At 65.1% G+C, this 56,154-nt stretch carries 56 protein-coding genes, 1 tRNA gene and 2 rRNA genes (1 of these 59 only partly in view); 20 read left to right on the top strand and 39 right to left on the bottom strand.

Translation table 11 applies throughout. The features are described from left to right. Both ftsE and ftsY read right to left on the bottom strand, forming a co-directional pair. Positions 1-345, bottom strand: the 5' portion of a protein-coding gene (gene ftsE / locus LY622_RS11710) for a cell division ATP-binding protein FtsE (protein ID WP_066451071.1). The gene continues 324 nt to the left of window position 1, outside the view; only the first 345 of its 669 coding nucleotides appear in the window; its start codon is at positions 343-345; the stop codon falls past the left edge of the window. Next, complete coding sequence (gene ftsY, locus LY622_RS11705) at positions 342-1,712, bottom strand: signal recognition particle-docking protein FtsY (RefSeq protein WP_234291064.1); 1,371 nt, start codon at positions 1,710-1,712, stop codon at positions 342-344. The genes ftsE and ftsY overlap by 4 nt, the downstream gene beginning before the upstream one ends. An 88-nt stretch (positions 1,713-1,800) precedes the next feature. Between ftsY and rsmD the strand changes: the two genes are divergently transcribed. Then, positions 1,801-2,439 (top strand): 16S rRNA (guanine(966)-N(2))-methyltransferase RsmD, encoded by a 639-nt coding sequence (gene rsmD, locus LY622_RS11700; protein ID WP_234291063.1) that lies wholly within the window; start codon positions 1,801-1,803, stop codon positions 2,437-2,439. A 122-nt stretch (positions 2,440-2,561) separates the two neighbouring features. Continuing rightward, complete coding sequence (locus LY622_RS11695) at positions 2,562-2,753, top strand: cell division protein ZapB (RefSeq protein ID WP_114479078.1); 192 nt, start codon at positions 2,562-2,564, stop codon at positions 2,751-2,753. A gap of 6 nt (positions 2,754-2,759) precedes the next feature. Here the strand turns inward: LY622_RS11695 and rimI are convergent, their stop codons facing one another. From rimI to LY622_RS11655, 8 genes are all read right to left on the bottom strand, one after another. Further along, complete coding sequence (gene rimI, locus LY622_RS11690) at positions 2,760-3,302, bottom strand: ribosomal protein S18-alanine N-acetyltransferase (protein WP_234291062.1); 543 nt, start codon at positions 3,300-3,302, stop codon at positions 2,760-2,762. Continuing rightward, on the bottom strand, positions 3,295-4,152 hold the full coding sequence (locus LY622_RS11685) for a hypothetical protein (protein ID WP_234291061.1): 858 nt from the start codon (positions 4,150-4,152) through the stop codon (positions 3,295-3,297). The genes rimI and LY622_RS11685 overlap by 8 nt, the downstream gene beginning before the upstream one ends. After that, positions 4,149-4,457: a BolA family protein gene (locus LY622_RS11680; RefSeq protein WP_234291060.1), complete on the bottom strand. Its 309-nt coding sequence runs from the start codon at positions 4,455-4,457 to the stop codon at positions 4,149-4,151. The genes LY622_RS11685 and LY622_RS11680 overlap by 4 nt, the downstream gene beginning before the upstream one ends. A 35-nt stretch (positions 4,458-4,492) precedes the next feature. After that, a complete protein-coding gene (locus LY622_RS11675; protein WP_234291059.1) occupies positions 4,493-5,902 on the bottom strand; it encodes an MFS transporter in 1,410 nt (469 codons plus the stop codon). 78 nt (positions 5,903-5,980) lie between these two features. After that, a complete protein-coding gene (locus tag LY622_RS11670) occupies positions 5,981-6,367 on the bottom strand; it encodes a hypothetical protein (protein WP_114479074.1) in 387 nt (128 codons plus the stop codon). 250 nt (positions 6,368-6,617) lie between these two features. Further along, positions 6,618-8,168 (bottom strand): lysine--tRNA ligase, encoded by a 1,551-nt coding sequence (lysS, locus tag LY622_RS11665; RefSeq protein ID WP_234291058.1) that lies wholly within the window; start codon positions 8,166-8,168, stop codon positions 6,618-6,620. Positions 8,169-8,331: 163 nt separating this feature from the next. Further along, positions 8,332-9,427 (bottom strand): peptide chain release factor 2 gene (gene prfB / locus LY622_RS11660; protein ID WP_234279582.1). Its coding sequence is split into 2 segments (ribosomal slippage): positions 8,332-9,354 and positions 9,356-9,427, totalling 1,095 coding nucleotides; the frame shifts between segments, so codons are not numbered across the junction. Between the two features lie 188 nt (positions 9,428-9,615). Further along, entirely contained in the window at positions 9,616-10,968 is a 1,353-nt protein-coding gene (locus LY622_RS11655; RefSeq protein WP_234291057.1) for an OmpP1/FadL family transporter, read from the bottom strand. A 350-nt stretch (positions 10,969-11,318) separates the two neighbouring features. Here LY622_RS11655 and LY622_RS11650 point away from each other — a divergent pair, with 350 nt between their 5' ends. Next, positions 11,319-11,738 carry a VOC family protein gene (locus LY622_RS11650; protein WP_234279532.1) on the top strand — a complete coding sequence of 140 codons (420 nt, stop codon included), beginning with the start codon at positions 11,319-11,321 and terminating at the stop codon, positions 11,736-11,738. On the opposite strand, the gene LY622_RS11645 is transcribed toward LY622_RS11650, so the two are convergent. From LY622_RS11645 to ffh, 11 genes are all read right to left on the bottom strand, one after another. After that, a complete protein-coding gene (locus tag LY622_RS11645) occupies positions 11,735-12,352 on the bottom strand; it encodes a YitT family protein (RefSeq protein WP_234291056.1) in 618 nt (205 codons plus the stop codon). The two genes, LY622_RS11650 and LY622_RS11645, sit on opposite strands and share 4 nt — an antisense overlap. 108 nt (positions 12,353-12,460) lie before the next feature. Continuing rightward, positions 12,461-14,269, bottom strand: coding sequence for a single-stranded-DNA-specific exonuclease RecJ (locus tag LY622_RS11640; RefSeq protein ID WP_234291055.1), 1,809 nt, complete (start codon positions 14,267-14,269; stop codon positions 12,461-12,463). Between the two features lie 350 nt (positions 14,270-14,619). Further along, positions 14,620-16,008: a threonine synthase gene (gene thrC / locus LY622_RS11635; RefSeq protein ID WP_234279535.1), complete on the bottom strand. Its 1,389-nt coding sequence runs from the start codon at positions 16,006-16,008 to the stop codon at positions 14,620-14,622. Between the two features lie 4 nt (positions 16,009-16,012). Continuing rightward, on the bottom strand, positions 16,013-17,329 hold the full coding sequence (locus LY622_RS11630) for a homoserine dehydrogenase (RefSeq protein WP_234291054.1): 1,317 nt from the start codon (positions 17,327-17,329) through the stop codon (positions 16,013-16,015). Between the two features lie 50 nt (positions 17,330-17,379). Then, positions 17,380-18,135, bottom strand: a complete 756-nt coding sequence (locus LY622_RS11625) for a DsbC family protein (RefSeq protein WP_234291053.1) — start codon at positions 18,133-18,135, stop codon at positions 17,380-17,382. Positions 18,136-18,138: 3 nt separating this feature from the next. Next, on the bottom strand, positions 18,139-19,041 hold the full coding sequence (gene xerD, locus LY622_RS11620) for a site-specific tyrosine recombinase XerD (protein ID WP_234291052.1): 903 nt from the start codon (positions 19,039-19,041) through the stop codon (positions 18,139-18,141). A gap of 177 nt (positions 19,042-19,218) precedes the next feature. Beyond that, the gene (rplS, locus tag LY622_RS11615; RefSeq protein WP_234291051.1) at positions 19,219-19,575 is read right to left on the bottom strand and encodes a 50S ribosomal protein L19; all 357 of its coding nucleotides are present in this window, start codon (positions 19,573-19,575) and stop codon (positions 19,219-19,221) included. 120 nt (positions 19,576-19,695) lie between these two features. Next, positions 19,696-20,478: a tRNA (guanosine(37)-N1)-methyltransferase TrmD gene (gene trmD, locus LY622_RS11610; RefSeq protein ID WP_234291188.1), complete on the bottom strand. Its 783-nt coding sequence runs from the start codon at positions 20,476-20,478 to the stop codon at positions 19,696-19,698. Between the two features lie 29 nt (positions 20,479-20,507). Beyond that, complete coding sequence (rimM, locus tag LY622_RS11605; protein WP_234291050.1) at positions 20,508-21,065, bottom strand: ribosome maturation factor RimM; 558 nt, start codon at positions 21,063-21,065, stop codon at positions 20,508-20,510. A gap of 23 nt (positions 21,066-21,088) precedes the next feature. After that, entirely contained in the window at positions 21,089-21,337 is a 249-nt protein-coding gene (gene rpsP, locus LY622_RS11600) for a 30S ribosomal protein S16 (protein ID WP_234279541.1), read from the bottom strand. 257 nt (positions 21,338-21,594) lie between these two features. Further along, positions 21,595-23,013, bottom strand: a complete 1,419-nt coding sequence (gene ffh / locus LY622_RS11595) for a signal recognition particle protein (RefSeq protein WP_234279542.1) — start codon at positions 23,011-23,013, stop codon at positions 21,595-21,597. 306 nt (positions 23,014-23,319) lie between these two features. Here ffh and LY622_RS11590 point away from each other — a divergent pair, with 306 nt between their 5' ends. Further along, positions 23,320-24,120 carry a cytochrome C assembly family protein gene (locus LY622_RS11590; protein ID WP_234291049.1) on the top strand — a complete coding sequence of 267 codons (801 nt, stop codon included), beginning with the start codon at positions 23,320-23,322 and terminating at the stop codon, positions 24,118-24,120. 84 nt (positions 24,121-24,204) lie between these two features. After that, positions 24,205-25,494 (top strand): HlyC/CorC family transporter, encoded by a 1,290-nt coding sequence (locus LY622_RS11585; protein ID WP_234291048.1) that lies wholly within the window; start codon positions 24,205-24,207, stop codon positions 25,492-25,494. Positions 25,495-25,512: 18 nt separating this feature from the next. On the opposite strand, the gene LY622_RS11580 is transcribed toward LY622_RS11585, so the two are convergent. After that, entirely contained in the window at positions 25,513-26,184 is a 672-nt protein-coding gene (locus tag LY622_RS11580; RefSeq protein ID WP_234291187.1) for a 1-acyl-sn-glycerol-3-phosphate acyltransferase, read from the bottom strand. Between the two features lie 32 nt (positions 26,185-26,216). Next, complete coding sequence (locus LY622_RS11575) at positions 26,217-26,834, bottom strand: TetR/AcrR family transcriptional regulator (RefSeq protein WP_234279545.1); 618 nt, start codon at positions 26,832-26,834, stop codon at positions 26,217-26,219. Between the two features lie 169 nt (positions 26,835-27,003). On the opposite strand from LY622_RS11575, the gene LY622_RS11570 reads away from it, so the two are divergent. Next, positions 27,004-27,687 (top strand): SOS response-associated peptidase, encoded by a 684-nt coding sequence (locus tag LY622_RS11570; RefSeq protein WP_234291047.1) that lies wholly within the window; start codon positions 27,004-27,006, stop codon positions 27,685-27,687. Next, positions 27,687-30,557 (top strand): insulinase family protein, encoded by a 2,871-nt coding sequence (locus tag LY622_RS11565; protein ID WP_234291046.1) that lies wholly within the window; start codon positions 27,687-27,689, stop codon positions 30,555-30,557. The genes LY622_RS11570 and LY622_RS11565 overlap by 1 nt, the downstream gene beginning before the upstream one ends. 276 nt (positions 30,558-30,833) lie before the next feature. Here the strand turns inward: LY622_RS11565 and sbcB are convergent, their stop codons facing one another. The 4 genes from sbcB to minC all read right to left on the bottom strand — a co-directional run bounded on the left by sbcB (position 30,834) and on the right by minC (position 34,319). Further along, positions 30,834-32,324 carry an exodeoxyribonuclease I gene (sbcB, locus tag LY622_RS11560; protein ID WP_234291045.1) on the bottom strand — a complete coding sequence of 497 codons (1,491 nt, stop codon included), beginning with the start codon at positions 32,322-32,324 and terminating at the stop codon, positions 30,834-30,836. 115 nt (positions 32,325-32,439) lie between these two features. Next, the gene (minE, locus tag LY622_RS11555) at positions 32,440-32,694 is read right to left on the bottom strand and encodes a cell division topological specificity factor MinE (protein ID WP_114479053.1); all 255 of its coding nucleotides are present in this window, start codon (positions 32,692-32,694) and stop codon (positions 32,440-32,442) included. Then, positions 32,691-33,509, bottom strand: a complete 819-nt coding sequence (gene minD / locus LY622_RS11550) for a septum site-determining protein MinD (protein WP_066451684.1) — start codon at positions 33,507-33,509, stop codon at positions 32,691-32,693. The genes minE and minD overlap by 4 nt, the downstream gene beginning before the upstream one ends. A gap of 66 nt (positions 33,510-33,575) precedes the next feature. Continuing rightward, positions 33,576-34,319: a septum site-determining protein MinC gene (gene minC / locus LY622_RS11545; protein WP_234279550.1), complete on the bottom strand. Its 744-nt coding sequence runs from the start codon at positions 34,317-34,319 to the stop codon at positions 33,576-33,578. Positions 34,320-34,573: 254 nt separating this feature from the next. On the opposite strand from minC, the gene LY622_RS11540 reads away from it, so the two are divergent. Further along, the gene (locus LY622_RS11540; protein ID WP_234291044.1) at positions 34,574-37,354 is read left to right on the top strand and encodes a DUF349 domain-containing protein; all 2,781 of its coding nucleotides are present in this window, start codon (positions 34,574-34,576) and stop codon (positions 37,352-37,354) included. A 102-nt stretch (positions 37,355-37,456) separates the two neighbouring features. Here LY622_RS11540 and phbB read toward each other — a convergent pair whose 3' ends face one another. After that, on the bottom strand, positions 37,457-38,203 hold the full coding sequence (phbB, locus tag LY622_RS11535) for an acetoacetyl-CoA reductase (protein WP_234291043.1): 747 nt from the start codon (positions 38,201-38,203) through the stop codon (positions 37,457-37,459). A 200-nt stretch (positions 38,204-38,403) separates the two neighbouring features. On the opposite strand from phbB, the gene LY622_RS11530 reads away from it, so the two are divergent. After that, a tRNA-Met gene (locus LY622_RS11530) sits at positions 38,404-38,480 on the top strand. 282 nt (positions 38,481-38,762) lie between these two features. Here the strand turns inward: LY622_RS11530 and LY622_RS11525 are convergent. The 4 genes from LY622_RS11525 to LY622_RS11510 are packed head-to-tail and all read right to left on the bottom strand — an operon-like array spanning position 38,763 to position 42,609. Further along, the gene (locus LY622_RS11525; RefSeq protein ID WP_369413787.1) at positions 38,763-39,998 is read right to left on the bottom strand and encodes a patatin-like phospholipase family protein; all 1,236 of its coding nucleotides are present in this window, start codon (positions 39,996-39,998) and stop codon (positions 38,763-38,765) included. A 56-nt stretch (positions 39,999-40,054) separates the two neighbouring features. Beyond that, positions 40,055-40,933, bottom strand: coding sequence for a PP2C family serine/threonine-protein phosphatase (locus tag LY622_RS11520; protein WP_234291042.1), 879 nt, complete (start codon positions 40,931-40,933; stop codon positions 40,055-40,057). After that, entirely contained in the window at positions 40,923-41,885 is a 963-nt protein-coding gene (locus tag LY622_RS11515) for a kinase (RefSeq protein ID WP_234291041.1), read from the bottom strand. The genes LY622_RS11520 and LY622_RS11515 overlap by 11 nt, the downstream gene beginning before the upstream one ends. Before the next feature lie 55 nt (positions 41,886-41,940). Continuing rightward, on the bottom strand, positions 41,941-42,609 hold the full coding sequence (locus LY622_RS11510) for a vWA domain-containing protein (RefSeq protein ID WP_234291040.1): 669 nt from the start codon (positions 42,607-42,609) through the stop codon (positions 41,941-41,943). 199 nt (positions 42,610-42,808) lie between these two features. On the opposite strand from LY622_RS11510, the gene LY622_RS11505 reads away from it, so the two are divergent. Next, positions 42,809-43,735: a tetratricopeptide repeat protein gene (locus LY622_RS11505; RefSeq protein ID WP_234291039.1), complete on the top strand. Its 927-nt coding sequence runs from the start codon at positions 42,809-42,811 to the stop codon at positions 43,733-43,735. Between the two features lie 79 nt (positions 43,736-43,814). On the opposite strand, the gene LY622_RS11500 is transcribed toward LY622_RS11505, so the two are convergent. Continuing rightward, the gene (locus tag LY622_RS11500) at positions 43,815-45,008 is read right to left on the bottom strand and encodes a MalY/PatB family protein (protein ID WP_234291038.1); all 1,194 of its coding nucleotides are present in this window, start codon (positions 45,006-45,008) and stop codon (positions 43,815-43,817) included. Between the two features lie 37 nt (positions 45,009-45,045). On the opposite strand from LY622_RS11500, the gene LY622_RS11495 reads away from it, so the two are divergent. The 7 genes from LY622_RS11495 (at position 45,046) to LY622_RS11465 (ending at position 48,998) form a co-directional block, all read left to right on the top strand. Continuing rightward, positions 45,046-45,480 (top strand): hypothetical protein, encoded by a 435-nt coding sequence (locus tag LY622_RS11495; protein WP_234291185.1) that lies wholly within the window; start codon positions 45,046-45,048, stop codon positions 45,478-45,480. 10 nt (positions 45,481-45,490) lie between these two features. Next, a complete protein-coding gene (locus LY622_RS11490) occupies positions 45,491-46,306 on the top strand; it encodes a hypothetical protein (RefSeq protein WP_234291037.1) in 816 nt (271 codons plus the stop codon). Positions 46,307-46,561: 255 nt separating this feature from the next. After that, on the top strand, positions 46,562-46,975 hold the full coding sequence (locus tag LY622_RS11485; RefSeq protein ID WP_234291036.1) for an acyl-CoA thioesterase: 414 nt from the start codon (positions 46,562-46,564) through the stop codon (positions 46,973-46,975). Then, the gene (ybaK, locus tag LY622_RS11480) at positions 46,972-47,442 is read left to right on the top strand and encodes a Cys-tRNA(Pro) deacylase (protein ID WP_234291035.1); all 471 of its coding nucleotides are present in this window, start codon (positions 46,972-46,974) and stop codon (positions 47,440-47,442) included. The genes LY622_RS11485 and ybaK overlap by 4 nt, the downstream gene beginning before the upstream one ends. A gap of 125 nt (positions 47,443-47,567) precedes the next feature. Further along, complete coding sequence (locus tag LY622_RS11475; RefSeq protein WP_234291034.1) at positions 47,568-47,900, top strand: hypothetical protein; 333 nt, start codon at positions 47,568-47,570, stop codon at positions 47,898-47,900. Then, positions 47,869-48,390: a DUF501 domain-containing protein gene (locus LY622_RS11470; RefSeq protein ID WP_234279562.1), complete on the top strand. Its 522-nt coding sequence runs from the start codon at positions 47,869-47,871 to the stop codon at positions 48,388-48,390. Before LY622_RS11475 ends, LY622_RS11470 begins: the two co-directional genes overlap by 32 nt. A 56-nt stretch (positions 48,391-48,446) precedes the next feature. Beyond that, positions 48,447-48,998, top strand: coding sequence for an LOG family protein (locus LY622_RS11465; RefSeq protein WP_234279563.1), 552 nt, complete (start codon positions 48,447-48,449; stop codon positions 48,996-48,998). A gap of 42 nt (positions 48,999-49,040) precedes the next feature. On the opposite strand, the gene LY622_RS11460 is transcribed toward LY622_RS11465, so the two are convergent. Further along, positions 49,041-49,541: a 3'-5' exonuclease gene (locus tag LY622_RS11460; protein WP_234291033.1), complete on the bottom strand. Its 501-nt coding sequence runs from the start codon at positions 49,539-49,541 to the stop codon at positions 49,041-49,043. 60 nt (positions 49,542-49,601) lie between these two features. Further along, a complete protein-coding gene (locus tag LY622_RS11455) occupies positions 49,602-50,120 on the bottom strand; it encodes a tetratricopeptide repeat protein (protein ID WP_234291032.1) in 519 nt (172 codons plus the stop codon). Between the two features lie 225 nt (positions 50,121-50,345). On the opposite strand from LY622_RS11455, the gene LY622_RS11450 reads away from it, so the two are divergent. Together LY622_RS11450 and yaaA are read left to right on the top strand one after the other, a co-directional pair. Then, on the top strand, positions 50,346-51,377 hold the full coding sequence (locus LY622_RS11450) for an NADP(H)-dependent aldo-keto reductase (RefSeq protein WP_234291031.1): 1,032 nt from the start codon (positions 50,346-50,348) through the stop codon (positions 51,375-51,377). Between the two features lie 160 nt (positions 51,378-51,537). Further along, complete coding sequence (gene yaaA, locus LY622_RS11445; RefSeq protein WP_234291030.1) at positions 51,538-52,329, top strand: peroxide stress protein YaaA; 792 nt, start codon at positions 51,538-51,540, stop codon at positions 52,327-52,329. Here the strand turns inward: yaaA and LY622_RS11440 are convergent. Further along, a complete protein-coding gene (locus LY622_RS11440; protein ID WP_234279568.1) occupies positions 52,326-52,901 on the bottom strand; it encodes an isochorismatase family protein in 576 nt (191 codons plus the stop codon). The two genes, yaaA and LY622_RS11440, sit on opposite strands and share 4 nt — an antisense overlap. A gap of 107 nt (positions 52,902-53,008) precedes the next feature. Between LY622_RS11440 and LY622_RS11435 the strand changes: the two genes are divergently transcribed. Beyond that, a complete protein-coding gene (locus tag LY622_RS11435) occupies positions 53,009-53,836 on the top strand; it encodes a Tim44 domain-containing protein (protein WP_234291029.1) in 828 nt (275 codons plus the stop codon). Between the two features lie 83 nt (positions 53,837-53,919). Here the strand turns inward: LY622_RS11435 and LY622_RS11430 are convergent, their stop codons facing one another. The 3 genes from LY622_RS11430 to LY622_RS11420 form a co-directional block, all read right to left on the bottom strand. Then, complete coding sequence (locus LY622_RS11430) at positions 53,920-54,114, bottom strand: hypothetical protein (RefSeq protein ID WP_234291028.1); 195 nt, start codon at positions 54,112-54,114, stop codon at positions 53,920-53,922. 92 nt (positions 54,115-54,206) lie between these two features. Further along, positions 54,207-54,322 (bottom strand): 5S ribosomal RNA (gene rrf / locus LY622_RS11425). Between the two features lie 106 nt (positions 54,323-54,428). Then, positions 54,429-56,154: ribosomal RNA gene (locus tag LY622_RS11420) — 23S ribosomal RNA — on the bottom strand; the annotation flags it as partial.

Raw genomic sequence — 56,154 nt, 5'->3', positions numbered from 1 at the left:
CGCGGCCTCGCGGGGCTCGACGCCGCGGATCTCCAGCGGCAGCGCCACGTTGTGAAAGATGGAGCGGTCCAGCAGCAGCTGGTGGTCCTGGAAGACCACGCCGATCTGACGACGGTAGAACGGCACCTGGCTGGCGTGCAGCCGGGCGATATCGTGGCCCGCCACCAGCACCCGACCCCGGGTCGGCCGCTCCAGGCGCATGATCAGCCGCAGCAGCGAGCTCTTGCCCGCACCGGAGTGGCCGGTGAGAAAGACCATCTCGCCTCGATGCACGCGAAAGTCGAGGTTGGCCAGCGCGTCGAAACGCCCGCCGTATCGCTTCCCCACGTGTTCGAAGACGATCATGCGGAGGCAGCGTCGCTATCGTTGTCCTGGTCGAAGAGGGCATCGACGAAGTCCCGGGCCGCAAAGGGCCGCAGGTCGTCCAGGCTCTCGCCCACCCCGATGTAACGGATCGGCGTACCGAGCTGCTTGGCCAGGGCGAAGATGATGCCGCCCTTGGCGGTGCCGTCGAGCTTGGTCAGGGTGATCCCGGTCACCGGCACGGCCTCGTTGAAGGTCGCCGCCTGGGAGAGGGCGTTCTGGCCGGTGCCGGCATCGAGTACCAGCATCACCTCATGGGGCGCCGTGCCGTCCAGCTTGCCCATCACCCGGTGCACCTTCTTGAGCTCCTCCATCAGGTGCCCCTTGTTGTGCAACCGGCCGGCGGTGTCGGCGATCAGCACATCCACCTTGCGCGCCTTGGCGGCGGCGACGGCGTCGAAGATCACCGATGCGCTGTCGGCGCCGGTGTGCTGGGCGATGACGGGTACGCTGTTGCGCTCACCCCATACCTTGAGCTGCTCCACCGCAGCGGCGCGGAAGGTATCGCCGGCCGCCAGCATCACGCTCCTGCCCTCGCGCTGGAAGCGCTGGGTCAGCTTGCCGATGGTGGTGGTCTTGCCCACGCCGTTGACCCCCACCACCAGGATCACGAAGGGGCCTTCACCCTTGGGCGGCAGCGCCAGCGGCTGTGCCACCGCGTCGAGCATCACGGTCAGTTCGTCCTGCAGCGCCCGATACAGCGCCTGGGGATCCTTGAGCTCCTTGCGCGAGACGCGCTCGGTGAGCCGGTCGATGATCTCGGTGGTGGCCTCGATGCCCACATCGGCCATCAACAGCTGGGTCTCCAGGTCCTCGATCAGCTCGTCGTCGATCTGCTTCTTGCCCAGGAAGAGCCCGGCGATACCATCGGTGAGGTTGGCGCGGGTCTTGCCCAGGCCCGAGCGAATACGCGCGAACCAGCCCTTCTTCTCGGAGACCGGCTTTTCCTGCAGCGGCGTGCGGGCCGGCTCAGGCTCGGATGTCGACGGCCCGGCGTCGGGCTCGGGCCCTGGCGGCACAGGTGCCTGTGGCTCGGGCTGGGTTGCGGCGGGCTGGGATTCGGGCGACAACGCTTCCTCGCGCAGCACCTCGTTCTCCTCCTCCTGGCCGAGCGACTCGACCGCCTCGGTCCTCTCACGCGCCTCGACCGCCGCCGGGCCGGCCATGGCGACCTCCTCGGGCCGCTGCGCTTCGGTGATTGCCGGCTCCGAAGGGGCCGGCTCGGGGGAGGTTTCCTCAGCCGCCGGGGCTGGTGTCGCCGTTGCCTCTTCCTCGGCCAGGTGCTCCGAATCCGTTGGCCGCTGCTGCTGCTCTTCCTGCTGCTTCTTGCGCTTGAAAAAACCGAACATGGGGGAATTCAGCCTCACGGGTGAATGATCGCTACATCCTACCACCGCGCACCATGACTGTGGACAAGTCGACGGGTACAATTCGCCCATGACACGCCGCCGCTCGACGTCCCGCCCCCGCCGCTCCACCAGCGATACCCGCCAGGGCAAGGGCGGCGGTCGCCTGCGCCTCATCGGCGGCGAGTTTCGCCGCCGCCTGCTGCCGGTGCTGGACAGCCCCGGCCTGCGCCCGACCCCCGACCGGGTGCGGGAAACGCTGTTCAACTGGCTGGCAACGGCCACGCCAGGTGCACGGGTGCTCGACCTCTTCGCCGGTACCGGAGCGCTGGGTCTGGAAGCCATCTCCCGCGGTGCCAGGGCGTCGCTGTTCGTCGAACGCGACGCCCGAGTGGCCCAGGCGCTTGGCGCAAACCTCGAAACCCTGGGCGCCGCACAGCGCGGCCGGGTGATCACCGCCGATGCGCTCGCTTTTCTGGCTGCTCCCCCCGCCGACGCCACCCCGCCATTCACGCTGGTATTTCTCGACCCACCCTTCCGCCAACAGCTGGCCCAGCCCTGCTGCGAGTGGCTGGAGCGAGGCTGGCTGGCAGAGGAGGCCTACATCTATGTGGAAACCGAGTCGGAGCTCGCTCCCCAGGTGCCGGACAGCTGGCAACTGCACCGGGAGGTACGCGCCGGGGACAGCACCGGGCGGCTTTATCGACGGCTGCCGGCCGACGGCAGTTGACGCTTCATCGTCGCCTTCCGGCAACGCTTGCCGAGCCGAGGCCCTCGGCGTTACGCTGCGCGTCGGAGATCGACGGCGGGCATGGGTCCGCCGCGCAGGACGTCTTTTCAGGAGAACACAGGATGAGCACCGAACTCTTCAATCGGCTCGAACAGAAAGTCGCCAGTGCCGTCGAGGCATTGGAGTTGCTGAAGATGGAAGCCGAGGAACTGCGCGAGGAGAACAGCCAGCTCAAGCAGGAGCGCGAGGAGTGGGAACGCCGACTCACCGCCCTGCTGGGCAAGTTCGATGAGGTGGAAACGAGCAACGGCTGAGCTCGCCTACAACAGTCGGCGCGACATCAGTATCGCATCCTCCCGCCCAGCGCCGGCGTTTGACGACACCTCGCCGGCCCCTGACGGCATGACGACGCCTCCGCTGGCCAGCGGCCCGGCGGCGGTGTCAAGCTCAGGGGTTTCCAGGGCAGGATAGTAGCCACGACGCCTGCCGTCCTCGTCGAACCCCGACCGGCGATAGAGGGCCACGGCGCCTGAATTGCTTGCCCTGACTTCCAGCAGCAACCGCTCACTCTCCCAGCGCAGCGCCTGGTCGATCACTGCCGTGAGCAGGCTCGCCGCCAGGCCGCGCCGACGCAGATGCGGTGCCACCAGCATGGCCTGAAGCTCGGCTTCGAAGGGCAGGCGAGCCACCACGGCGTGCCCGGCGAGCTGCCCCTCCGCCTCGACACCCAGGACGCAGACCGCTTCGTCGGTCAGGAGCGTCTCGAACTGATCGCGTGTCCAGGGGCGGGGCCGGGCCCGCTCCAGCGCCACCAGGCGTTCCAGGTCGGCCACGCCCAGGCGCCTGAGCACTCCCTCAGTCATGGCTCGGGGCCTCGTCACCTGGACCCGAAAGCGACGCCTCCCCGCTGTTGCTGCGCCAGGCCTCACGCCAGGTAACCAGCGATGGCCACAGGGCACGCTTGGCCTCGGCACTGGCCGCCAATTCCTCGAGGCCGGGGCCCTGCCAGCCGGGCAGGGCCAGCAGCTCGCAATGCTCGCTCTCCAGGCTCAGTACCCGATCGAGCGTCTCGTCACTGCCAAAGAGCAGTACCCGCTCCGGGGCCCAGCCATGGCGACCCGCCCCCGCGATGAAGGCCTGCACGCCCTCCCTCGCCTCTTCCAGCGGCGACTCGGCGGGAAGCCCCTCCACCGGGGGCCAGCGAAAGCCCTGAAAGCGAGGGAGGCGTGACGGCGTGATGCCCACGGCGCGCAGCAGGTTGGCAAGCAGCTTCAAATGCATATCAGCCGGCGGCTCGTCCCCCGGCATCAGCAGCAGCCATCGGTCGTCCAGGCACGCCACCTGCAGGGAAAAGCGCAGCGGCTCCTGATTGATCGGGGCTTCACGACGCGGGCCGGCTGCCTCGATGTCCGCCTCCGGGCCGGATCCGGCTTCCCCGGCGCCTCCACCCAGCAACTGCCGGGCCCGCCCGGGCTGCACGGCTCGCATGCTGGGCGGTGGGGAAGACACGCTGGCGGGCTGCTTCGCCGCTGGCGGCTCGGCATCCTCCAGCAATGCATGAAGGCGCTCGGCGGGCGGTGTCGGGGCGGGCGGCGCAGGCGGCGCCCATTCACACGCTTCGGAGGGCCGGGCGTTGGGCAGCCGATAGCGGGCTACCCAGGCCGTCAGGCCCATGGCTTCCAGATACTGCAACCGCTGCGGCTCGGTTGTCACGCGCCGCCGCCACGACAGTCGGGGGAGTCCGGCCGGGCACCGCCGCGAGCCTCCCACTCGGCCGGGGTATAGAGGTGCAGTGCCAGGGCGTGCACCGGGCCGGCCAATTCATCGGACAGTACCGCATAGAGTCGCTGATGACGCTTGACCGGCATCAGCCCCTGGAATTGCGCGGACACCAGCGTGACCTTGAAATGGGTCTCGGAATTGGCCGGCACGGAATGCCGGTGACTCTCGTTCTCCACCGTCAGAAACGTGGGCTCGAGGGCCTGCAGTTTCGCTTCGATATCGGCCTGGACACTCATGTGGGCTCCACGGAGAAGGATGAGGCCTCATTGTACTATCTAGGCGGTGACGGCGTCTGCCGTGAGCTCGCCTGAGCGGCGCCGGCCAGCCGCATCCTGGCAAGGCTGGCGGCCAGCGCCAGGATACAGGCCACACAGCCGATCCACAGCGTGGCCTGCACCGGTGCATTCGCGGCCAGGAAGGCGCCCACCAGCGCCACGCCGAGCGACTGCCCCACGGTTCGCGTGGTGCTCAGCACCCCCGAGGCGGCGGTACTCAACTCCCGCGGAGCACTGGTCATCATCTCGCGGTTGTTGGGCGGCTGGAACAACCCGAAGCCCATGCCGCAAAGCGCCGTTCGCCACAGGCTGTCCACCACGCTGGCATCACTCTTCAGCAGCGCCAGCGAAGCCAGCCCTGCCAGCAATAGCAGCAGGCCCGTGCTGGCCAGGATGCTGGGGTTGACCTTGTCCGCCAGCCGGCCGGCAAAGGGCCCCACCAGCATGATGGCGAGCGGCCAGGGCGTGAACAGCCAGGCGGTCTCCAGCGGAGTGAAGCCCATCTCCTGCTGATAAAGGAACGTCAGCGCCACGAAGGCCAGCCCCTGGCCGACGAAGGCGAGTCCCGAGGCCGACACCGCGAGGCTGAAGCGAGGCTCCTGAAAGAGCCTCGGGGGGAGTAGCGGATGGCTGGCGCGGCGCTGACGACGCAGGAACAGATACCCGGTCGTCAGGCTCAAGGCCAGCCAGCCCAGCCACTGCCAGGCCGGCGCGTTGTGCCCCAGGGCATCCAGGGCCAGGAAGAAGCTGCCCAGCATGATCACGGAGCCCAGCGCTCCCCGACCATCGAAGCCACCACGGCGGCCCGGCTCCCGGGGCAGCGCACGCCACGCCAGCCATAGCGAGCAGAGGCCCAACGGGATATGCAGGGCAAAGAGCCAGGGCCAGTTGGCCACCGACAGCACCAGGCCGCCCAGGGCCGGGCCGGAGGCATAGCCACCGGCCACGATCAGCGCACTCAAGCCGAGCGCGGAGCCCAGCAGCCGGGTGGGGAAGATGGATCGGTAGAGCGAGGGGCCGATGGAGAGTGTCGCGGCGGCACCCAGCCCCTGCAGGGCACGGAACACCAGCAGCAGCTCCAGGCTGCGCGCCAGGGCGGCGCCCAGCGAGGCAACCACGAAGAGCGCCAGGCCCGCCACGTAGAGACGGCGACGGCTGATCATCTCGCTGAAGGAGGCGAACACCAGCAGGAAGGCGGCACAGACGATCTGGTAGAGGTTGGAGACCCAGACGGCACGCGCGGCGGACACCTCCAGGTCGCGGGCAATCGAAGGCAGCGCCAGGTTGATCATGGTGGTGTCCACCACAGCCATCAGCGTGCCGAGAATCAGCGCCAGTACCGCAAGGCGCCGCTCGGGGCCCGGCAGCCCATCGTCGCCAGGCCGGGTCTCGAAGAGTCGGCTCATCCTGTTTCCATCACTGCGGGGTCCGTAACGAGAAAACCGGCCTTAGCCGGTTCTCCTTGTCTTGCTGTAGCGCTTTCCCTAGTCCTGGTCTGTTTCCAGTAACAGCGAATCGTCCACCTCGGAGATCTCCAGCGCCGCTTCATTATCCAGGTCGATGGCCAGATAGCTGTGCTCGATCTGCAGAAAACGCTGGAACAGGGCCCAGTCCACGGCCTCGGGCCACTGCCGCTCGTCCTCTTCCCAGGCGCGCAGCTCGGTCTCGAGGATCTCCAGGTAGCGCTCACGGACGAAGCCTTCGAGTGCCTCCGGCGTGTCCATCTCGGGAATGAGGTAGACGGTGCTTTCGCGTTCGACGTCGGCCAGGGTGAGGTCGTCGTCCCCCACCGTGGGTTCCAGCGCATTGATCCATTCCACGAAATGCCGGGTCGGCCTGACGCTCAGGGCGGAGCGGTTGAGCAGTTTCATCACGGTCTCCTCGACGTCGAAACGGTGATCATTATGGGTGCTACTGCCGCTGCTTACCAATACTTCCGCTTTAGGGGCACAGCAGGCTCGGGGCTGATCCGAGAGAAGGGGCAGCGCGACGGGGGACATACCTTCGAGGAGGCGCACCGAGCCCATCCCTGGGAGCTACCGGCGCCATCCCTGGCGCCGGACCTCCTCTCCGGTATTCCCCCGTCGCCTCAGCGATCATCCCGGCCGAAGCGCAGCCCCTTCAATCCACCTCGGGGCGCATGGCCGGGAATAGCAGCACATCCCGGATCGAGGCGCTGTCGGTGAACAGCATGACGAGCCGGTCGATGCCGATGCCCTCGCCGGCGGTGGGCGGCATGCCGTACTCCAGCGCACGCACGTAGTCGGCGTCGTAGTACATCGCCTCCACGTCGCCGGCCTCCTTCTCGGCCACCTGCTCGCGGAAGCGCTCGGCCTGGTCCTCGGCATCGTTGAGCTCCGAGAAGCCGTTGGCGATCTCGCGCCCGCCAACAAAGAACTCGAAGCGCTCGGTGACGAAGGGGTTGCTGTCCTTGCGCCGCGCCAGCGGGCTCACCTCGGTGGGGTATTCGGTGATGAAGGTCGGCTGCTTCAGGCGGTGCTCGACGGTCTTCTCGAAGATCTCGATCTGGATCTTGCCGAGCCCCCAGCCATCCTTGACGTCGATGTCCAGCCGCTCGGCGATCTGGCGCGCGGCGGACTCGTCGGCCAGCGCCTCGGCGTGGATGTCAGGATTGTATTCGAGGATGGCGTCGAACACGGTGATACGCTTCAGCGGGCTGCCGAAATCGTACTCGAAGGTCTCGAGCACATCGCCCTCGCTGTTGCGTACGGTGTTGGCCACCGTGGTGGTGCCCAGCACCTGCCGGGCCACGCTGCGCAGCATTTCCTCGGTGAGGTCCATCAGGTCGTTGTGGTTCGCATGGGCCTGGTAGAACTCGATCATGGTGAACTCGGGGTTGTGCCGCGTGGAGAGCCCCTCGTTACGGAAGTTGCGATTGATCTCGAAGACCCGTTCGAAGCCCCCCACCACCAGGCGCTTGAGGTAGAGCTCCGGCGCGATGCGCAGGTACATGTCGATGTCCAGCGCATTGTGGTGGGTAATGAAGGGGCGTGCGGTGGCGCCGCCGGGAATCGGCTGCAGCATGGGGGTTTCCACTTCCATGAAGCCGCGCTCCTCGAAGAAGCGGCGCATGGCGCTGATCACCCCGGCCCGGGTCTCGAACACCTTGCGCGAGTCGGGGTTCATGATCAGGTCGACGTAGCGCTGGCGGTAGCGCGCTTCCATGTCGGTCAGGCCGTGGAACTTGTCGGGCAGCGGACGCAGGCTCTTGGTCAGCAGCCTGGCCTCTTCCATCATCACGTAGAGATCGCCCTTGCCGGACTTGTGCACCGGACCACGGCCGGCCACGATATCGCCGATGTCCCAGCCCTTGATGTCCTCCAGCGTCTCTTCCGGCAGCCCCTTCTTGTCGATATAGAGCTGGATCTGCCCCGTGGCGTCCTGGATGACCAGGAAGGGGCCCCGCTTGCGCATGATGCGCCCGGCCACGGCGGCCTCGCGCCCCAGCGCCTCCAGCGCGTCCTTCTCCTTGTCGCCGAGCTCCGCGATCAGCTCGGCGGCCTGGCTGTCACGGCGAAAGTCGTTGGGAAAGGCACTCTCGCCGCGGGCATCGGCCAGCTTGCGGCGATCGGCCAGCTTGGCGCGACGCTCGGCGATCAGGCGGTTCTCGTCGTGCTGCGGGCTATCCGGTGAAGAGCTCTCGTTGGCCATATCACTACCTGTTGGCAATATCGTGTGCGGTATCAAAGGCGCGCCTGCCGCGCGAGCAAAGCCGAGACAAGGCGCCCCTCTACGAGAGTGCGTCGCTGACTGTCGTCAATGCGCCTCTCTAGCGAAGGGGCAACCTCGTATCATCGAGCGAAGCGGACTCGGGCTACAGACCCTGTTTCAGGCTGGCGACGATAAACTGGTCCAGGTCGCCATCCAGCACCTTGTCACAGTTGCTGGTCTGCACGCCGGTGCGCAGATCCTTGATGCGCTGGTCGTCGAGGACATAGGAGCGGATCTGGCTGCCCCAGCCGATATCGGCCTTGGAGTCCTCGGCTTCCTGCTTGGCGGCGTTGCGCTTCTGCATCTCATGTTCCCACAGCCTCGCCTTGAGCTGCTTCATGGCGAAGTCGCGGTTGGCGTGCTGGCTGCGCTGGCTCTGGCAGGCCACCACGATGCCGGTAGGCTCGTGGGTGATGCGCACGGCCGAGTCGGTGGTGTTGACGTGCTGGCCGCCCGCGCCGCTGGAGCGATAGGTGTCGGTGCGCAGGTCCGCCGGGTTGATCTCGACCTCGAAGCTGTCGTCCACTTCCGGCGACAGGAACACCGAGGCGAAGGAGGTGTGGCGACGGCCGCCGGAGTCGAAGGGACTCTTGCGCACCAGGCGGTGCACGCCGGTCTCGGTACGCAGCCAGCCGAAGGCGTAGTCGCCCTGCACATGCACGGTAGCCGACTTGATGCCCGCCACTTCGCCGGCGGAGACCTCGGTGATCTCGGCCTTGAAGCCGTGATGCTCGGCCCAGCGCAGGTACATGCGCAGCAGCATGTTGGCCCAATCCTGGGCCTCGGTGCCGCCGGAACCGGCCTGGATATCCAGGTAGGCGTTGTTCTCGTCCATCTCGCCGGAGAACATGCGCCGGAACTCGAGCTTCTCGAGGCTGGCGTTGAGGCCATCCAGCTCCTTCTCGACCTCGGCGACGGTGTCCTCGTCCTCTTCCATCTCGGCCAGTTCGAGCAGGTCGCGGCTATCCGCCAGCCCCTGGTCGAGTTCGTCGATGGTCTGGACGATCTGCTCCAGCGATGCCCGCTCGCGGCCAAGCTTCTGGGCGTAGTCGGGATCGTTCCAGACGTCGGGGTCTTCCAGCTCGCGGGAGACTTCCTCTAGCCGATCCTTGCGTTCGGCATAGTCAAAGATACCCCCTCAGGACGTCTGTCCGCTCGGACAGGTCCTTGATGAGGTTGTGGATGGGGTTGGTTTCCAGCATGGGCTCGCTCGCCTGAATCGCATGGGAAAAACGGCCGCCGAAGATCCGGTATCGAACCAGAACCACGGCGGCGCGGAAAAGGCAGCTATTGTAGCGAATTCGCCAATGGGACGCATCCACTGCACGGCCACAATGCAAGCGACCCGGCCGAAGCCGGGTCGCGAGCCATACGCCGCTGCTTCCGCTTAGAAGCGGTAGGTCAGCTGAGCGCCGAAGCCATGGGCTTCGTTCTTGTAGTCGGCGGAGTAGTTCGCACCGCCAACAGGAACGCCGCCTGTTGCTTCACTGGCCAAGAGATCACTACGCTCCTGGCTGACGCTGGTGCCCCGCTCGGTCAGGTAGGAGTAAGCGAAATCAAGGGTCAGGTCCTCAGTGGGGCTCCAGCCGGCACCGACAGAGAAGATGCGACGATCATCCGAGGGAATCCGCACGCTGCGACGCTCATCGTTGGTCGGTGTAAAGTCCAGCGTGATACCAGCACGCAGCGCCAACTGAGGATTGAGCTGATACTCACCGCCCAGCGAATAAGCCCAAGCATTGGAGTAATCCTGGCTTTCCTGGGTAATGGTGTCGCCCTGACTACCCGTCACCAGAATCTGGTCGAAGCGGCTCCAGCGTACCCAGGAAGCACCCGCCATCAGCTTGAGGCGATCGCTCATCTGTTGAGTGATGGAAAAGTTGACGGTTTCCGGGGTGCTCAGATCCAGGTTGGCATCATCGGCACGTACCACATTGCCGGCCGGATCATATGCGCGGAAGTCACCGGTCAGGGTGTAGTCCACCTTGGAGCGGTAGGTCAGTCCTAAGGTCGTCTCGGGAACCGGTTGATAGATAACGCCTACGTTGTAGCCCCAGCCGTCGTCGTCCCCTTCTACCCGCGAGTCGATATCACCTGCAGCATTGAACCCAGCCTCACTTGGCAGTTGACGACGCAGCTCACCCTCAACTCGGTTGTAGGTAACACCCGCGCCAACTGACCATTGATCATTGAAGCGATAGGAGACCGTGGGCTGGGCACTGATGACGGTCAGCTCAGTATAGTTACCAAAGTAGCGACCCTGGAAATCGTTCTCGTAGTCGGTCTTGGATCCGAAGGGCGCGTAGACACCGAAGCCGAAGGCGAGGCGCTCATTGACCGGGTGCGCATAGAAACCAAAAGGAATCAGCGTGCCGGGCACCATATCACCTTCGTTACCACCGGGAATATCACCGACGGGCACCTGCACTCCCATGGGGGCTCCGCCCTGAGCGACTCCGGCATCCAGGAATCGTTGGGCCTGCACGTTCTTGATATCGGTATTGACGTTCAGGTAGGTCCCGCCCGCTGTCACCTGCGCCCGGTCGAGGAAGGACATGCCCGCCGGGTTGCCGAAAACGATGGTGGCGTCGTTGACGTTGGAACTACGCCCGGCATGACCATAACCCTGGCCGCTGACGCTCTGCTCGTTGATCTGGTAACCGCCGGCGTTGGCCTGGCTGGCGAAAGCAGCAGCGGCAACCGCCACGGCCCAGGTAAGCTTGTTGAACTTGTTCTGCATGTCTCGATGTCCTCTTCCAGATGCGAGCTGGAGCTGGTTATTTGTTCCGCCCTCACCGGAGCGGTGCCTTGCCCAACCAGTTTTCGCCAAACATTCGTTCGGATCAAGGCCAAACGTTCGTTTTAATCCCATTTTCTCTCATACTTTAGACTAAGATCCTGCTTAATCCATGAACTTTCATCGCTCTAGCCAATACAGCTAGTCGTTCCGAGATGTCATTAGATGAACCCCTCTTCGCCAGCACCAAGGACAATCAGCCACTCGAACGCACAGCCGGGTCAGCGACGGCGGTGAATGCCAAGCCACCGGGTGCTAGGCTGAAAGGAACACGGCAAGAGAGGAAGAAGAGCATGCCCCGACTCGACGGCGTCCTGGAAACCGCGCTCTACGTGGAGAACATGGACAGGGCACGCGCCTTCTTCGAGGGCGTGATGGGGCTCGAACCGTTCAACGCCGACCATCGCTTCACCGCCTACGATGCCGGTGCCGGCTCGGTGCTGCTGCTGTTCGGCCAGGGTGAAACCCTGGAAACGGTGGTGCTACCGAAGAACATGGGCACCATACCGCCCCATGATGGCAAGGGGCGGCTCCACCTGGCCTTCGCCATCTCAGCCGAGGCGCTGCCCAAGTGGGAGGCCCAGCTCGACGACCATGGCGTGATCATCGAAGGCCGCACCCACTGGCCCCGCGGTGGCGAAAGCATTTACTTCCGCGACCCCGATGGGCATCTGATCGAGCTGGCGACGCCAGGCGTCTGGCCTAATTATTAGGAAACGCCCATATAGCGGCCGGGCTTATGGTTCAGGGCAATAATCAAATTGAGCGCCACGGCCCCAAGCACCGAGAGCCCGACCCTGTCGGCCGGCAGTACCAGCAGGGCGCCCAGCATGATCAGCCCGTCGATGCCGAGCTGCACATAGCCGGCGCGCAGGCCGTAGCGGGCCTGTAGATAGAGCGCCAGGATATTGATGCCCCCCAGGCTGGTGCGGTGTCGAAACAGCACCAGCATCCCGATACCGATCAGGCTTCCCCCCATCAAGGTGGCATAGAGCGGGTTGAGGCTCTCGATGGTTATCCACTTACCGGTCAGCTCGGAGAAGAGCGAGACCAGGCCGATGGCGACGAAGGTGCGCAGGGTGAACGACCAGCCCATGCGTTTCACGGCCAGGTAGTAGAACGGCAGGTTGATCAGGAAGAACCACACCCCGAAGCGCCAGCCGGTGGCGTACTGCAGCAGGAAGGCCATGCCGGCGGTGCTGCCGGTAAGCAGCAGCGCCTGGGTATAGAAGGCCACCCCCAGCGCCACGAACAGCGTGCCCACCAGCATCGCCATGACATCCTCGTAGGGACGATGTGGGTCGGTCGATAGATCTTGTGGATCCATGCAGCATTCCTTGTGTGACGTCGAGTTCCACGAGCCCGCTCGGTGGGCAAGCCATGCGGAAGGGAGTTTACCGGACGGGCCGGGCAAGCACGTTGATCCAGCTCGCCTTCAGGTACTGCTGGGCGCCTCGGCATGCTCGACCATCAGCTGCAGCGACTCTCGCCCCTTCCAGCGGTTGCGACTGAGCCGATAGGCGCAGCGCAGCCAATCCCCCAGGCCAAAGGCCGGCAGCTCACCGGGGGTCAGGGCGCGAAACCAGATCGCCCGCAGGCTCACGGCTCCCGCCGAGAGCGTCATCATCAGGTGGCTGCCGTCGGCACCCACTGGCCTGAGCGCCTCCACCAGGAAATCGCCCTCGAACAGGGGGGCATCGAATTCCCGCCCGTAGGGCCCCAGCCGCTCCAGCTCGTCCAGCGTCGACAGGTCGAACTGGGCCGGCATCAGCTCGCCGTCGGTGAGCACGTGAGGAAAGAGCTCGATCCCGCCCAACTGTTCACCCACCGCCTGCAGGAAAGCCGTGCGAAAGGCATCGAACTGGTCGACCGGCACGCCGACCCCCGCCGCGCCACGATGCCCGCCGAATCGTGGCAGCGCCTCGGGGGCCAGCTCGAAGGTACGCTGCAGGGCGTCACGCAGGTGCAGCGCCTCGATGGAGCGTCCCGAACCGGTGAGCATGCCCGGCGCTGCCGCCGGGGTCATCACCAGGGCGGGCCGGCCATAGGCCTGTACCAGCCGCGAAGCGACAATACCCTGCACCCCGGGGTGGCCGCCTTCCAGAAACACCACGATGGCCGGCTGGTCGGAGGAGAGCTGCGGTACCGCCAGCAGACGCGCCTGCTCGGTCATGTCGGCCTCGATGGCCTTGCGCGACTGGTTGTCCTGATCCAGCGTATCCAGATGGCGTGTTGCCGTGCCGTCATCGGCGGCAAGCATGAAGTGCAGTGCCGCGTAGGGATCATCGAGGCGCGAGCGAGCATTGATTCGCGGCCCCATCTGGAAGGCCAGGGTCTCGGCGGTGAAGGGTGTGCTGTCCTCCCCCAGCCTGGCCGCCATGGCGCGCCAGCAGGCCGCCTCCATGCGGTTGATCAGCGTCAGCCCATGGCTGACCACCGCGCGATTGGCGGGGCTCGCCCCCAGGGAGACACAGTCCGCCACGGTACCCAGTGCCACGTAGGAGAGCCAGGGCGAGAGCTTGGGCGTGGCGGTGGGCAGCGCACCCCACTCGATCAGCACCTGGCGCGCCAGGGACATGACCAGCCAGGCCACCATGCAGCCGGCGATGGTGGCGTCGGGATAGTCGCAGTCGTCTCGCGTCGGGTTGACGACGGCATGGGCCGAAGCCGGTGGCCCCTCCACCGGCAGGGCGTGATGGTCGCTGACCACCACGTCGATGCCGGCCGCCTTGAGCCGGGCGATGCGCGGCTCGTCGGAGCTGCCACAGTCGGCGGTAATGACCAGGCTTGGCCGCGGTTTCAGCGACAGCGTGCGCTCCACCAGCGGCAGGCTGATACCGTAGCCGTCGTGAATACGGTGGCCGATCAGGCTGTGCAGGCGGGCCTCGGGCACGCCGAACAGCTCGACCAGGGTACGCCGAATGACAACATGGGAAGTGATGCCATCGACGTCGTAGTCGGTGAGGATGCCGATATGCTCGCCTTCAACCACGGCCTGGGCGATTCGCTCCGCGGCACGGCGACCGTCGGCGAGGCGCTCCGGGTGCTCGAGATAGCGCAGGCTGGGCTGGGTCAGGGGCGCCAGCTCACCCTCGTAGCCGGCCAGGCGACCGGCCAGCACGCGGGCCTGCAGTTCGGTCAGGCCTTCGGCCTGGGCGCGGGCATACAGCGCCTGGTTGCGCGGCCGAGGCAGCAGCCGTGGCCTGAGTCGGGCGTGCAGGTCGGGGGGCGCAATCACGTCCAAGCGTGGCTCCTGTGGTTCGGTATGAGACAGAAAACGAGACGAGGCCAAGTGATCAAACACCTGCCCGGTAGGCTACGGGCGCAGACAGATGCGAGGGGCGCCGGGGACAAGTCCCGGAGTGCCGTACCACCGAGGAGGCGCTGCAGCACCACTCGGGGCTGGCATCCATGGCGAGGGACGCCTGGGTCGGTCGTAGAGGAGGCGCTGCAGCACCGCTCGGGGCTGATCCGGTGAAAGGCCTGTTCGGGGGCGCTGTAAATACTTCCCTGTACGCTACTTTTTCCTTCCCTGGAAAAAGACCCCCTCCAGGCCTTTCCCGGCGTCCCTCGCCTCCAGGTTCGCCTTTGGCTTTACCGCCGGTTTTCCACCACGAACTTCTGCACCTCGGCCAGCTCCGCCGGCAGCACCGTGTAGCGCTCCTCCCGCTCCAGCAGGTCGTCCATATGCGGCGGCAGCGGCACCCCAGGGAAGCCGGCCTTGACCACCGCCTCGGCGAACTTGGCCGGATGGGCCGTGGCCAGGGTGATCATCGGCGTCTGGGCATCGGCCCGGGCCCGCTCGGCGGCGCGGTAGCCGGTCGCCGTATGCGGATCGAGGACCTCCTTGGTGCGATGATGCGCCTCGCGGATCACCTCGAGGATGGTGGTGTCATCGACGCTGTGGCTGGCGAACAGCTTGCGCAGCCTGGCCAGCGGCGCCTCGGCCAGCGCCGTGGGCTCGGACTGGAAGCGCTCGAGCAGGCCGCGCACGGCGTCGCCATCACGCTCGTAGGCCTCGAACAGCAGCCGCTCGAAGTTGGACGACACCACGATGTCCATGGAGGGCGCCAGGGTCGCCTTGAGCTCCTGCTTGGAGAAGTCGTTGGCGGCCAGCGTGCGGTGCAGGATGTCGTTGGCGTTGGTGGCGATGATGAACTGCTTGACCGGCAGGCCCATGCGATAGGCCATGTAGCCGGCAAAGACATTGCCGAAGTTGGCCGACGGCACGCAGAAGCTCACCTGGCGATGCGGCGCGCCGAGTGCCACGCCGGCAGCCACATAGTAGACGATCTGGGCCATGATCCGCGCCCAGTTGATCGAATTCACCGCCACCAGACGGGTGCCGTTCAGGAAGCCCTGGTCGGCGAAGCTCGCCTTGACCATGGCCTGGGCGTCGTCGAAGTTGCCCTCGATGGCGACGTTGAAGACGTTGTCCGCCAGCACCGAGGTCATCTGGCGACGCTGCACCTCGGAGACCCGCTTGTGCGGATGCAGGATGAAGATGTCGAGGTTGTCGCAGTGACGACAGCCCTCGATGGCCGCCGAGCCGGTGTCACCGGAGGTGGCACCCATGATCACCGCCCGCTCGCCGCGCTTGGCCAGGAAATGGTCGAGCAGCCGGCCGAGCAGCTGCAGGGCCACGTCCTTGAAGGCCAGCGTGGGCCCATGGAACAGCTCGAGCAGGAAGTGGTTGGCGTCGAGCTGGTTGAGCGGCACCACGGCATCATGGCTGAAGGTGGCGTAGGCGTCGCGCACGATCCCGCGGAACGTCTCGTCGTCGATCTCGTCGTTGACGTAGGGCTTCATGACGCGAAAGGCGATCTCCGCATAGGAGAGCCCGGCCATGGCAGCCAGGTCGTCGCGCGATAGCTGCGGCACGGTTTCCGGCACGTAGAGGCCGCCGTCACTGGCCATGCCGGTGAGCACGACCTCTTCGAAGGAGAGCGCGGGCGCCTGCCCGCGGGTGCTGATATAGCGCATGGCGTTATTCCTGCTCGTCCAGCGATTCCACACGGATCCGTGTCACCGGCCCGGCGATATCGGCCATGGATTCGATATGACGGATCGCCTCGTTCATGTTCTTCTCGCGGATGCGATGGGTCAGAAGAATGATCGGCACCAGCTCCCCTTCGGTGGCCTCCTTCTGTACCAGGGCCTCGATGGAGATGCCCTGTTCGGCAAGGATGGTCGCCACCCGTGCCAGCACACCGGGACGGTCCACCGCCAGCAGGCGCAGGTAGTAGGCGGTGACGATATCCTCCATGGGCAGGATCGGCATGCTGCCGTCGTCGTCACCGATACCGATGAAGGCGAGGTAGGGCACCCGGTAGTGATGGTCGGTGGCGATGTCCCGGGCCACGTCGAGCAGGTCGGCGACCACCGCCGAGGCGGTGGGCTCGGCCCCGGCACCGGCACCGTAGTAGAGGGTCGGCCCCACGGCATCGCCCATGATGGCGATGGCGTTCTTGACCCCATGCACGTTGGCCAGCAGGCGCTCCTTGGGGATCAGCGTCGGATGCACGCGCAGCTCGAGGCCCGCATCGGTACGCTTGGAGATACCCAGGTGCTTGATGGTGTAGCCAAGGTTGTCGGCCTGCTCCACGTCGTCGAAGGTGACCCGGGAGATGCCTTCGGTGTAGGCCTTCTCGAACTGCAACGGCACCCCGTAGGCGATGGAGGCGAGGATGGTCAGCTTGTGGGCGGCGTCGATGCCCTCCACGTCGAAGGTCGGGTCCGCCTCGGCATAGCCCAGCGCCTGGGCCTCGGCCAGCACGTCCTCGAAGGCACGCCCTTCGCTGCGCATGTGCGTCAGGATATAGTTGCCGGTACCGTTGATGATGCCGGCAACCCATTCGATACGGTTGGCACCCAGGCCCTCGCGCAGCGACTTGATCACCGGAACGCCACCCGCCACGGCGCCCTCGAAGGCGACGATGACGCCCTGCTCGTGGGCGGCCTGGAAGATCTCGTTGCCATGCACGGCGATCAGCGCCTTGTTGGCGGTCACCACGTGCTTGCCGTTGGCGATGGCCGTGAGCACCAGCTCGCGGGCCAGCTCATAGCCCCCGACCAGTTCCACAAGGACATCGATATCCGGGTTCCGTGCCACCTCGAAGACATCCGTGGTGGTCTTGATACCGGTGAGGTCACACTCCGGGTTCAGGCTGCGATGCGCCACCTGTTCGATGACGATCGGCCGGCCCGCACGCCGCGCGATCTCGTCGGCATTGCGCGTCAGCACGTTGAATGTGCCGCCGCCTACGGTACCCAGACCACAGATTCCCACTCTCACCGGTTTCAATGTCCCGCTCCCCTGTTGTGTATCAATGTCGCTGATTGGTTCAGTGCCTGTCAGCCGTCGAGGCCGAGCATTTCGGCCAGGCGCTCTGCGGGCACGTAGCCCGGCACCATGCGGCCGTCGGGCAGCACGATGGCCGGTGTACCCTGGACCCCGACTTCCATGCCCAGATGATACTGTGCCTCGACCGGATTGTCGCAGTCGACGGCTCCCGACAGGGCTTCCTGGCGCTTGGCCGACGACATCGCCTCGCTGCGATTGTCAGCACACCATATCTGCTGCAGCTGACGCGCGCCCTCGCCATTCATGCCGGTACGGGGAAAGGCCAGGTAGTGCACCTCGATCCCCATGGCGTTGAGGTCCGGTACCTCTTCGTGAAACTGGCGGCAGTAGGGGCAGGTGGTATCGGTGAAGACCACGATCTCTGCCCGGCTATCTGACGTGCCGCGAAAGATGATCCGCTCTGCGTCGGCCACGCCGGCCAGGCGCGTCGCCCGCTCGTCGTTGCGGGACTGCTCGGTCAAATTGACCAGCCCCTGCCCGCTGTTCTCGTAGAGATCGCCGACCAGGAAGTACTGCCCTTCCACATCGCTGTAGAAGGATTCACCGGTCTCCAGGCGCACCTGGTAGATTCCCTCCATGGGGGTATCGCGAATACTGGCTACCGGCATGGGCTGGCCACCGACCTGGAGGCGTTCGGCCAGCCGGTCGGCCTCACCTGCCGCGGCGCTTGCGGGCAGGATCAGGACGGTCAACGGGAACGTCAGGGCGAACAGGGTGCTGGCGATGCGGCGTGATAGAGCGATCATGAGTCAGCCTCGAGGATGATGGTCGGCGTGCAGGGCTTCGAGTCTAGCCTGCGCGACATGGGTATAGATCTGAGTGGTCGACAGGTCGCTGTGACCGAGCAGCAGCTGTACGACACGCAGATTGGCCCCATGATTCAACAGATGCGTCGCAAAAGCGTGTCGCAGCGTGTGGGGCGACAGCGGACGCGTGATCCCGGCGGTCCGGGCATGGGCCTTGATGCGATGCCAGAACGCCTGGCGGGTCAGGCAACCGTCTCCCCTCCCGGGAAACAGCGCCGGCCGCGTCACATCGGCCATCAGCGCGCCACGGGCCGTGCGCAGGTAGCGTGACAGCCAGTGTACGGCTTCTTCCCCCAGCGGGACCAGCCGGTCCTTGTCCCCTTTTCCGCGCACACGCACCACGCCCTGGCGCAGATTGACCGCCTCCACGCTCAACCCCACCAGCTCCGAGACCCGCAGCCCGCAGCCGTAGAGCACCTCGAGCATGGCCCTATCACGCAGGCCCAGGTCCGTGGCGAGATCGGGAGCGGCCAGCAGGCGCTCCACCTCCGCCTCTTCCAGGGTATCCGGCAGGTTCGGCCGCACCCGAGGCAGGCGCACCTCGGCCAGTGGATCACGATCGGTGCGCGACTCGGCCAGCGCCCAGCGATAGAAACTACGCAGGCTGGACAGCAGGCGCGCATTGCTGCGCAGGCGATAGCCCGCCGTCCGGCGCTCGTCGAGCCAGGCGGGCAGTGTCGCATCGCCGGGACTCAGCAGGGTGCCCCCCGTCTCCTCCAGGCGCATGACCCAGGCCACCAGGTCATGACGGTATGCCGTCAGCGTGTGGTCGCTCGCTCCGCGCTCCAGCCACAGCGCATCGAGAAAGGTGTCGATCAGGAGATGGGATTCATCGACGTGCGACATGCAGGTACTCCTCGGCGCTGCCGGACCTTGGCCCTAGGCGCTGTCAGAAAACTGCCTAGTGCGACGAAACCCCGCCCCGCGCAAGCGGTGACGGGGTTTCGTAGATGGCGCACCCGCGGGTGCGCCTTCAGCCGGCCAGGAGTCTGTCGGATTTGACCAATCGTCCAGGCTCCCGGCTCAGCCCAGCTTTTCCTTGATGCGGGCGGACTTGCCGCTACGATCACGGAGGTAGTAGAGCTTGGCCTGACGCACGTCGCCGCGACGCTTGACGCTGATGGAGTCGACCAGCGGGCTGTAGGTCTGGAAGGTACGCTCGACGCCGACACCGTGAGAGATCTTGCGCACGGTGAAGGCGGAGTTCAGGCCGCGGTTGCGCTTGCCGATCACCACGCCTTCGAAGGCCTGGAGACGCTCACGGCTGCCTTCCTTGACCTTGACCTGCACGACGATGGTGTCGCCCGGGGCGAAGTCCGGCACCTGCTTGCTCATCTGCTCGTTTTCGAGCGCCTGGATCACCTTGTTCTTGCTACTCATGACGTAAACTCCTCAATGTTCGGCACCGCGCTCATTACAAGTACAAGGGCGGTGCGTGATCCCGGCGCTCGAACCTGATTCGAGAGCGCGGGAGATGATGGGTGACGCAAGTCCGCGAGCTCAATGCGAGTCAGCGTCCTGCACCTCCGCCTTGCCGGCGTATTCTTCGATGAACTCCTCGAGCAGCGCCTGCTGCTCGTGGCTCAACGTCCTGCCCTCGAGCAGGTCGGGCCGCCTCAGCCAGGTCCGCCCCAGCGACTGCTTGAGCCGCCAGCGCCGGATCTCGCCGTGATGCCCGCTGAGCAGCACATCCGGCACCCGCCGCCCATCGATCACTTCCGGGCGTGTGTAGTGCGGGCAGTCCAGCAGTCCCTCGTTGAAGGAGTCCTCTACCGCGGAGTCCTGATGCCCCAGCACGCCGGGGACCAGCCTTGCCGCGGTATCGATCAGCACCATGGCCGGCAGCTCACCGCCACTGAGCACATAGTCGCCGATCGACCACTCTTCATCGATGTCGCTTTCCACCACGCGCTCATCGATCCCTTCGTAGCGCCCGGCCACCACCACCAGCGGTGGACCCGAGGCCAGTTCGCGAGCCCCCTGCTGATCCAGCCGGCGCCCCTGGGGCGACAGGTAGATCACCCGGGGCCGCTGCCCAGTTGCCGCGACGGCCCGCTCGCGGGCGGCATGAATGGCCGCACGCAGCGTGTCGACCTTCATCAGCATGCCAGGGCCGCCGCCGTAGGGACGATCATCCACGGTGCGATGTCGGTCGGTGGCATAGTCGCGTGGATTGTAGAACTCCAGCGCCACACGCCCCTGGCTGACCGCCCGTCCCGTCACGCCATGCTGGGTGATGGCGTCGAACATCTCGGGAAACAGCGACACCACGCCAACCCACATCGCCGAGACCCGGGAAGTGGCTTCGGCCGTCAAAATGCCGAATCCCAGTCCACGGTCATGGTGGCGGCCGCCAGGTCCACCTCGACGATCACCTCGTCGGGCAGATAGGGCAGCAGGCGTTCGCGATCGTCGATGGCAGCCGGCTCCCCTTCCGGGTCGCCCTTGACCACCAGCACATCGTTGGCCCCGGTCTCGAACAGGTAGCTGACGCGCCCCAGCACCTCGCCTTCGCGGGTCACTACCAGCAACCCTTCCAGCTGATGCCAGTAATAGTCGCCGCGGGGCAGGCCGGGCAGCGCCGACTTGGGCAGCAGGATCTCGGCACCGGCCATGGCTTCCGCGGCCTCACGACCGTCGACGCCCTCCAGCATCGCGACCAGGCCCTTGCCGTGTCGACGACCCTGCAACAGGCGATGACGGGTCAGGGCAGTGCCCTGCCGCAGCACCCACTCGGGGTACTCCAGGATGCCGTCCATCGGGCTCGTATGGGAGTAGACCTTGAGCCACCCCTTGACGCCATAGGGACTGGTCAGCTTGCCCAGCACCACATGGTCATCCAACTCGATGCGTTCGGCTTGCTCACTCATGACGTCACCGGAAAGCGACAGGCTCAGGCCTGCTTACGGGCTTCCTTGACCAGCTCGGCCACGCGATCGGACAGCTGGGCACCCTGGCTCTGCCAGTGGGTGACGCGGTCCAGGTTGACGCGAAGACGCTCTTCACCGCCACGGGCGATCGGGTTGAAGAAACCCAGACGCTCGATGAAGCGGCCATCGCGAGCGTTGCGCGAATCGGTCACGGTCAGGTGATAGAAGGGACGCTTCTTGGCGCCACCACGTGCCAGACGAATGGTAACCATGGCGTTAACTGTCCTTCAGTTGAGGTTACGTTTAATACCGATGCGTGCCGACTCCGGCTAACGGCCGGAAGCGTCGACATCCTGCTCGGAAAGCGGGCCATGAACCCACCTCCGCGTCATTCGGTCACTGTTGCTTATCAAGCGTGCAGCCGGACAGATGCCCGGTCCTGCCATGAAGACGCAGCATTCTACGGAAATCAGCCCGGCTTGGAAAGCCCGACCGACAATCCTTTTGCTCCCCCGTGGCCGACGCCGCCTCAGCGGCGGGGAAAACCGCCCGGGCCGCCCATGCCACCGGGACCGCCCATACCGCCTGGGCCACCGGGACCGCCACCGCCCATCATGCCGGACATTCCGCGCATCATCTTCTGCATGCCGCCCTTCTTGCCCGCCTTCTTCATCATCTTCTGCATCTGCTTGTGCTGCTTGAGCAGGCGGTTGAGGTCGGGCACCTGCAGCCCGGCACCGGCGGCGATACGCCGCTTGCGCGAGCCGTTGATGATCTCGGGACGCTGGCGCTCCTTTGGCGTCATGGAGTTGATCAGGGCCTCCAGCTTGCCCAGCTCCTTCTCCGGCCCGGGCCCCTGGGCCATCTCGGCCATCTGGCCCATGCCGGGGAGCTTGCCGAGCAGCCCCCCCATGCCACCCATCTTCTTGAGCTGCTGGAGCTGGTCGCGGAAGTCCTCGAGATCGAAACCGTCTCCCTTCTTGACCTTCTTGGCCAGCCGCTCGGCCTTGTCCTTGTCGACGGTGCGCTCGGCCTCCTCGATCAGCGACAGCACGTCGCCCATGCCGAGGATGCGCGAGGCCACCCGATCCGGGTGAAAGGGCTCCAGGGCGTCGACCTTCTCGCCCACGCCCATGAACTTGATCGGCTTCCCGGTGATGTGGCGCACCGACAGCGCGGCACCGCCTCGGGCGTCGCCATCGGCCTTGGTCAGGATCACCCCGGTCAGCGGCAGCGCCTCGTGAAACGCCTTCGCCGTATTGGCCGCATCCTGACCCGTCATGGCATCGACCACGAACAGGGTTTCCTGCGGCTGGCAGACCCGGTGCAGCTCGGCGATCTCGGCCATCATCGCCTCGTCGATGGCCAGCCGACCGGCGGTATCGACGATCACCACGTCGTGGAACTGGATCTTGGCGTGCCTGAGCGCCGCCTCGGCGATGGCCACCGGCTTCTGGTCGGAGCGGGACGGGAAGAAGTCGACCCCCACCTCGGAGGCCAGCGTCTCGAGCTGGTCGATGGCCGCCGGACGGTAGACATCGGCGGAGACCACCAGCACCTTCTTCTTCTCGCGCTCCCTGAGATAGCGCGCCAGCTTGGCCACCGAGGTGGTCTTGCCCGCGCCCTGCAGGCCGGCCATCAGGACGACGGCAGGCGACCCCTTGAGCGAGAGCCCTTCGTTGGCCTCGCCCATGGTCGCTTCCAGCTCCTGCTGGACGATCTTGACGAACTGCTGCCCCGGGGAGAGGCTCTTCGACACCTCCTGCCCCACGGCCCGCTCGCGCACGCGCTCGATGAAGTCCTTGACCACCGGCAGGGCGACGTCGGCCTCGAGCAGGGCACGGCGCACTTCGCGCAGGGTGTCCTTGATATTGTCCTCGGTCAGGCGCGCCTGACCCTTGATGGACTTGAGCGTCTGCGACAGCCGCTCGCTGAGATTCTGGAACATGGACCACTCCGGCTACGATACTGGCAGGGCTGGCAGCCCGCCCGGCCGTCGCTGTGAATCCCCTCGTGCGACGATCGGCCACGCTCACCAGGCATCCCGCATTGCCCGCGATACTGTAAAACAGTCGTTGAAAATAGCGGTTGAGAGTTATTGACGACGAATTATACGCCTTGTGGCCGCCAGTCTCCATGGAGCCAGACGCCATGGCTGTGCGGCGCTGCGCGGATTGGGTATAGTGACGTCGGCATAGACCTTTTCCACCTTCGAGATGCATTGACGCCGCCGACGGCGCACGGATGACAACTGATGCAGGCGCTTCCTCTGGCTATCATGGCCCTCATCCTCTATCTGGGTGCTGCCTCCTGGCAGGGACTCACCCTGCTGCGGCGCGTACCGCAGCGCCCCGCACTGGTCCGTACCCTCGGCCTGCTGGGCCTGCTCTTCCACCTGCCCGTCGCGCTCAAGCTGATCGATCAGACCCCCGGCCTGCTGCCGGGCCTGTCGACCAGCGCGGTATTCCTGACAGCGATCATGGTGGTCCTGCTGCTGGCGGTGAGCCTGGCCAAGCCGGTACTCAACGTGGCGGTGGGACTCTTTCCCCTGTCCGGCCTGGCCCTGCTGCTGGCGGTCGGTTTGCCCAGCCCCGAACGCACCGGCGGCATGACACCGGGCATCGCCCTGCATGCCATCAGCTCGGCGCTGGCCTTCGCCGTGCTGGCCATCGCCGCCTTCCAGGCGGTGCTGCTGGGCCTGCAGAACCAGGCGCTGCGCCACCACCACACCCGCGGCGTGGTGCAGGTATTGCCGCCATTGACCACCATGGAACGGGTGCTCTTCGAGCTGATCTGGGCCGGCATGATCCTGCTGACCCTGTCGATCGTCAGCGGCTTCATTTTCGTCGAGAGCATGTTCGCCCATCACCTGGCGCACAAGACGATCCTGTCGCTGGCCGCCTGGGTGATCTTTGCCATTCTCTTGATCAGCCATCATGTCCTGGGTTGGCGCGGCATGCGAGCCGTGCGCTGGACGCTGGGTGGCTACTCGGTGCTGTTGCTGGCCTATTTCGGTAGCAAGTTCGTGCTGGAGGTCATCCTGCAACGCACATAATTGCCTGCCAGGCGGAAGTCGCCTTGACACTGACGGGCCGAATCCCTAAAAACGTGGCTGACACGTCTGCGAGGACCCTTCGACTTGAGCGACGACTTCCCTTTGGGATTGCTGTTCGGCCTGCTTTTCCTACTTATCTGTCTTTCTGCCTTCTTCTCCAGTTCCGAGACCGGCATGATGTCGATCAACCGCTACCGGCTGAACCACCAGGCCAACAGCGGCGACAGCCGTGCCCGCCGCGTGATGCGCCTGCTCGCCCGCCCGGACCGGCTCATTGGCGTCATTCTGATCGGCAACAACCTGGTCAACAACCTGGCCGCCGCCATCTCCACGGTGCTTGCCATTCACTTCTTCGGTGATGTCACCGGCCCCGCCATCGCCCCCCTGGTCCTCACCATCGTGATCCTGATCTTTGCCGAGGTCACCCCCAAGACCTATGCCGCCATCAAACCCGAACGCATCGCCTACCCCACCTCGCTGATACTGGAACCGCTGCTAAAGATCCTCTATCCGCTGGTCTGGCTGGTCAACGTCATCTCCAACAACCTGCTCAAGCTGCTGGGGGTCAAGAGCATCGAGGGTGGCGGCGAGAGCTTGACCCGCGACGAGCTTCGCACCGTTGTACACGAGGCGGGCACCCTGATCCCCCACCGCCACCAGGCCATGCTGCTGTCGATTCTCGACCTGGAGAACGTGACAGTAAACGACATCATGGTGCCGCGCCACGAGGTGGTGGGGATCGACCTGGACGACGAGCTACCGGCGATCCTGACCCAGATCCGCACCAGCCAGCATACGCGCCTGCCCATTTACAAGGGCGACATCAACAACATCATCGGCATGCTGCATCTGCGCAATGCCGCGCGCTTCCTGTCCCGGGATGAGGTGACCAAGGCCTCCATCGTCCAGGAAGCGCGAGAACCCTACTTCATTCCCGAATCGACCCCACTGCACACGCAGCTGCTCAACTTCCAGAAGCAGAAACGACGGATCGGCATCGTGGTGGACGAGTATGGCGATGTGGAAGGACTGGTGACGCTGGAGGACATCCTCGAGGAGATCGTCGGCGAATTCACCACCGACGTGGCGGGCCAGGACCAGGACATCCATCGCCAGGATGACGGCAGCAATGTCATCGACGGCACGGCCAACATTCGCGACATCAACCGGATGCTGGGCTGGCAGCTGCCCACCGACGGGCCCAAGACCTTGAACGGCCTGATCCTGGAGCACCTGGAATCCTTCCCCGATGGCCCCGCCTGCCTTCAGATCGGCAACATCCGCATGGAGATACTCGACGTGCAAGACAACCTGATCACCGCGGCACGCTGCTGGCCGCAGCCATCACGGACTGCCCGCCTGCGCCAGGAGTGATCCATCCTCGCCGGGGGACTACCGCTTCCTGACCGGGCAGGCCCAGCCATCGGCCTCGGCCTTGAGCGCCCGCACTCGGGCTTCCATCCTGTCGCGCCGAGCCAGGCGGGGTGCCACCGGCTCGCCGAAGTAGAGCGCCACACGGGCGCGGAAGCGCCGGGGACGCTTGGACAGGGCCGGCCCATCGCAGTGGGACGTCCAGGAGCCCCAGAGACCCGCCAGGCCCGCCGGAATCACCGGCACCGGATCCCGCGCCAGGATCGTCTCCAGCCCGCGGCGAAAGGCGTGCACCTCGCCGTCCGGCGTCAGCCGGCCTTCGGGAAACAGCATCACGACTTCGCCGTTGCGCAGCGCCCGGCTGACCTCTTCCAGCGCGCGACGCACGCTGCCGGGATCATGCCGGTCGGAGTCCACCGGTATCGCCCCCACCAGACGGAACAGCCAGTTGAGCCAGGGAGAATCGTAGATCGGCCTGTCCATGAGGAAGCGCAGCGGCCGGGGACTGGCACCGCCGACCACCAGCGCATCCATGAAGCTGACGTGATTGCAGACCACCACCGCCGGCCCCTTGGCCGGTATGAAGTGCAGGCCGCGGAAGCGCAGGCGATAGAGGCTGTGGATGAGCAGATAGATCAACCGTCGAATGACCGGTCGTGGCGCGCGGGCGACACGCCAGGCACCCGCCGCCATCAGGGTGCCGAAGAGCCCCAGGAAGGCCAGGTTCACGCGATATCGGGCCTGTTCTTGAGGCCGGCAAGGATAGTGACCAGCAACTGGTCGAGCAGTTCGCCGACCTCGAGCTGCTGCCCCTGCCAGTAGCCCAGCCGCTCATTGAGGCCAAGCTGCACCAGGCCGTGAACGCTGCCCCACAGGGTGCGCCCCAGCCGCCGCGCCTCCAGGTCGCCCAGTGCCGGCTGGTACTCCTTGAGACTCGCCTCGACCCGCAGGAAAAGGGCCTCGATCATGTCGGACTGACGCTGGTCAAGCTCGCCCTCCTGGGCCAGCGGGTAGTCGAACAGCAGCTGCCAGCGATAGGGCTCGCGCTGGGCGAACTGCCAGTAGGCAAGCGCCAGGGCGTTGAGCTGCCGCTCGGGAGAAGCACCCTCGGTCAAGGGTTCGATCACCGTGCGCAGACGCGCCAGGGTCTCGATGTTCACATGCTGCAGCAGGTTGCCGAAGCTGCCGTAGAGCTTGAGCAGGGTGCTCGGCGCACAGCCAACCTCACGCGCCAGGGCGCGCAGCGACAGCGTATGTACGGGGTTGCCCTGCAGCCAGGCATCGCTTGCCGCCATGACTTGGGCATGTAGCGCCTCGGGCGCATGCTGTCGGGGACGGGCCATGAATTCCTCGCGGGGCGGTGATCGACTCGTAAGCATGGCGCGGCGCCTGCCATGCCTTGCATGACTTAGGATAGCGCACATCGAACACTGTTTTCGACCATTACGCGTCAAGCCCTTTTCAGTCCCGTTCGACTTGGCTACCCTGATTGCCCCGACTCGCGGAGAAACCATGGCCGGTCGACTGTTCATTCCCCCCCTCGATCTCGCTCGACTGCTGCCGGACCTGTGCCATGACGCCCCACTGATCACCGCGGCCAACCTGTCACCGCGACGGCCGGTATCGCAGATTCGCCTCGAGGGCGGCGTCGCCCGACTGTCGCCGGTCTTCTGGGGCCTGACGCCACCGTGGTTGACCGTACTCGACCATGCCCCTCACTGCGCGCGTGCCGAATCGCTGGAGTCGCGCCGCATGTTCCGCGAAGCCTTTGCCGCGCGACGCAGCCTGATCCCGGTGGGTGGCGTCTACGTCTGGAAGCCTCAGCCGCGTTTCAAGCAGCCCTTCCTGATCACTCGGGTCGACCGTGGCCCCCTGCTGCTGGCCGGAGTATGGTGTCGCTACCACACCAGTCTCAGCGAACATGCCGACTCCATGGCACTGATCACCGTGCCTGCGGGCGCTCCTCTGGCGCCACTCAGCGACAGGCTACCGGCAGTGATCGCCGCCGATGATGCCGCCTGCTGGCTCGACCCGCAGACGCCACTTCCGACAGCCAAGGCCCTGCTGCGTCCCGCCCCTGGGGAACTGTTGGGCGCTTTTCCGGTATCTAGACGAGTGAACGATCCCAAGAACCAGGACCCAGCCTGCGCGCATCCCACCGGGCCCATGCTGCGCTGGAGTGACCAGGAGATATGATGTCCAGTCTTGTTACCCTCCGCCAGGACCCACGGCACTGGCCAATTCCGCTTGCCGGGCTGCTGCTGACCGGCGCGCTATTGTCGACTGCCGTCGCTGCCCAGACCGCCGAGCAGAGCGCCGAAGCCGCCATCAATGACGTCGTCACCCCCCGGGTCAGCCCTCACGATACGCGGGACTACCGGGTATTGACGCTGGAGAACGGCCTCACCGCCCTGCTGGTGAGCGACCCCGACGCCGACCGGGCGGCCGCCTCGATGAACGTGGGCGTGGGCAGCGCCCAGGACCCCGACGACCTGGACGGGCTGGCCCACTTCCTGGAACACATGCTGTTCCTCGGCACCGAGCCCTTTCCCGAAGCGGATGCCTACCAGGGCTATCTGCGTCGCCATGGCGGCAGCCACAACGCCTTCACCGCGCCCCAGGACACCAACTACTTCTTCGACATCGAGCCAGAGGCCCTGAACGGGGCATTGGATCGTTTCAGCCAATTCTTCCTGACGCCGCTGTTCAATCCCGACCAGCTGGAGAGTGAACGCAATATCGTGCACTCGGAGTACATGGCTCGCATCCGCGACGATGGACGACGCGAAATGGATGTGCTCAACCAGGTGCTCAACCCCGACAACCCCACTGTCGGGTTCTCGGTCGGCAGCCGCGAGACACTCGACCCGCCCGAAGGCGAAGCATCGCTGCGTCAGCGGGTGATCGACTTCTACGAGCGCTACTACGACGCCAACGTCATGCACCTGGCCCTGGTCGCCCCGCACTCGCTGGACGAGCTCGAGACCATGGTCATTGATCGCTTTGCCGATATCGCCGACCGGGGCCTGGAACGGCCGGTGATCGAGGAGCCGCTGGTGCTGGAAGATAGCCTGCCGCGGCGACTGGAGATGCAGTCGGTTCGGGACAGCCGCCACGTGCGCTTCATGTTCCCGGTCCCCGACCCGATCCAGCACTACACACACAAGCCCGCCGACTACCTGGCCCACCTGCTGGGCCACGAGGGGGAGGGCAGCCTGCTGGCGGTGCTGCGCGAGGCCGGGCTGGCCGACGGGCTCTCCGCCGGCGTCGGCCGCAGCGACGAGCGCGACGCCCTGTTCACCGTCAGCATCAGCCTGACGCCTGCCGGGGCCGAACGACTCGACGAGATCGAGGCCACCCTGTTCGCCGCCATCGACCAGATCCGCGAGTCGGGCCTCGACGAGTGGCGCTACGACGAGCAGGCCAGGCTTGCCGAGCAGCAGTTCCGCTTCCAGCAGCATGGCTCGCCGCTGCAGGGCGCCATGCGCCTGGCCATGAACCTGGCCCGCTTCCCGGTGGAGGACGTGCAGTATGCCGCCTATCGCATGGACGGTTTCGACCGGGAGCTGGTCATGCAGTACCTCGACGGCCTGCGCCCCGACCGGCTGCTGCGGCTCTACAGCGCCCCGGATGTCGAAGGCGAGCAGATCTCGCCCTGGTTCAATGCCCCCTGGCGCGACGCCAGCGATGCCGGGCCGGCCACGGCGGCCCCCCTGGCTGGCCTGGCCCTGCCCGAGCCCAACCCTTTCATCGCCGAGGACCTGACGCTGCTCGTCGAGCAGCATGAGCGACCCTTCCAACTGCTGGACGAGCCGAGCTTCGCCCTCTGGCACATGGCGGACGCCTCCTTCAACACCCCGAAAGTGGAGTGGCGCATCAGCCTGCAGCACCCGGATGCCAACGCGGACCCGCGGCAAGCGGCCCTGGCACATCTGCTGGCGGGGTGGTTGGACGACAGCCTCAACGAGGACTTCTACCCGGCTCGCCTGGCCGGCCACCATGCCGAAGCCTATGCCCATGCTCGCGGCATCACCCTCTCCTTTTCCGGCTGGCGCGACCGCCAGGACCGCGTCATGCAGCGCACCCTCACCCAGCTCCAGCAGGGCGAGATCGACGAGGCCAGCTTCGAGCGTGCACGCTATCGCCTGCTGCGGGAGTGGCGCAACGCCCCCCAGGCCGCCCTCTTCCGCCAGGCCCACCGCACGCTGACCGAAGCCCTGGTGCGCCCCCAGTGGCCCACCAACGACCTGCTGGAGGCCAGCCGGAACCTGGATGTCCAGGCGCTGCGCGACTTCCGCGACGCCTTTCTCTCCAACCTGCACATGGAAGCCCTGGCCGTGGGCAACCTCGACGAGGAGCTGGCTATTCGGGAGGGGCGTCTGATGGCCGAGATGCTGCAGCCTCGAGCGCCGAAGGAGGCGATTCCCGACCTGACACCGCTGCGCATCGTGGAAGACCTGCCGCCGCTGCACCCGGTCACATCGCGGGAGGAGTCACTGGTGCTGCGCTATCTGCAGGGCAGCGACCGCTCGCTCACGAGCCAGGCGCGCCTCGCCGTGCTCGGCCAGGTGATCGACACCCCCTTCTACCAGCGCCTGCGCACCGAGGAACAGCTCGGCTACGTGGTCAACGCCGGTTACTCACCGCTGCTCGACGCGCCGGGCCTCAGCCTGCTGGTGCAGTCGCCGGACACCCCCAGCGACGAGATCCTGGCTCATATCGACGCCTTCCTGGACGCCTTCGGCGAGCGACTGGGCGCGCTGGAGGACGACGAGCTGGCGGCGTACCGTCAGGCGGTCCATGACAATCTGCTGCAGCGCGATACCAGCCTCTCCGGCCGCACCAACCGGCTCTGGCGCGCCCTCTCCTATGGCGACACCGACTTCGACCGCCGAGAGCGCCTGGCCGCACGGGTACTCGACGTCAGCGCCGATGAGCTGCGCCAGGCCTGGCCGGAGCTGCGCGAATCCGCCACCGCCACCGTCAGCTACGACCCGGGCGACGAGCCCAGTGACGTAGCCGGCCTGACGCAACATCTCGCACCCATGCCCGAGGCCGACGACTGACCCTGTCGGCATCCAATCATCGCCTCAACGACAGCACCTCAACGACAGCGCCCGGCCAATGGCCGGGCGCTGGTGCTTCATGCTTCTGGTTTCGACCCGTTATCGGACAAGGCTAGGAGCCTGTCGGATTTGACCGATCGTCACGAGAGATTTGGATTTCGAGACAAGTTTATCGATCTGATGAGGCGAATAGCCCGCTATTTAACGAATCAGATCGAATGAAATTGGCCGAAAGACCGGATCTCGCAGTAGATCAGCGTTAAGTCCGACAGGCTCCTAATCGAAGGCCTGGGGCGGCATCATCGCCTCCACATGCATCACCAGCTCCTCCAGCACCTGGCGGTCGCGATCGCTCAGCGCCACCTGGTTGAGCCGTTCGATCTCCCGGGCGAAGTCCTTCAGGGTGAAGCCGGCCACCGCGGCGTCATTCATCCGCTCCCAACGGAAGGCTTCCCAGCGAACCAGCTCGTCACTGGACAGGGTTTCCGGATAGCTGCGGGCTCGATAGCGGAACAGCATCTCCTCGAGCCGCGGGTCCTGGAAGGCGAAGCGGGCATCCACCAGGTCCCAGGGCGCGGTATCGCGCACTCGCTGCATCTGCTGGCGATCGGCTGGCGAGAAGAAGCCGCCGGAGTAGAGCATCAGGTCCGGATCACGGGGCCCCTCGGGAGGGGGAGCGGCGAAGGCCTCCACGGCCTTGCTCGCCGCATCGACGCTACCGGCCAGGCGCTTCCAGTGTGCACGGCAAGCGGCCAGGTCCAGCCCCAGTCGCTCGACGATATCGCCATACTCGCCCTGCCGGGGGCCCTCCACATCCTTCAAGGCCGACGCCGGCAGGATCACCGGGCTGCGGTTGATGTGGATCACCTTGAGTGGGATACGCTCCTCGCCCTCGGCCAGGTCGTCGTTGCTGACGAAGATGCGCTGACGAATCTGCTCGGCGCTCAGGGTCAGCAGCGGCTCCGGGTCGACAGAGAGGTCGTAGACGATCACCCCATTGGGGTTGGTGGGGTGTTCGGCAAGCGGAATCACCAGTGCGCTGCAGCCGCGGCTCGCCGGGTAGCGGCGCGAGATGTGCAGCACCGGCTTGCGGCCGGGCACGTCGAGACGACGCGCCACTTCACGCTTTTTGCGCAGCTCGAGCAGGTGATCGAAGAGACGCGGATTGCAGCCTCTGAGCAGCTTCGCCAGGGCAATGGTGGCACGCACGTCGGCGACGGCATCATGGGCGCCTTCGTGGGCGATGCCATTGGCAGCGGTCAGATCCTCGAGCCGGAAGCTGGGGCTACCATCCTCGCGACGCGGCCACTCGATACCGGCCGGGCGCAGGGCGTGGAAGGCACGCACGGCATCGATCAGGTCCCAGCGGGAATTGCCGTTCTGCCACTCCCGGGAGTAGGGGTCGAGCAGGTTGCGATAGAAGAGGCAGCGGCTGATCTCGTCGTCGAAACGCAGGCTGTTGTAGCCCAGGGCACAGGTGCCGGGCTCGCTCATGAGTGCATGGACGCGTCCGGCGAACTCGGCTTCCGGCAACCCGCGACGGCGCGCCTGCTGCGGCGTGATGCCGGTGATCAGGCAGGCCTGAGGGTGCGGCAGGTAGTCGTCGGCGGGCTTGCAGAAGAGTTCGACGGGCTCGCCGATCTCGTTGAAGTCGGCATCGGTGCGAATGGCGGCGAACTGCGAGGGTCGGTCGCGACGCGGGTCGGCGCCGAAGGTCTCGTAGTCGTGCCACAGAAAGGTCATCGGGGCGGCATCGGGCTTCGCCATGGGCGCGGTGTCTCCTGACTCTGCGTCGCTGAGTGGCACAGCCTAGCATAGCCTTGCCAACGCCTCAGCCCATCGCGTCAATCCGGCGGCCCAGCCATGCAGCCAAAGGGCTCGGCTACGAACTGCGCGGCAGCGTGACGTTGAGCTCCAGCACCGAGCAGTTGTCTTCGCTGTCCAGGCTGATATTGATGGCATCGTCATCCACCTGGACATAGCGCCGTATCACCTCCAGCAGCTCCCTCTCCAGCATCGGCATGTAATCCGGCTGGCCGCGCTGGCTGCGCTGATGGGCCACGATGATCTGCAGCCGCTCCTTGGCGACCGACGCGGACTTCTTGCGTTCGCGCTTCAGGAATTCAAGCAACTTCACCGGCGACCTCCTCCGAACATGCGGCTCAGCAGACTCTTCTTCTGGGTTTCGTGGAAGCGCAGCGGCACCTCCTCACCGAGAAGACGCGAGACGGTATCGGCATAGGCCTGACCCGCATCGCTGTTGTCATCATGGGTGACCGGTACCCCCTGGTTGGAGGCACGCAGCACCGCTTCCGACTCCGGGATCAGGCCGAGCAGGTCAATGGCCAGGATCTCGCGGATATCGTCGAGGTTGAGCATGTCACCATCGTCGACTCGGGCCGCATTGTAGCGGGTGATCAGCAGATGCTCCTTGATCGGATCCTCACCGCGCTCGGCCCGGCGGGTCTTCGATGCCAGCAGCCCCAGGATACGATCGGAGTCGCGTACCGATGACACCTCGGGGTTGGTCACCACGATCGCTTCGTCGGCATAGTACATGGCCAGCTGAGCGCCCCGCTCGATGCCGGCAGGCGAGTCGCAGAGGATATAGTCGAAATCCTTGCTCAGGGTCTCGAGAATCTTCTCCACCCCTTCGGACGTCAGGGCGTCCTTGTCCCGGGTCTGTGAGGCCGGCAGGATATGCAGGTTATCGACGCGCTTGTCGCGAATCAGTGCCTGATTGAGCCCTGCCTCCCCCTGGATCACGTTGACCAGGTCGTATACCACACGACGCTCACAGCCCATGATCAGGTCCAGATTACGCAGCCCCACGTCGAAATCGATGACGACGGTCTTGTTGCCTCGCAGAGCCAGGCCGGTAGCGATGGCCGCTGCGCTGGTTGTCTTGCCGACCCCCCCCTTGCCTGAGGTCACTACGATGATCTTGGCCAAGTTGTGCTTTCCTATGGATAACGGTGAAGTCATAAAGGTGCGTCATGTGAGGTGAAGTCATGTCGGTCAGCTGAGCGAGGTAATCCCCAGCTGGGCGTCGCAGAGCTTGACCTGGACCGAGGTCCCCAGCAGTTGGGGGTCGATATCTTCCAGGCGCTTGTAGTTGCCGGCAACCGACAGCAGTTCGGCGCGCAGTTCGCGACAGAAGATGCCGGCCATGGTATCGCCATGAATACCGGCCAGGGCCCGGCCGCGCAGTGCCCCATAGACATGCACGCTGCCCGCGGCGAGCACCTCGGCACCGGCATTGACGGCACCGATCACCACCAGGTCGCCATCCGGGGCGGTCACCTGTTGCCCCGAGCGCACCGTGCCCCGATAGATACGGCCGCCGCTGGCCGTGCTGGCCGGCTCCGGCGAAGCTTCCGGCACGGCGGGCGACGGCTCGACCGTGGACACGCCTTCCAGCGTGCGGGCACGGGCGCCGTCGTTGGGCGGAAACCAGCCCAGCCCCAGCGCCCAGGCCGATTGCTTCACCGGGTCGGAGCCGCCGCGCACCGCCACCGGAAGCAGCTTGTGGGCCCGGCATACGGCACAGATGCGCTCCAGTGCCAGGTGAGGCTCATCGAGCTTCTCTACACTGAGAACCACGGGGGTATGCTGAAAGAAGGCGGGTGACTGACTGAGCTTGCCGGAAAGCTGTTCTCGGATGCGTTCCGGATCTGCGCTGGCCAGTTCCATGACCGTCATTGGCAGCATGCCCCCCTTGAAGGTAAAAGCCATGCTTGCCCTGTCCACTTTGAGGCTCATTGCCGGACTCCACTCGGGTGTTGTCGGGTCGTGGGTCTAAACCTAAGCGACTCCCTGCGCCCCTGCAACTGATCATACGGCCAGCCGGCCCGGGATGACAGAGTCGCAGATTGGCCACACCCGGCGGAGTTAGGCTTTTCCCCAGCCGCGGCGCGTGCTTAGATACATACATTAGACGAAAGATGCCGACACGATAGCAATAATACGGCTTGCGCAGGCACTGAGCCTTGCGCATTTCACGCTCAGGATAGCCCATGCCCGGATTCCTTCGACGCCTTTTTGCCCCTCGCTGGCAACACCACAACGCCCAGGTCCGACGCCAGGCCGTCGACAAGCTCGACCCCACGCGCCCGGATCAGCGACAGGCGTTGGAGCGCCTCTGCCTCGACGGCGATCCACAGGTGCGCCTGGCGGCGCTGGAACGGATCGATGAGCCCGACACCCTGCTTCACCTGCTCGGTGAACAGCCGTACGCCCCCGAACTGCATCGCCGCCTGATCGAGGTGCTGACCGGCAAGACCGGCGGCGTGGCGCTGGCGCGGCGCCTGCAACTGCTGGAAAGCATCGACGACCGCGGCCTGCTCTCCGCCATCGCCCTGCAAGGCGACAACCAGCAGCTGAGGCTGGCTGCCCTGGCGCGCCTCGACGCGGAAGAGGACCTCATCCACCAGGCCTGCGAGAACGGTATCGCCGCCGTCCGGCATGCCGCGGCGGCCCGGGTATCCAGCGAAACCGGCCTGCAGCACCTGGCCCAGAAGGCTCGCCGCGACCGCCAGGTCATGCGCCAGGCCAGGGAGCGCCTGAACCGATTGAAAGCCGATGCCGCCTCCCTGGCCGCCGAGCGGGAGAACCGCGAGACCCTGCTGGCCAAGCTCGAAGCTCACGGTCGCGCCCCCTGGGAGCCACTCTATGCCGGCCGGTACCGTCACCTGGCGCGGGAATGGGAGTCGATGTCGGGGCTTGCCGATGCCAGCCAGGAGCGCCGCTACCAGGACGCCTGCCAACGCTGCCGCAAGGTCATATCCGACCATGAGGCACGCGAGCACGCCCACGCCCAGGCGGATCGCCGCCGCGAGCTGGCGACCGAGGCCCGCGAGTCGCTGCTCGAAGCATTGGAAGAGAGTCTTGCCAGCCTACCCCGGGGGGACCTTCTCACCGAGCAGGATATCGCCAGCCTGCGTTCACAGAAGCTACTGCTGGCCAACCGCTGGCAGACACTCTCGGACCTGCATGTCACCGATGAAGTGCTGCGCCAGCGCTATGACACCGTACTGGCCGACTATGACCGCGTCCTCACCGCCTGGGAGCGGCTGATCTCGCAGCAGACCGAGCTTGAGGCGGCCCTGGCGGAACGGAACCCGGCACGCCTGGCGGCCAGCATCGAGGCCTGCCAGTGGCCCGAAGCCCTGCCCCCCACGCCGCTGCTCGACCGGGCCCGCCGCGAACTCGCCGGCGACGAAAGCACCGAGGGCGACCTCAATGCACGGCTGGAACAGTTCGCCGCCGATCTCGCTCAACTGGAGCAGCTGCTGGACCGGGGCGCCTTCAAGGGGGCCAGCCGCCTGCATCAAAGCCTCAGGCATCGTGCCGAATCGCTCCCTGGCGACAGGCTCCGCCCCCACCGGGCCACCCTCAAGCGCCTGGGGGCAAGGCTTGCCGAACTGCGCGACTGGCGCGGCTTCGTTGCCGGCCCCAAGCGTGAGCAGCTCTGTCAGGCCATCGACCGGCTGGCCGAGGAGACCTCGCTGGCAGAGGCCGAGCTCGACCGTCGGCACCGACAGCTGGTACGCGACTGGAAGCTGCTCGGCGATGCCGCCGCCAATCGCCAGCTCTCGGAACAGTTTCGCGCATCGTCGGACCGTATCCACGAACGCCTGGCACCCTGGCGCGACCGGCTCAACGCCGAGCGCACCCGCAACCTCGAAGCCCGCACGGCACTCTGCGACCAACTGGAAGCGTTGCTGGAAGCCCCCGCCGCGGACGCCGATCCGGATGCCCTGCGCCGCATCCGCGATCACGCCCGGGAGGAGTGGCGTCGCCACTCCCCGGTGCCCAGGGAGCAGTCGGAAGCCATCGGGCGGCGATTCGGGCGTATCCGCTACGCGCTGCAAGGCCTCATCGACCAGCGGGCACGGGAGGTGGCCGATACCAAGCGCAAACTGATCGACGACGCCCGAGCCCTGCTCGAGCGCCAGCTGCCGGCAGCCGCCCGGGCCGAAGAGGCCAAGGTGCTGCAGCAGCGCTGGCGTGACCTGGGCCGTGCACCGCGTGGCGAGGAGCAGACGCTGTGGCGGGAATTTCGCGAGATCTGCGACCAGATCTTCGCCGTCCGTGAAGCCCAGCGGGACGATCGCTCTCAGCGAGCTCGCCAGCGCCTGGAGGAGATGCAGGCGCTGATCGATCGGCTGGACGCCTGGCAGCCGAGCCGTCATGCGGATAGCGCGACGCTGGAGCAGGCCATCAATGAGGCGGCGGCCCTGGAGCCGCTACCCTCAGGGCGGCGCACGGAGGGTATGCGACGCCGCTGGAGCGGTATCGTGCGTACCCGCCGGGAGCGACTCAACCGCCTGGCCGTGGCCGAGGAGATCCAGCACTGGCAGGCCTATCGACCCCTGCTCGATGCCCATCTGCAGGCCGACGCCCGGCTGATCGAACAGGGTACCGCCGAAAACGTGGCCATCGATGACCGCATTTCCCTCCCGGAGGACATGCGTACCGCCCATGAGCAGCGCAATGCGGCACGCCTTCACCCACCCTCCGACGCCGACGTGGCCGAGCAGCTGGCGCGGCTGCGCGTCCACCTGTCGCTACTGGCCATGGGGCGAGTCAGCCAGCATGACGAGCCATTGCGCCTGGCCATACAGGTCGAGCGGCTCAACGAAGGGCTGAGCCGGGAACTCAGCCGCGCCGAGGAAGTGCGTATCGTGCTGCGCAACCTGGTGGCTACCGGCCCGGTCTCGCCGGACCAGTGGGCGCGTGAAGTCGGTGAACTCGATGCCCTGCTGACACGCCTGACTCACCTACCCCCACCCTGAGCGACCGATGAACCGCCGCCGACGGCGACGCATTCACACCCGCAGACACGCAAACGGGAGGCATCGCCTCCCGCAGCCGAATGACATACTGTCGAGATGGTGTCAGCCCATGAACTGGCCACCGTTGATATCGATGTTGGCTCCCGTAATGAAACCCGACTCCTTGTCCGCCAGGAAGACGACCAGCCGTGCAATCTCTTCCGGCGTGCCATAGCGCTTGACCGGGATGGTCTCGCGGATCGCCTCGCGCACGTTCTCCGGAATCTTCATGATCATGTCGGTGGCGATGTAGCCCGGCGACACGGTGTTGACGGTAATCCCCTTGGTGGCGGTCTCCTGGGCCAGCGCCATGGTGAGACCATGCATGCCCGCCTTGGCGGCGGAGTAGTTGACCTGGCCAAACTGCCCCTTGCGGCCATTGATCGAGGAGATATTGATGATGCGGCCGTATTTCTGGTCGAGCATATTCCCGATGACACTACGGCAAGTATTGAAGACGCTGTTGAGGTTGGTGTCGATGACCTCGTGCCACTGCTCGGAGGTCATCTTCTTCATGGTGCCGTCCCGGGTGATCCCGGCACAGTTGACCAATACGCTCACGGGACCGTAATTCTCCTCGATCTCCTTGATCCCGGCCTCACACGCTTCGAAGCTGGTCAAGTCGACGCCCGACAGGGCAATGTTGTCAAAACCGTCGGCCTTCTGGGTTTCAAGCCAGGTCTTCGCCTTCTCCGGATTATGATACCCAGCGACCACTAGATAGCCCGCTGAGGCCAGGCCGCGGCATATCGCCGAGCCGATACCACCGGTTCCGCCGGTTACCCAGGCAACGGGTGCTGTTTGGGTCATATTCCACCTCCCTGATCATGGCGCATGCTTATGCAAAATGGCTTGACCTGAAGCAGCAGGCCAGCCGTAACAGGATGCTACTTGAACGGTCACCCCTTCAAGCATCCAATGTGATTATGGACCCTTGAGCGGCAAGTGCACTAACATCGACCACACCCTTGACATGGCGCAGAAAAGGAGTAGTATTCGCACCACGTTGATGCGGGGTGGAGCAGTCTGGTAGCTCGTCGGGCTCATAACCCGAAGGTCATCGGTTCAAATCCGGTCCCCGCTACCATCTTCGAAAAAACCGAGGCCACAAGCCTCGGTTTTTTTATTGAGCGTCATCACGATGACCGGTCATCGGTTCGCTTTCGATACCAATTCAGCGGTCCCCGCTACCATCTTCGAAAAGGCCGAGGCTTCCAAGCCTCGGTTTTTTTATTGGGCGTCATCACGATGACCGGTCATCGGTTCGCTTTCGATACCAATTGTGGCACGCCTGTGCCCAGCCACCGAATGTGTGCTCGACGCCCCACAGAATGGCCGGTTAGCCTCATGCTTACGTTTGCTGTCGAACCTAACCCTGGTGCTGGGCGCCGATGCCTTGGAAAATCTGACGAAGATCGACACTCGAACGCTCACCGATAGCGGAAAAATTTTCCTCCAGCCAGCGCGTGGCGGTGTCACGGCCGAGGTCGCGAAGCTTGGTGAGAAACTTCCATTCGGCATTCATCTTCGATGAGGCGCCGAGCGGTATCAGCTCCGCCTGGTTTTCCACGACATGCACCCGAACCTGATGGTATTCATCGGCCGATAGCTTGCCCTGACGGATCAGCCGATCAACGAAGTCGATTCCGCGCAGTTCCTTGAGCAGACTGCTGTTGAAACTGATCTCGTTCATCCGGTTCTGTATGTCCTGGGAGCTCTTCGGCGCGCCCTTGCGCTCGATCGGATTGATCTGGATCACCACGATATCGTCGGTACCGGTCTCGCCGTGAAAGGGAAACAGCGACGGATTACCCATGTAGCCGCCATCCCAATATGGCACGCCGTCGATCTCGACCGCCTGATAGATATGCGGAAGACAGGCCGAGGCCATCAACATGTCCAACGTTATCTCCTCGCGAGGGAAAACCTTGACATTGCCGCTCTCCACGTTAGTGGCCGAAATGTACAGTTTGAACGCCGTGCACTGACGCACCCTGTCGAAATCGATGCTCTTTTCCACCAGATCACGCAATGGATTGATATTCATGGGATTCAGCTGGTAGGGCGAAGCCACTCGGGAGAGTGCATCCATGGCGTGATACATGAGGTTGTTCTGCAGCCCCCAGCGGCCCGTCAGAACGTCGTAGGGCGTGCGTTTCAGCGGGCTGTTCTTCGCGCCCTCGCCCATGCGTCGCCAGAAGTGCTCGAGGGCCGCGCGCCCGCCTTCGGGGCCATCGCGGGTAAAGCCATCGGCCAGCGCCACCGCGTTCATCGCTCCCGCCGAAGTACCCGAAATCCCGGCGATCTGCAGCCGCCCGTCCTCAAGAATCCGGTCCAGCACCCCCCACGTGAAAGCGCCATGCGCACCTCCGCCCTGAAGGGCGAGATTAATGAGCTTGGGTTTCTGTGTCATGTGATCGGGCCTATTGGGGTGAATCGCTGAATGGATGGCGTGGACATCGAGGCCGACAAGAAGGGCATGGAAATGGCCGGACGCAGAAACTGTCCGCAGAATAAAACAGGGCGAGAGGGTTATCTGTTCGGTGACGTACAAAGCCGCCCGACGCTGGAGAGCTGGGGAAAGGAAGGACTGGATTGTCAGCACGCACGATGTGATCCTCGCAGCCAGCTGCAAGTCTTCCTGAAATCCCTACGTTCTCACTACGTTTGGACGATATCGTGGGGCGGCAGGTCCCGGGCGGCGAGGGCGATGCTGCGATCGTCACCGCTGGTGCCGCGACAGAAGGCATCGCTGTAGAAGAGCCGGACCAGGTCGCGTTGACGCAGCCGGCCCCGTCGCAGGTCGTCGAGCCAGTGGCTGAGCTGGCCCGACACCCGCTCGCCGTCAAGCGAGACCAGCTTCTCGGCGGCACCGTCGCTCATGGCCGCCACGCCGGTCACTCGCGCGATATCCAGGCTGCCCCACTGCACCTGCTCGGGCGTCAGCTTCTCGTCGACGAAAACGGTCTGGTTGGCGAACTCGCCCTTGCCGGGCTCGCCCAGGGTGCTCAGGTCGGGCATCAGGCCGGGCTCGCTCGAATCCACGCCGGCCTCGACCGGCACGGCCCGCTCCACCACGAGGGCGCCGTCACCGACCTTGAGCCACAGCAGCCGAGCCTGCCCCGCGACGGCGAGCAGCAGGGTACAGCGCAGGTCGCGAACCGGGCGTCGCTGCTCAGTCGCCTGGTCCTGCAGCACGCCCTGGGCATGCTTGACCAGCATCCGCGTGAACGCCTCGTTGTCCGCCGCCTCGGGGGGCGCCACGCTATCCAGCAACTGCCCCACCTGGGCTTCCAGGGTATCCAGCAGCCGTCGCAGGGCCGTGACCACGACCTGGGCGCCACGGTCGGAGGCCGGCGAACTGCCGGCGCCATCGGCCACTATCGCAACGGGGCGTCGCCCCCCCACAGCGGCGGCGGCGTCCTGGCAGGGCAGCGGCGCGGCCGCCTCCAGGTGCGCCAGCCCCGGCACCGCCGTGGCCAGGGCCGCCCAGCCCCCCTCCTGCCGTTCGGGTTCGGCGTGGCTCAGCTCATCGGGCATGCAGTACCTGCGAATCCGGCTTCGCGCTGGGTCTGGCAAGTTCACGGGGGCACTCACCGGCTTCCAGCTGTTGACGATACGTCGTCAAGGCGGCATGCCACTGCGGCAGTGTCGCGCGGCGGCTCGGCGCGCAGGCACCCGCCGTGAAGGTGGTGACGAACATGTCGCGAATCGGCTCGGGCAGCTCGCGCCAGAGGTCGTACCAGGCCCCCTGGGGCACATCGCGCTGGCCGTGCCCGTAAGCGAAGTTGCCGCGACGGAGATTGCGGACCGGGTCGTCGCCGCCGACGATGTCGTAGGGGTGGCGTCCCAGCATCAGGCACTTGAAGAGTACGATGGCGAGCGAGAACGCCTCGCTGCGGGGCGTCCGCACGATATCGCGAAAGGCGACGCCCTGATGCTCCTTGGGGGTCATGTCGGGGCTACCCACCGGGCAAGGGTAGAAGGTGCCGCCCATGCGCAGCTGGTAGCTGTCGCAGTCGATCAGCGTGACCTCCTGGGTCGAGGGCACGCAGAAGATATTATTGAGGTTATAGTCGCCGATGCAGACGCCGGCGCGATGCAGCTGCTGGACGATCTCGACGAAGCGGATCAGATAGTCGACGATCTGCCGGCGATCCAGCCCGGGGAAGTAGCGCTGATAGAGCAGGGCATGGGCCAGAAAGCCCATCCTGACGCCCCGCGCCCGATACATGGCGAAGCCGATCCAGCGGTGCTTGTCGTCGAAGACGCGGATCAGGGGCCAGCAGACATCGCGGGTCATGTGCGCATCGCGCAGCTCGCGCATGGCTTCCACCTTGCGGTGCAACTCGTCGCCGCGCTTGTCCAGGACCTCGGGGTAGTACCACTTGACGATCACGTCGGGGCGTTCCTGGAGAGCGAATATCTCCCCTTCCCCGCCGCGCTCCAGGCGCTTGCCGAGCCGGCGCGTCTTGCCCAGCGAATCCGTCACGACCCTTGCCCGCAATGCCACTAGACCTCCCTCCCATCGACGCGTTGGGGCATGCTCAGATACTGTCCCAGCTGTCGGTCGGCGGTAGCCGGACCTGTTCGGTGGTAGAAGCCGAGGCGGAGACGCGGCTCATGCTGGCCGACAGCCAGAGGAAGAACTCGCGAAACTTCAGGCCGTCGAGCCGCTTGGCCGGACGCGTCGAGAAGGCGCTGAGCGCCTCGAGATCGGCCTCCTCGACCCCCACCGGCATCACCACCATCTTGCGCTGCTGTGCCAGGGAACGGGCCCTGGCCGATGCCGCCTGCCACTGGTCGGTGGGAACGCCATCGCTGATGACCACCAGCCAGGGCTGGTAGTAGGCGACACCGGCCTTGCGGTAGGCTGCCGTGCGCTCTTCCAGCCGGTCCAGCGCCAGCTCCATGGCCGCCCCCAGCGGGGTGAGCCCGGATGCGGCGAAGTGGCGACACTGGGAGATGTTCATGGCGGTGGTGAACGGCAGCTGCTCGGTGACCTTGCCCCCCGCCGTGATGACGCCAAGCTCGACCGAGCAGGCGGCCATGTCATCCTCCTTGATCGCGGAGATGAAGGCCTGAACGCCCGCATTCAGCTCGCGTATCGGCTGGCCGAACATCGAGGCGGAGGTGTCCAGCACCAGCATGCAGGCGCAGCGAGGAGAGGGGTTTTCGATCAGGTCGCTACTGCTGTTGAGTTGGTATGTCGCCATCGGCGGCTCCTCGTATCGTGACGCCTGGCACCGTTCCGGCCAGACGAATCCGAGACTACCACAGCACATGCCGGGATGCCCCGCCGGCTTGGCCAGATCGCCAACGCCAGGCTGAAACGATTCGCACCCCTGCCCTTGAATCATGGGCCAGTCACCCGCATCTATCGAACAAATTCACCTTCATGAAAGGTCTGTGCCCATGTCCATCGTCGATCCCCGCAGCGGTGCCCCCCTGACGCCCCCGGAGCCCGCCCCATCGCCTGCAGCGGCCCCGAGCGATGAGCAGCTGATCATCGATGTCGATCGCAACAACATCCAGCAAGTGCTGGAGTTCTCCACCCAGGTGCCGGTACTGCTCGACTGCTGGGCCCCCTGGTGCGAGCCCTGCAAGGCCCTGATGCCCATCCTGGAAAAGCTCACCCGGGAGTACAGCGGTGCCTTCATCCTGGCCAAGCTCAATATCGAAGACAACCAGGACATCGCTGCCCAGCTGGGCGTGCGCTCGGTCCCCGACGTCAAGCTGATCAGCCAGGGCGGCCTGGTCGACCACTTCCAGGGTGCGCTGCCCGAGAAGGAGATCCGGGAGTGGCTGGGCCGCTATTTCCCCGCCCCGGAAGACGCCCCGGCCAGCCCCGAGGAACAGGCCGCCGAGGCCCTGGCCCAGGGCGACGCCGAGACGGCCCGCACGCTCTACGAGGAACTGGTCCAGCAGCATCCCGAGCATTACGCCTACCAGGTGGAGCTGGCGCGGGCACTGGTGGCCCAGGAGCGCAGCGGGGAGGCCCTGGCACTGCTCGACAACCTGCCACCCGAGGAGCGAGACGCGGCACCGGCAAGAGGGGTGCGTGCCAGCGTCGAATTCAGGGAAGAGGCGCCCACCGGTGAGGAGCTGGAAGCCCTGGCCGGGCGCGACGACAGCGAAGCGCAGTTCAAGCGCGCGCTGCGCCAGGTGGCCGATGGCCAGTACGAGGCGGGGCTGGAAGCGCTGCTGAAGCTGATGCAGGCGGACCGCGCCTATGGCGACGACGCCGCCCGCAAGACGCTGCTGAGGGTCTTCGATGCCCTGGGGGCCGATCATCCCTTGACCGTGTCCTACCGTCGCCGGCTCTTCACCCTGCTCTACTGAGCCCGACGCTATCGAGCATCATTGCGCAGGATCAATCGTTTCAGGAGGAGGCCCCGCCAGGGGCCGCCTCTTTTTCGGTTCACCCCTTCAACACACCATCCAGCCGTGTCAGGGCCTCATCGAGCTGAGCGGCGGTGGTGCCGAAGTTGAGGCGCACGAACCCCGGCCAGCCGAAAGCGATGCCATCGGAGAGGGCCACCCCGGCCTCCTCCAATAGCACCTGCTGGGGTGAGCCCGTTTTTCCGGCCAGCCCTTCGGCGCCACGCAGGTCCAGCCATGCCAGGTAGGTGGACTGGGGCACACTCAGGGCTGCACCGGGCCAGGCGGCCACCCGATCGACCAGGGTGCGGCGATGACCGCGCAGCACCTCGATCAAGGCCCGTCGCCACGGATCGCCATGGGCATAGGCCGCCTCGGCGGCCACCAGGCCAAGCACGTTGCTGTCAGGCATCAGGCCGCGAAGGGCGGCGGCAAAGCGATGACGCAGCGCCTCGTCTTCGATCACGGCACAGGCAGTGGTCAGGCCAGCGAGATTGAAGGTCTTGGAGGGCGCCCAGAGGGTGATCGTGCGGGCAGCCAGCTCGGGAAAGGCAGCCGCCAGCGGGCGATGCGTGGCACCCTGGTCCAGCAGCAGGTCGCAGTGCAGTTCATCGGTGACCAGCAGCAGGTCGTGGCGCTCCACCAGCTCCGCCAGGGCGGCCAGCTCCTCATGTCGCCAGACCCGGCCGGTGGGGTTGTGGGGGTGGCACCACAGCAGCAGGCGAGTCCGCGGGGTGATTGCCGCTTCCAGCGCTTCGATGTCGAGGCGCCACTGCTCGCCCGATGCCTGGGGCGGAGCCATCGCGGCCCGCTGGGGCAGCCGCCTCGTACGCTCGGCTACCTTGAGGAAAGGCGGATAGATCGGCGTGATGGTCAACACGCCGTCACCCGGCTCGGTCAGTGCCAGGCTGGCCAGGTGCAGCGCCGGCATCACGCCGGGTAGCCACAGTTGCCACTCGGGCTCGATCGCCCAGCCGTACTCCCTGGCGCTCCACTCGCATAGAGTCCGGCGTAGCGAGTCGGGTACCATGCCATAGCCGTAGACGCCGTGTTCGACGCGGGCCCGCAGCGCCTCGATGACCGCTGGCGGTGATTGAAAATCCATGTCGGCGACCCACAGTGGCAGCACCCTGTCGTCATAGCGGTGCCATTTCTGTGAAGGCCACTGTTGTGAAGGCCTCTTTCCCTGTTCGGGGTGGCGACGCTCGACGGGCGTGGCAAAATCGAACTCCATGTTCTTTCCTCGGGAAGCAGCGACGATGAACGAAACCATGCCGCAAAGCGGCTTCTATGCCAAGGTGCGTCGGGGCATGCCTGCCCTGATCGCACAGTGGCGCAAGCTGGGAAGCGGCGACCCGGACAGGCTCGCGCTGATACTGGCCGAGACCGCCCGGGTGGCCAAGCTGGGCCAACCCGACGAGACGCCCGACGGTGACACGCTCGTGGCCTGGAGTCGTCCCGAAGCCGGCGACATCATTCCACTCTGGGCGGCGCGTACCGCCGCGTTCCTGCTGATGCAGATGCCGGCGCGACCTGCACCACATAGCGACGACGAGGCCTGCGCCTGGGCCTACTGCTGGCTGCTCAACCGCAGCTTCGATGACGTAGAGGCCGCCAGGGCCGCCCTGCCGGCGCACCTTCATGACAAACTCACCCATGCAGTCGGCGCCGCCTGGGCCGATCGCCAGGGCCTGCGACTCGTCTAGAGGACACCTCATGGATGTTCCTCTGAGCTGGCAGCTGGCCAAGCTGGTGGTATCGATCGGCATCGTGCTGGGGCTGGCGATGGTCGCCGAACGCGTCAGCACCCGCATGGCCGGTCTGCTCGCCGGCTACCCGCTGGGTACCGCCATCGCCCTGTTCTTCATCGGGCTGGAGATAGCTCCGGGCTTTGCCGCCGAGAGCGCGGTGTACAGCCTGGCTGGCTTTACTGCCACCATGGCGCTGGGTGGCGGCTACCTGATCTGCGGCCGTCGCGACGGCATCAGGGGAGTGCTCGCGGGAACCGCCGGTGGACTGACGGCCTGGTTCCTGGCCAGCCTGCTGCTGACCCGGTTCGACTTCACCCGCCTGACCGGAACCCTGGTCACTCTGCTGGCCATCCTTGCCTTCACCTGGCTCTATCGCCACGTCGCGGAGACCCGGGTCACGATCAGGCCCGGCGGCTCCCGCTGGGCGGCACTGGGGATGCGGGCGGCGCTGGCTACCGCCATCGTGTTCCTGGTGACAGGTCTCGCTCATCTGCTGCCCGCCTCCTGGGCGGGAATGCTGGCGGCCTTCCCGATCTCCATGTTCCCGCTGCTCGTGATCCTGCACCTCACCCACGGCGCAGCGCCGGCCGCCACGGTGATCAAGCACTATCCGGCCGGCCTGGGTGCACTGCTCTGCTACGCCCTGTGCATCTCCCTCACCTATGCCACCCTGGGCCTGTTCCTGGGCACCCTGGCCGGGTTCGGGGTGGCCACGCTCTGGCTGCTGGGATGGACTCGACTGCAGGCCTGGCATGCCGCCAGGCCTGTGACAGATACTTGACCTAGCGCTTGCTCGGGGCAATGCTGGCCTTTCGGGCCCTTCAACCCGCATCGACTAGGAGCCTGTCGGATTTGACCGATCGTCACGAGAGATTTGGATTTCGAGACAAGTTTATCGATCTGATAAGGCGAATAGCCCGCTATTTAACGAATCAGATCGAATAAAATTGGCCGAAAGACCGGATCTCGCAGTAGGTCAGCGTTAAGTCCGACAGGCTCCTAGACAACACTGTCAGGACCCACAAGGATCATTGCCATGTTCGTGCGCACCATCGAGCCCGCCTTCTACGACACCGACGCCCTCGGTCATATCAACAACACTCGGTTGCCGGCCTGGTTCGAGATGGCTCGCAACGACCTCTTTCGTCTGTTCACGCCGGACCTGGATCCGCGCAAGTGGCGGCTGATCATGGCGCGCATGGAAGTCGACTACCGGGCCGAACTGCACTACGGCAGCGACATCGAGCTGCGCACCTATATCTCACGGCTGGGCAATAGCTCCTTCACCGTGACCCAAGAGGCGTGGCAGAAGGGCGTGCTCACCAACCTGGGGCACACCGTGCTGGTACACTTCGACCACGGCGAGAAGCGGGCCGTGCCGATTGCCGGTGAGTTGCGCGACGCGCTGGAGGCGCACCTGCGCGACGTCGAGGAGCCGACGAAGGCATGACGCCGGCCATCAGGGTGCTGGAGCGGGACGGCGCCACCTTCGAACTGCTCAGCTACGAGCATGACCCCCGTGCGGCGGCCTACGGCGAGGAAGCGGCCCGTGCGCTGTCGCTGGAGCCCCGCAGCGTGTTCAAGACCCTGGTCGCCCGACTGGACGACGGTCGCCTAACGATAGGCATCGTGCCGGTCACTGCCCAGCTGGATCTCAAGGCGCTCGCCAAGGCCGCCGGGGCCCGGCGGGCGGGCATGGCCGAGGCTGCCGAGGCGGAGCGAGCCACGGGCTATGTGCTGGGCGGAATCAGCCCCCTGGGGCAGAAAAAGCGCCTGCTCACCTTCCTGGACGAGAGTGCCGTGAGCTTCGCTGCCATACATGTCAGTGGCGGCCGGCGCGGCCTGGAGATCCGCCTGGCACCCGACGATCTGGTTCGCCTGACGAACGCGAAGCTGGCGCCGCTCGCGCGGCACTGACATCGCCCTGAGCCAAAACCGCTCCCTTGTAGTCACAGAGTAGTGGTCACAGGATTGTAGTCACAGACTTGTGGTCACAGAATCATGGCCCGACCCGGGCCCGCCTATTTCGCCAGGAGCTGATCATGGCTATCCGCTACAACCTCTGGCTCGATCCCGACAACGTCGACCAGCACCGTGCGGTGGAAGAGGACCTGGAACGCTACTTCATGGAGCGTTTCGCGGATTACCCCCACATCCGCTTGTTCGGGGCGGACCCCTACGATTATGATGCGCCGTTCAATCGCCTCTACGACGCATTGATGGCACGGGCCAATGAGTACTGCGAACGACGCTGGAAGGGCTATGTCCCCTCTCCCGAGCAGCTCAACCGGACCTTCTTCCGCGCCGTGGGCCGCTCCAACAAGTTCGTACGGGACCCAAGCGATGGTGATCCAGACCGATCAGACACCCGATGAGCGCCAGCTGGCCATCATTGCCCGCCAGCTGGGCCGCGCTCCCCGGGGCATCGAGGCCGTGGCCGCCACCGATGGTGAAGGCACACCGCTGGTGCTGCGCATGGCGCCCATCGTCGAGGGAAAGCCTTTCCCCACCCTCTACTGGCTCTGTTCCGAGCGCCTGAAGGTCGAGATCTCGCGCATCGAGGCCCGCGGCGTGATCAAGGTACTGGAAACCCGGCTTCAGGAAGACGCCGAATTCCTGGCTGCCTACCACGCCAGCCACCGGGACTATGTCGAGGCACGCTGGCGTTTTATGGCACCGGCCCAGCGCGAAAGGGTGGCCCTGCTCGGCTATGAAGCGGTCCTTCGCGAACGCGGCATCGGCGGCATCGCCAACTGGGATCAGGTCCGCTGCCTGCATACGCAGTATGCCCACCACCTGTGCGGCGACAACGTCATCGGCCAGTGGATGGACCGGGAATACGCCGTCACCGACTGCCTGCCCTGATACTCCTTTTCGCATGCCCCGGCTGCTAGGATAATCCCCTTGCCAAGGAGAAAAGCATGTCGAGATTCTGCGTTTACCTGGGTTCCCGCGACGGCCGGGATCCTGCCTTTGTGGAAGCCACCCGGTCACTGGGGCGCGAACTGGTCGCCCGCGGCCATGGCCTGGTCTATGGCGGTGCGCGCATCGGCCTGATGGGGGAGCTGGCCAACAGCATGCTGGCCGAAGGTGGTGAGGTGATCGGGGTGATGCCCGACCACCTGGTGGAGCGTGAGCAGGCCCACGAGGGGCTGACTCAGCTGATACGCGTCAACAACATGCACGAGCGCAAGGCCAGCATGGCCGCCCATGCCGATGCCTTTATTGCGCTTCCCGGCGGTATCGGCACCCTCGAGGAACTGTTCGAGGCCTGGACCTGGCAGTACCTGGGGCTGCATGACAAGCCCATCGGCGTCCTCGACACGGCGGACTTCTACTCGCCGCTGCTGGCCTTCCTGGACAGCACAGTGGAACACGGCTTTCTCAACTCACGAACCCGCACCTGTCTCATCGATGCCGAGGAGCCTGCCGCACTGCTCGATGCCCTGGAGGCTCGCCTGGCCAACGGCTGAGCCAGCTCGCGGCCGGCGCCGCGGGGCGAAAAGCGGGCAGCCTCAGCTGTGGCCCGTCATTTCCCGAGTGCGCTGATAGGTGAGTTGCAGCAGGCGGGCGTCTTCTCCCGCACGGTGGCGATGAATGCCCAGTTCCTGGATCAGGGACTCTCGCGTGGCATGCCACAGGGCGAGCTGGCTCTCTTCGAGCAGGATGCGCAGCGCCTCGAGGCGGAAGGCCGGTAGCATCCCGGCGTGATGGAACAGCAGCGACAGCCAGGTATTGTCGTACCCCCAGCTGTCGCTGTAGGCGATGCCGATGCTGCCCAATTCGTCGTTGAGCCAGCGCGCCACCTGCTGGACCGGCAACCCTTCGCGTTGCAGACGCGCCCGCGAGATGCCGTGCAACAGCTCGGCCTTGGGGTCCCAGTGGGTCCATTCGTCAAGTGGTTGGACAAGGAAGGCGCAGCTACTGCCGTCGGCCCTGGCCAGGCCGATTTCAATGGGGTAGCTACCGCGCCCGAACCCGGACGCCTCGATATCCAACAGTGTGGGCAGCGTCACGGATGGGCGCTTCCTCGTGATGGGGCCAGGCGATGTCAGCATCGCCAGGTGGCCGGCAGTCTAGTGTCGTGTCTGAGCACCGTGGATGTCCAGCTCGGCACCTTCCAACCGTGCGTGCCGGTCGGCCAGCGCCTGCCAGTGGGCAGCGTGAGCCGCATCCACCGCCAACCCGAGTTCGCCATGGCGATAGGCCCTGGCCAACCGTGCCGCTGCCAGGGGGTGGCCCGCCTCGCCGGCGCGCGCGTACCAGGTCACGGCTCTGTCCTCGCGCCGCGGGTACTGCAGGCAGCCATTCTCATGGATCCGAGCCGCCTGGTACTGTGCCTTGAGATTCCCCGCCTGGGCGGCTTCCAGCACGTAGCGGGCGCCCTTCGCCTTGTCCTGGGGGCTGACGCCACGATGGAACAGCACGTGTCCATAGAGCGAAAGCGCCCCGGGATGGCCGGCATCAGCGCAACGCTTGAAGAGGCGCATGGTCAGGCGCTGGGTACGCGGAGAGCGCGGCAACCAGCGGGTATGAAACAGCTGCTCCGCTAGACGGTACTCGAGCCGGGTGAACAGTGACGATGCCTGCGTCATGGGCAAACAACCTTGCGTTCGTGTATCAGCAGCATGACGAGATGCACCACTCCCTGGTCGTCGTCATGGCCTGTCATGAGCTCGCCGTCCGGACTCCGCCGGGGCCGTTGAGGGTGGCCAGCATACGCCCGCCCTGCCGGTGACTCAACCCCTGCCATTTGCTGCCGTGTTAGGCCTCGGCTAGCATGGCATTCGATACCGGACGAAACCGCGACAGGAGCAGTGATGCAGACGCGACAGCTAGGCAACACGGGCATCGAGGTCAGCCGCCTGTGCCTGGGCACCATGACCTTCGGCGAACAGAACAGCGAAAGCGAGGCCCATGAACAGCTCGACCGCGCCGTCGCCTTCGGCATCAACTTCATCGATACCGCCGAGATGTATCCGGTACCGCCCAAAGCCGAGACCCAGGGGCGCACCGAAGCCTATATCGGCAGTTGGCTCAAGCGACGCGACAGCCGTGACGACGTCATCATTGCCACCAAGGTCAGCGGTCCCGGCATGGCGCACCTTCGGGGCGGCTCACGGCTGACCCGCGAACAGATCCTTCAGGCCATCGATACCAGCCTTTCGCGACTGCAGACCGACTACGTCGACCTCTACCAGCTGCACTGGCCCGACAGGCGCACCAACTTCTTCGGCAAGCTGGGCTATGAGCATGACGACGAGGAGAATGCCATCGCCCTGGAGGAGACCCTGGGCACACTGAAGGAGCTCGTGGACGCGGGCAAGGTACGCGCCATCGGCCTCTCCAACGAGACGCCCTGGGGCGTGATGCAGGCGCTGAACCTGGCCGAACGTCTCGACCTGCCCCGGGTCGCCTCGATCCAGAACCCCTACAGCCTGCTCAATCGCACCTTCGAGGTCGGCCTCGCCGAAATTGCTCATCGCGAGAACGTCGGCCTGCTGGCCTACTCGCCGCTGGGCTTCGGCGTGCTCTCCGGCAAGTATCTCGACGGCGCGCGACCGGCAGGGGCCCGGCTCACCCTCTACGAACGCTTCCAGCGCTACACCAGCCCCGAGGCCGAGGCCGCCACCCACGCCTACGTGACCCTCGCCCGGGAGCATGGCCTGGACCCCGCCCAGATGGCGCTGGCCTTCGTCAATTCGCGCAGCTTCCTGACCAGCAACATCATCGGCGCCACGACCATGGACCAGCTCGAGGACAACCTGGCGAGCGAGTCCCTGAGGCTCGAGCAGAATGTGCTGGATGCCATCGAAGACGTGCATCGGCGCCTGCCCAATCCCTGTCCCTGAACCTGCCCTTGAGAAGCCGTCCTTGAAACGACAGGAAGGGCTGCGTGGAGACGTCCCCGTGCGCAGTTGGTCGGCTATCGTCTCGATAGCCCCGCCCTCTCTTCGCCCTTGATATACTCGGCACATTCCGAGACCTAGCCTACCGGTACAGGAGTGCCCCATGCTGAGCGTGATTTCACCCGCCAAGACGCTGGATTTCGAGTCCCCGGCCACCACGCCCCGGTACTCGCAGCCGGATTTCCTCGACCGCAGCCGTGAATTGATCGAGATTCTGCACGACTATTCGCCCCGGCGGCTCAGCGAGCTGATGGGTATCAGCGACAAGCTGGCCGGGCTCAATGCGGCACGCTTCGCCGAGTGGCAGACGCCGTTCACGCCGAGTAACGCCAAGCCTGCTGCCCAGGCCTTCCAGGGCGATGTCTACGTCGGCCTCGAGGCCGATACCTTCAGCGATGACGACAACGCCTTCGCCCAGCAGCACCTGCGCATCCTCTCCGGGCTTTATGGCCTGCTGCGCCCCCTGGACCTGATCCAGCCCTACCGTCTGGAAATGGGCACCCGCCTGCCCAATCACGCAGGCAAGGATCTCTATGCCTTCTGGCGGGAAACCCTGACCCCGGCACTGGACCGGGCCGTAGCGGAAAGCGGCACGCCGGTGCTGGTCAACCTGGCGTCCAACGAATATTTCAAGGCGATCGATGCCAAGCGGCTCGATGCCCGGGTCATCACCCCGGTGTTCAAGGACGAGAAGAACGGCTCCTACAAGATCATCAGCTTTTATGCCAAGAAGGCACGTGGTCTCATGGCAGCCTGGATGATCCGCCAGCGGCTGGAGGAGCCCGACGGGCTCAAGGACTTCGATGTGGGGGGATATGGCTTCAATGCAGCCATGTCGGAAGGCGATACATGGGTCTTCACGCGCCGGGAGGCGCAAAGCCAGGCAGCTCGCTAGAAAAAACGCAGTGGACGGGCAGAGCGGGGCTTGAGAAAGCGACGATGGACGTCCTTGAAGCGCTCGTCGTCGCAGCGGTGCAGCCATTCATAGGCCACCATGTCGGCACTGACCGGCACGGCCCCGCAGCGCACCATTCGCTCCCGTGCCAGCTGCGCCTCCGCCGCACGCCGACTCACCGAGGCTTCGCTCAGCCAGTACACCTCGTAGCCCGCTTCCAGCAAGCCAAGCCCCGTCTGCATGACGCAGATGTGCGCTTCGGAGCCACAGAGCACGACTTGCCGCCTGCCGCTGTCGGCCAGGGCAGTGGCGAAGTCCGGCTCGGCGTGAGCATTGAAGTGCACCTTATGCCACAACCGATGGCCCCGCAGCGCCTCCAGCAGCCGGGGCTCACTGCCGCCCAACCCTTCCGGATACTGTTCGGTGACCCAGACCGGAACCGCCAGTGCCTGGGCGACGCCGCCCAGCCAGGCCGCCTCGGCGACCGCCTGCTCGCCACCGTCCACCACCGGCAGCAGCCCAGCTTGAAGATCAACGATAAGCAGCAGGCTCTCTTCACTTTTCAGGCGCATGAACGCTCCTCTTGCATCACTATTTATCGAACATTTCCCTCAGCATAGCCGCTAGAATAGGCCCTCTGAACCCTTTCTTTCAGCCCCCGTTCAACGAGGCCCATTCCATGCGTCACCTACTTGTCATGCTTGTGGTCGGCATCCTGGGATTCACCCTGGCCGCAGACTACGCCGAAGCTCGCCGCATGGGCGGTGGAGGCAATGTCGGCAGTTTTTCCCGTTCGGCGGATCGGCCCGCCGCCGCCCCCAACCAGGCAGCACCTACCCGCCAGGCTCAACCGGGTCAGGCCGCCGGCTCTCGCATGCCCGGCATGATGGGTGGCCTGCTGGCAGGCGGCCTGCTCGCGGCCCTGTTCTTCGGTGGCGCCTTCGATGAACTGCGCCTGATGGATATTCTGCTGATCGCCGGACTCGGTTTCCTGCTTTTCCGTCTGCTGGCGCGCCGCCGCACCGTCGCCGCGGGCGTATCACCGGCCACCTATCGGACGTCGGAAGCACCGACCCAGGCTTTCCAGCCGGCTCCCGACACCACCCTGGGAGGCTCCGACCTCGGCAGCCTGCCAGCCTGGTTCGACAAGGAACAGTTCCTGAACGGTGCCAAGGAGCACTTCATGACGCTCCAGCGCGCCTGGGACAACAATGACTTCGCCGGCATTCAGGAATACGTCACCCCCGAGCTCTACAACCTGCTACGCGAGGAGCGGCGCAAGCACCCGGCCAACAACCGGACGGAAATCGCGCGCCTCTTCGCCGAGCTCGGCGACGTCCGTGAGCTTGGCCAGCAGGCCGAAGCCACCGTGATCTTCCATGGCGTGCTCGAAGAAAACGACGAGCAGGTCGAATTCAACGAGACCTGGCATCTGACCCGGGAGCTGCGTGAGGGTGAGCCCTGGTACCTTCAGGGCATCGAACAGAACGACGCTGGCCAGGTGTGACCCCAGCCAGCATCAAGAGCCGCCCGTCACCCGGTTGACGGGCGGCAGGCTTCATCCCCCGACGCTTGGGGGCGACGAGGTCCTCAGCCGCCCTCGGCCTCTTCCTGGATGCTATCGCCCATCTCCTTGATGCTCTCCCCGGCCTCTTCCATGGCATCGTCGATATTCTTCCCCGTCTCCTCGGCAGGGCCCGCATCATTCTCGCAGCCCAGCAGGCCTCCGGCCGTCATTCCGACAAGCAGCAGTATCGCAAGCTTACGCATCATCATTTTGCTCATGGTGTCTCCTTTCCATAAACATTAATGCACCCTTTTCCAGGGTGCATGAAAAAACCCCAGCCTCTTTCGAGACTGGGGTTTTTGGGATAGGTGCCTGACGATGACCTACTCTCGCATGGGGAGACCCCACACTACCATCGGCGCTGAGCGGTTTCACTGCTGAGTTCGGCATGGGATCAGGTGGTTCCCGAACGCTATGGTCGTCAGGCAAAACTGGTTGGAATCATGCTGGCGTGATCGTCTCGGCCACGGTGCTCACCGGGCCTTGCGTATCCGTCAATTGCGCGCGTAATGCGCAGACCCCTTGGGGTTATATGGTCAAGCCTCACGGGCAATTAGTACCGGTTAGCTCAACGCCTTGCAGCGCTTCCACACCCGGCCTATCAACCAGCTGGTCTCGCTGGGCCCTTCAGGAGGCTCAAGGCCTCAGGGATGTCTCATCTTGAAGGGGGCTTCCCGCTTAGATGCTTTCAGCGGTTATCCTGTCCGCACATAGCTACCCGGCAATGCCACTGGCGTGACAACCGGAACACCAGAGGTGCGTCCACTCCGGTCCTCTCGTACTAGGAGCAGCTCTTCTCAAACATCCAACGCCCACGGCAGATAGGGACCGAACTGTCTCACGACGTTCTAAACCCAGCTCGCGTACCACTTTAAATGGCGAACAGCCATACCCTTGGGACCGACTTCAGCCCCAGGATGTGATGAGCCGACATCGAGGTGCCAAACACCGCCGTCGATGTGAACTCTTGGGCGGTATCAGCCTGTTATCCCCGGAGTACCTTTTATCCGTTGAGCGATGGCCCTTCCATACAGAACCACCGGATCACTAGAACCTACTTTCGTACCTGCTCGACGTGTCTGTCTCGCAGTCAAGCACCCTTATGCTCTTGCACTCACTGCACGATTTCCGACCGTGCTGAGGGTACCTTCGTGCTCCTCCGTTACTCTTTAGGAGGAGACCGCCCCAGTCAAACTACCCACCACACACTGTCCTCGATCCGGATAACGGACCTGAGTTAGAACGCCAATGATGCCAGGCTGGTATTTCAAGGTTGGCTCCACCTGAACTGGCGTCCAGGGTTCAAAGCCTCCCAGCTATCCTACACAGGCAACATCAGCGTCCAGTGTGAAGCTATAGTAAAGGTTCACGGGGTCTTTCCGTCTAGCCGCGGGTACACAGCATCTTCACTGCGATTTCAATTTCACTGAGTCTCGGGTGGAGACAGCGTGGCCATCATTACGCCATTCGTGCAGGTCGGAACTTACCCGACAAGGAATTTCGCTACCTTAGGACCGTTATAGTTACGGCCGCCGTTTACCGGGGCTTCGATCAGGAGCTTCGCCCGAGGGCTAACACCATCAATTAACCTTCCGGCACCGGGCAGGCGTCACACCCTATACGTCCGCTTACGCGTTTGCAGAGTGCTGTGTTTTTAATAAACAGTTGCAGCCACCTGGTATCTTCGACCGGTTCGAGCTCCAGCAGCAAGTGCCTTCACCCTACGCCGGCGTGCCTTCTCCCGAAGTTACGGCACCATTTTGCCTAGTTCCTTCACCCGAGTTCTCTCAAGCGCCTTGGTATTCTCTACCTGACCACCTGTGTCGGTTTGGGGTACGGTCCCACATGATCTGAAGCTTAGAGGCTTTTCCTGGAAGCGTGGCATCGATGACTTCCTGACCGTAGTCAGTTCGTCTCGTCTCTCGGCCTTAGGAGTCCGGATTTGCCTGAACCCCCAGCCTACTGACTTTCACCAGGACTACCAACGCCTGGCTCACCTAGCCTTCTTCGTCCCCCCATCGCAACCATGTGAGGTACGGGAATATTGACCCGTTTCCCATCGACTACGCCTTTCGGCCTCGCCTTAGGGGCCGACTCACTCTGCTCCGATTAGCGTCGAACAGAAACCCTTGGTCTTCCGGCGGGGGAGTTTTTCACTCCCCTTGTCGTTACTCATGTCAGCATTCGCACTCGTGATACCTCCAGCAGACTTCTCAATCCACCTTCATCGGCTTACACGACGCTCCTCTACCGCTTGC

The organism is Halomonas alkalisoli, assembly GCF_021412585.1.
GTDB classification, from domain to species: domain Bacteria; phylum Pseudomonadota; class Gammaproteobacteria; order Pseudomonadales; family Halomonadaceae; genus Halomonas; species Halomonas alkalisoli.
This window is presented reverse-complemented; position numbering and strand designations above follow the sequence as displayed.

Excerpts from the sequence above, each read along its gene's own strand:
- ftsY (WP_234291064.1), bottom strand. The coding sequence starts at position 1,712 with ATGTTCGGTTTTTTCAAGCGCAAGAAGCAGCAGGAAGAGCAGCAGCAG.
- rsmD (WP_234291063.1), top strand. The coding sequence starts at position 1,801 with ATGACACGCCGCCGCTCGACGTCCCGCCCCCGCCGCTCCACCAGCGAT.
- LY622_RS11695 (WP_114479078.1), top strand. The coding sequence starts at position 2,562 with ATGAGCACCGAACTCTTCAATCGGCTCGAACAGAAAGTCGCCAGTGCC.
- rimI (WP_234291062.1), bottom strand. The coding sequence starts at position 3,302 with ATGACTGAGGGAGTGCTCAGGCGCCTGGGCGTGGCCGACCTGGAACGC.
- LY622_RS11680 (WP_234291060.1), bottom strand. The coding sequence starts at position 4,457 with ATGAGTGTCCAGGCCGATATCGAAGCGAAACTGCAGGCCCTCGAGCCC.
- LY622_RS11675 (WP_234291059.1), bottom strand. The coding sequence starts at position 5,902 with ATGAGCCGACTCTTCGAGACCCGGCCTGGCGACGATGGGCTGCCGGGC.
- LY622_RS11670 (WP_114479074.1), bottom strand. The coding sequence starts at position 6,367 with ATGAAACTGCTCAACCGCTCCGCCCTGAGCGTCAGGCCGACCCGGCAT.
- lysS (WP_234291058.1), bottom strand. The coding sequence starts at position 8,168 with ATGGCCAACGAGAGCTCTTCACCGGATAGCCCGCAGCACGACGAGAAC.
- LY622_RS11655 (WP_234291057.1), bottom strand. The coding sequence starts at position 10,968 with ATGCAGAACAAGTTCAACAAGCTTACCTGGGCCGTGGCGGTTGCCGCT.
- LY622_RS11650 (WP_234279532.1), top strand. The coding sequence starts at position 11,319 with ATGCCCCGACTCGACGGCGTCCTGGAAACCGCGCTCTACGTGGAGAAC.
- LY622_RS11645 (WP_234291056.1), bottom strand. The coding sequence starts at position 12,352 with ATGGATCCACAAGATCTATCGACCGACCCACATCGTCCCTACGAGGAT.
- thrC (WP_234279535.1), bottom strand. The coding sequence starts at position 16,008 with ATGCGCTATATCAGCACCCGCGGGCAGGCGCCCGCGCTCTCCTTCGAA.
- LY622_RS11625 (WP_234291053.1), bottom strand. The coding sequence starts at position 18,135 with ATGATCGCTCTATCACGCCGCATCGCCAGCACCCTGTTCGCCCTGACG.
- xerD (WP_234291052.1), bottom strand. The coding sequence starts at position 19,041 with ATGTCGCACGTCGATGAATCCCATCTCCTGATCGACACCTTTCTCGAT.
- rplS (WP_234291051.1), bottom strand. The coding sequence starts at position 19,575 with ATGAGTAGCAAGAACAAGGTGATCCAGGCGCTCGAAAACGAGCAGATG.
- trmD (WP_234291188.1), bottom strand. The coding sequence starts at position 20,478 with ATGTGGGTTGGCGTGGTGTCGCTGTTTCCCGAGATGTTCGACGCCATC.
- rimM (WP_234291050.1), bottom strand. The coding sequence starts at position 21,065 with ATGAGTGAGCAAGCCGAACGCATCGAGTTGGATGACCATGTGGTGCTG.
- rpsP (WP_234279541.1), bottom strand. The coding sequence starts at position 21,337 with ATGGTTACCATTCGTCTGGCACGTGGTGGCGCCAAGAAGCGTCCCTTC.
- ffh (WP_234279542.1), bottom strand. The coding sequence starts at position 23,013 with ATGTTCCAGAATCTCAGCGAGCGGCTGTCGCAGACGCTCAAGTCCATC.
- LY622_RS11590 (WP_234291049.1), top strand. The coding sequence starts at position 23,320 with ATGCAGGCGCTTCCTCTGGCTATCATGGCCCTCATCCTCTATCTGGGT.
- LY622_RS11580 (WP_234291187.1), bottom strand. The coding sequence starts at position 26,184 with ATGGCGGCGGGTGCCTGGCGTGTCGCCCGCGCGCCACGACCGGTCATT.
- LY622_RS11575 (WP_234279545.1), bottom strand. The coding sequence starts at position 26,834 with ATGGCCCGTCCCCGACAGCATGCGCCCGAGGCGCTACATGCCCAAGTC.
- LY622_RS11570 (WP_234291047.1), top strand. The coding sequence starts at position 27,004 with ATGGCCGGTCGACTGTTCATTCCCCCCCTCGATCTCGCTCGACTGCTG.
- LY622_RS11565 (WP_234291046.1), top strand. The coding sequence starts at position 27,687 with ATGTCCAGTCTTGTTACCCTCCGCCAGGACCCACGGCACTGGCCAATT.
- sbcB (WP_234291045.1), bottom strand. The coding sequence starts at position 32,324 with ATGGCGAAGCCCGATGCCGCCCCGATGACCTTTCTGTGGCACGACTAC.
- minC (WP_234279550.1), bottom strand. The coding sequence starts at position 34,319 with ATGAGCCTCAAAGTGGACAGGGCAAGCATGGCTTTTACCTTCAAGGGG.
- LY622_RS11540 (WP_234291044.1), top strand. The coding sequence starts at position 34,574 with ATGCCCGGATTCCTTCGACGCCTTTTTGCCCCTCGCTGGCAACACCAC.
- phbB (WP_234291043.1), bottom strand. The coding sequence starts at position 38,203 with ATGACCCAAACAGCACCCGTTGCCTGGGTAACCGGCGGAACCGGTGGT.
- LY622_RS11520 (WP_234291042.1), bottom strand. The coding sequence starts at position 40,933 with ATGCCCGATGAGCTGAGCCACGCCGAACCCGAACGGCAGGAGGGGGGC.
- LY622_RS11510 (WP_234291040.1), bottom strand. The coding sequence starts at position 42,609 with ATGGCGACATACCAACTCAACAGCAGTAGCGACCTGATCGAAAACCCC.
- LY622_RS11505 (WP_234291039.1), top strand. The coding sequence starts at position 42,809 with ATGTCCATCGTCGATCCCCGCAGCGGTGCCCCCCTGACGCCCCCGGAG.
- LY622_RS11500 (WP_234291038.1), bottom strand. The coding sequence starts at position 45,008 with ATGGAGTTCGATTTTGCCACGCCCGTCGAGCGTCGCCACCCCGAACAG.
- LY622_RS11495 (WP_234291185.1), top strand. The coding sequence starts at position 45,046 with ATGCCGCAAAGCGGCTTCTATGCCAAGGTGCGTCGGGGCATGCCTGCC.
- LY622_RS11490 (WP_234291037.1), top strand. The coding sequence starts at position 45,491 with ATGGATGTTCCTCTGAGCTGGCAGCTGGCCAAGCTGGTGGTATCGATC.
- LY622_RS11485 (WP_234291036.1), top strand. The coding sequence starts at position 46,562 with ATGTTCGTGCGCACCATCGAGCCCGCCTTCTACGACACCGACGCCCTC.
- ybaK (WP_234291035.1), top strand. The coding sequence starts at position 46,972 with ATGACGCCGGCCATCAGGGTGCTGGAGCGGGACGGCGCCACCTTCGAA.
- LY622_RS11475 (WP_234291034.1), top strand. The coding sequence starts at position 47,568 with ATGGCTATCCGCTACAACCTCTGGCTCGATCCCGACAACGTCGACCAG.
- LY622_RS11470 (WP_234279562.1), top strand. The coding sequence starts at position 47,869 with ATGGTGATCCAGACCGATCAGACACCCGATGAGCGCCAGCTGGCCATC.
- LY622_RS11465 (WP_234279563.1), top strand. The coding sequence starts at position 48,447 with ATGTCGAGATTCTGCGTTTACCTGGGTTCCCGCGACGGCCGGGATCCT.
- LY622_RS11455 (WP_234291032.1), bottom strand. The coding sequence starts at position 50,120 with ATGACGCAGGCATCGTCACTGTTCACCCGGCTCGAGTACCGTCTAGCG.
- LY622_RS11450 (WP_234291031.1), top strand. The coding sequence starts at position 50,346 with ATGCAGACGCGACAGCTAGGCAACACGGGCATCGAGGTCAGCCGCCTG.
- yaaA (WP_234291030.1), top strand. The coding sequence starts at position 51,538 with ATGCTGAGCGTGATTTCACCCGCCAAGACGCTGGATTTCGAGTCCCCG.
- LY622_RS11440 (WP_234279568.1), bottom strand. The coding sequence starts at position 52,901 with ATGCGCCTGAAAAGTGAAGAGAGCCTGCTGCTTATCGTTGATCTTCAA.
- LY622_RS11435 (WP_234291029.1), top strand. The coding sequence starts at position 53,009 with ATGCGTCACCTACTTGTCATGCTTGTGGTCGGCATCCTGGGATTCACC.
- LY622_RS11430 (WP_234291028.1), bottom strand. The coding sequence starts at position 54,114 with ATGAGCAAAATGATGATGCGTAAGCTTGCGATACTGCTGCTTGTCGGA.